Annotated in this window: 53 protein-coding genes (1 of these 53 cut by a window edge); 21 read left to right on the top strand and 32 right to left on the bottom strand. The window is 67.5% G+C overall.

The features are described 5' to 3' along the window. The coding region (locus tag ABJK40_RS14905; protein ID WP_348510332.1) for a hypothetical protein at positions 1-742 on the top strand (742 nt) is incomplete at its 5' end. A gap of 97 nt (positions 743-839) precedes the next feature. On the opposite strand, the gene ABJK40_RS14910 is transcribed toward ABJK40_RS14905, so the two are convergent. Continuing rightward, on the bottom strand, positions 840-1,721 hold the full coding sequence (locus ABJK40_RS14910) for a transposase (protein ID WP_348482849.1): 882 nt from the start codon (positions 1,719-1,721) through the stop codon (positions 840-842). A gap of 139 nt (positions 1,722-1,860) precedes the next feature. Here ABJK40_RS14910 and ABJK40_RS14915 point away from each other — a divergent pair, with 139 nt between their 5' ends. From ABJK40_RS14915 to ABJK40_RS14925, 3 genes are read left to right on the top strand one after another with little or no spacing between them, the layout of a single operon-like run. Then, on the top strand, positions 1,861-3,162 hold the full coding sequence (locus tag ABJK40_RS14915) for a glycosyltransferase family 4 protein (protein WP_348482850.1): 1,302 nt from the start codon (positions 1,861-1,863) through the stop codon (positions 3,160-3,162). A gap of 22 nt (positions 3,163-3,184) precedes the next feature. Next, a complete protein-coding gene (locus ABJK40_RS14920; RefSeq protein ID WP_348482851.1) occupies positions 3,185-3,985 on the top strand; it encodes a class I SAM-dependent methyltransferase in 801 nt (266 codons plus the stop codon). A gap of 43 nt (positions 3,986-4,028) precedes the next feature. Beyond that, positions 4,029-5,063 carry a prenyltransferase gene (locus tag ABJK40_RS14925; protein WP_348482852.1) on the top strand — a complete coding sequence of 345 codons (1,035 nt, stop codon included), beginning with the start codon at positions 4,029-4,031 and terminating at the stop codon, positions 5,061-5,063. A 53-nt stretch (positions 5,064-5,116) separates the two neighbouring features. On the opposite strand, the gene ABJK40_RS14930 is transcribed toward ABJK40_RS14925, so the two are convergent. Beyond that, the gene (locus tag ABJK40_RS14930; protein ID WP_348482853.1) at positions 5,117-5,815 is read right to left on the bottom strand and encodes a GNAT family protein; all 699 of its coding nucleotides are present in this window, start codon (positions 5,813-5,815) and stop codon (positions 5,117-5,119) included. Positions 5,816-5,947: 132 nt separating this feature from the next. Between ABJK40_RS14930 and ABJK40_RS14935 the strand changes: the two genes are divergently transcribed. Beyond that, on the top strand, positions 5,948-7,069 hold the full coding sequence (locus tag ABJK40_RS14935; RefSeq protein WP_348482854.1) for an MFS transporter: 1,122 nt from the start codon (positions 5,948-5,950) through the stop codon (positions 7,067-7,069). Positions 7,070-7,154: 85 nt separating this feature from the next. On the opposite strand, the gene ABJK40_RS14940 is transcribed toward ABJK40_RS14935, so the two are convergent. Both ABJK40_RS14940 and ABJK40_RS14945 read right to left on the bottom strand, forming a co-directional pair. Then, entirely contained in the window at positions 7,155-7,829 is a 675-nt protein-coding gene (locus ABJK40_RS14940) for a class I SAM-dependent methyltransferase (protein ID WP_348482855.1), read from the bottom strand. Between the two features lie 34 nt (positions 7,830-7,863). Further along, the gene (locus ABJK40_RS14945; RefSeq protein ID WP_348482856.1) at positions 7,864-8,529 is read right to left on the bottom strand and encodes a nitroreductase family protein; all 666 of its coding nucleotides are present in this window, start codon (positions 8,527-8,529) and stop codon (positions 7,864-7,866) included. Positions 8,530-8,618: 89 nt separating this feature from the next. Here ABJK40_RS14945 and ABJK40_RS14950 point away from each other — a divergent pair, with 89 nt between their 5' ends. Together ABJK40_RS14950 and ABJK40_RS14955 are read left to right on the top strand one after the other, a co-directional pair. Next, positions 8,619-9,509, top strand: coding sequence for an acyl-CoA thioesterase II (locus ABJK40_RS14950; RefSeq protein ID WP_348482857.1), 891 nt, complete (start codon positions 8,619-8,621; stop codon positions 9,507-9,509). Between the two features lie 62 nt (positions 9,510-9,571). Continuing rightward, a complete protein-coding gene (locus tag ABJK40_RS14955) occupies positions 9,572-10,975 on the top strand; it encodes a PQQ-dependent sugar dehydrogenase (protein WP_348482858.1) in 1,404 nt (467 codons plus the stop codon). Positions 10,976-11,014: 39 nt separating this feature from the next. Here the strand turns inward: ABJK40_RS14955 and ABJK40_RS14960 are convergent, their stop codons facing one another. From ABJK40_RS14960 to ABJK40_RS14975, 4 genes are all read right to left on the bottom strand, one after another. Further along, positions 11,015-12,490 carry an RNB domain-containing ribonuclease gene (locus ABJK40_RS14960; protein WP_348482859.1) on the bottom strand — a complete coding sequence of 492 codons (1,476 nt, stop codon included), beginning with the start codon at positions 12,488-12,490 and terminating at the stop codon, positions 11,015-11,017. A gap of 270 nt (positions 12,491-12,760) precedes the next feature. After that, positions 12,761-13,765, bottom strand: coding sequence for a rod shape-determining protein (locus ABJK40_RS14965; protein ID WP_348482860.1), 1,005 nt, complete (start codon positions 13,763-13,765; stop codon positions 12,761-12,763). A 61-nt stretch (positions 13,766-13,826) separates the two neighbouring features. Next, the gene (locus ABJK40_RS14970; protein ID WP_348482861.1) at positions 13,827-14,027 is read right to left on the bottom strand and encodes a hypothetical protein; all 201 of its coding nucleotides are present in this window, start codon (positions 14,025-14,027) and stop codon (positions 13,827-13,829) included. Beyond that, positions 14,028-14,549, bottom strand: coding sequence for a molybdenum cofactor biosynthesis protein MoaE (locus tag ABJK40_RS14975; protein ID WP_348482862.1), 522 nt, complete (start codon positions 14,547-14,549; stop codon positions 14,028-14,030). A gap of 246 nt (positions 14,550-14,795) precedes the next feature. On the opposite strand from ABJK40_RS14975, the gene ABJK40_RS14980 reads away from it, so the two are divergent. Next, positions 14,796-15,374, top strand: coding sequence for a hypothetical protein (locus tag ABJK40_RS14980; protein WP_348482863.1), 579 nt, complete (start codon positions 14,796-14,798; stop codon positions 15,372-15,374). A gap of 16 nt (positions 15,375-15,390) precedes the next feature. Here the strand turns inward: ABJK40_RS14980 and ABJK40_RS14985 are convergent, their stop codons facing one another. Beyond that, positions 15,391-16,452: an NAD-dependent epimerase/dehydratase family protein gene (locus tag ABJK40_RS14985; protein ID WP_348510333.1), complete on the bottom strand. Its 1,062-nt coding sequence runs from the start codon at positions 16,450-16,452 to the stop codon at positions 15,391-15,393. A 47-nt stretch (positions 16,453-16,499) separates the two neighbouring features. Here ABJK40_RS14985 and ABJK40_RS14990 point away from each other — a divergent pair, with 47 nt between their 5' ends. After that, positions 16,500-17,720 carry a zinc-dependent metalloprotease gene (locus ABJK40_RS14990; protein WP_348482865.1) on the top strand — a complete coding sequence of 407 codons (1,221 nt, stop codon included), beginning with the start codon at positions 16,500-16,502 and terminating at the stop codon, positions 17,718-17,720. On the opposite strand, the gene ABJK40_RS14995 is transcribed toward ABJK40_RS14990, so the two are convergent. Further along, positions 17,632-18,996 (bottom strand): MFS transporter, encoded by a 1,365-nt coding sequence (locus ABJK40_RS14995; protein WP_348482866.1) that lies wholly within the window; start codon positions 18,994-18,996, stop codon positions 17,632-17,634. The two genes, ABJK40_RS14990 and ABJK40_RS14995, sit on opposite strands and share 89 nt — an antisense overlap. 148 nt (positions 18,997-19,144) lie before the next feature. On the opposite strand from ABJK40_RS14995, the gene ABJK40_RS15000 reads away from it, so the two are divergent. Further along, complete coding sequence (locus ABJK40_RS15000; protein ID WP_348482867.1) at positions 19,145-20,236, top strand: alanine--glyoxylate aminotransferase family protein; 1,092 nt, start codon at positions 19,145-19,147, stop codon at positions 20,234-20,236. A gap of 131 nt (positions 20,237-20,367) precedes the next feature. Here the strand turns inward: ABJK40_RS15000 and ABJK40_RS15005 are convergent, their stop codons facing one another. The 9 genes from ABJK40_RS15005 to ABJK40_RS15045 all read right to left on the bottom strand — a co-directional run bounded on the left by ABJK40_RS15005 (position 20,368) and on the right by ABJK40_RS15045 (position 30,276). Beyond that, on the bottom strand, positions 20,368-21,063 hold the full coding sequence (locus tag ABJK40_RS15005) for a response regulator transcription factor (RefSeq protein WP_348482868.1): 696 nt from the start codon (positions 21,061-21,063) through the stop codon (positions 20,368-20,370). Then, on the bottom strand, positions 21,060-22,283 hold the full coding sequence (locus ABJK40_RS15010; RefSeq protein ID WP_348482869.1) for an ATP-binding protein: 1,224 nt from the start codon (positions 22,281-22,283) through the stop codon (positions 21,060-21,062). Before ABJK40_RS15010 ends, ABJK40_RS15005 begins: the two co-directional genes overlap by 4 nt. Positions 22,284-22,287: 4 nt before the next feature. Next, positions 22,288-23,001 (bottom strand): phosphate signaling complex protein PhoU, encoded by a 714-nt coding sequence (gene phoU / locus ABJK40_RS15015; protein WP_348482870.1) that lies wholly within the window; start codon positions 22,999-23,001, stop codon positions 22,288-22,290. Further along, the gene (pstB, locus tag ABJK40_RS15020) at positions 22,998-23,855 is read right to left on the bottom strand and encodes a phosphate ABC transporter ATP-binding protein PstB (RefSeq protein WP_348482871.1); all 858 of its coding nucleotides are present in this window, start codon (positions 23,853-23,855) and stop codon (positions 22,998-23,000) included. The genes phoU and pstB overlap by 4 nt, the downstream gene beginning before the upstream one ends. Before the next feature lie 44 nt (positions 23,856-23,899). Next, positions 23,900-24,991, bottom strand: a complete 1,092-nt coding sequence (gene pstA / locus ABJK40_RS15025; protein ID WP_348482872.1) for a phosphate ABC transporter permease PstA — start codon at positions 24,989-24,991, stop codon at positions 23,900-23,902. Then, positions 24,988-25,968: a phosphate ABC transporter permease subunit PstC gene (gene pstC / locus ABJK40_RS15030; RefSeq protein ID WP_348482873.1), complete on the bottom strand. Its 981-nt coding sequence runs from the start codon at positions 25,966-25,968 to the stop codon at positions 24,988-24,990. Before pstC ends, pstA begins: the two co-directional genes overlap by 4 nt. A gap of 146 nt (positions 25,969-26,114) precedes the next feature. Beyond that, positions 26,115-27,347: a phosphate ABC transporter substrate-binding protein PstS gene (locus tag ABJK40_RS15035; protein WP_348482874.1), complete on the bottom strand. Its 1,233-nt coding sequence runs from the start codon at positions 27,345-27,347 to the stop codon at positions 26,115-26,117. 254 nt (positions 27,348-27,601) lie between these two features. After that, complete coding sequence (gene ppk1 / locus ABJK40_RS15040) at positions 27,602-29,797, bottom strand: polyphosphate kinase 1 (RefSeq protein WP_348482875.1); 2,196 nt, start codon at positions 29,795-29,797, stop codon at positions 27,602-27,604. A gap of 14 nt (positions 29,798-29,811) precedes the next feature. Beyond that, positions 29,812-30,276, bottom strand: a complete 465-nt coding sequence (locus ABJK40_RS15045) for a hypothetical protein (protein WP_348482876.1) — start codon at positions 30,274-30,276, stop codon at positions 29,812-29,814. 276 nt (positions 30,277-30,552) lie between these two features. Between ABJK40_RS15045 and ABJK40_RS15050 the strand changes: the two genes are divergently transcribed. Further along, the gene (locus tag ABJK40_RS15050) at positions 30,553-30,924 is read left to right on the top strand and encodes a WhiB family transcriptional regulator (RefSeq protein WP_348482877.1); all 372 of its coding nucleotides are present in this window, start codon (positions 30,553-30,555) and stop codon (positions 30,922-30,924) included. A gap of 4 nt (positions 30,925-30,928) precedes the next feature. Here ABJK40_RS15050 and ABJK40_RS15055 read toward each other — a convergent pair whose 3' ends face one another. The 3 genes from ABJK40_RS15055 to ABJK40_RS15065 all read right to left on the bottom strand — a co-directional run bounded on the left by ABJK40_RS15055 (position 30,929) and on the right by ABJK40_RS15065 (position 32,649). Beyond that, on the bottom strand, positions 30,929-31,933 hold the full coding sequence (locus ABJK40_RS15055; protein WP_348482878.1) for an amidohydrolase family protein: 1,005 nt from the start codon (positions 31,931-31,933) through the stop codon (positions 30,929-30,931). A gap of 152 nt (positions 31,934-32,085) precedes the next feature. After that, positions 32,086-32,265, bottom strand: coding sequence for a twin-arginine translocase TatA/TatE family subunit (gene tatA / locus ABJK40_RS15060; RefSeq protein ID WP_348482879.1), 180 nt, complete (start codon positions 32,263-32,265; stop codon positions 32,086-32,088). Positions 32,266-32,349: 84 nt separating this feature from the next. After that, positions 32,350-32,649 carry a WhiB family transcriptional regulator gene (locus tag ABJK40_RS15065; protein ID WP_015440325.1) on the bottom strand — a complete coding sequence of 100 codons (300 nt, stop codon included), beginning with the start codon at positions 32,647-32,649 and terminating at the stop codon, positions 32,350-32,352. A 375-nt stretch (positions 32,650-33,024) separates the two neighbouring features. Here ABJK40_RS15065 and ABJK40_RS15070 point away from each other — a divergent pair, with 375 nt between their 5' ends. Next, complete coding sequence (locus tag ABJK40_RS15070) at positions 33,025-35,055, top strand: hypothetical protein (RefSeq protein ID WP_348482880.1); 2,031 nt, start codon at positions 33,025-33,027, stop codon at positions 35,053-35,055. A gap of 140 nt (positions 35,056-35,195) precedes the next feature. Here ABJK40_RS15070 and ABJK40_RS15075 read toward each other — a convergent pair whose 3' ends face one another. Continuing rightward, entirely contained in the window at positions 35,196-36,098 is a 903-nt protein-coding gene (locus ABJK40_RS15075; RefSeq protein WP_348482881.1) for a transposase, read from the bottom strand. 216 nt (positions 36,099-36,314) lie between these two features. Here ABJK40_RS15075 and ABJK40_RS15080 point away from each other — a divergent pair, with 216 nt between their 5' ends. After that, on the top strand, positions 36,315-36,860 hold the full coding sequence (locus ABJK40_RS15080) for an adenylate/guanylate cyclase domain-containing protein (RefSeq protein ID WP_348482882.1): 546 nt from the start codon (positions 36,315-36,317) through the stop codon (positions 36,858-36,860). A 55-nt stretch (positions 36,861-36,915) separates the two neighbouring features. Here the strand turns inward: ABJK40_RS15080 and ABJK40_RS15085 are convergent, their stop codons facing one another. Continuing rightward, on the bottom strand, positions 36,916-37,632 hold the full coding sequence (locus tag ABJK40_RS15085) for a DUF305 domain-containing protein (RefSeq protein ID WP_348482883.1): 717 nt from the start codon (positions 37,630-37,632) through the stop codon (positions 36,916-36,918). Positions 37,633-37,787: 155 nt separating this feature from the next. On the opposite strand from ABJK40_RS15085, the gene ABJK40_RS15090 reads away from it, so the two are divergent. The 3 genes from ABJK40_RS15090 to ABJK40_RS15100 are packed head-to-tail and all read left to right on the top strand — an operon-like array spanning position 37,788 to position 41,112. Further along, positions 37,788-38,696, top strand: coding sequence for a hypothetical protein (locus tag ABJK40_RS15090; protein WP_348482884.1), 909 nt, complete (start codon positions 37,788-37,790; stop codon positions 38,694-38,696). Continuing rightward, positions 38,693-39,466, top strand: coding sequence for a DUF1775 domain-containing protein (locus ABJK40_RS15095; RefSeq protein ID WP_348482885.1), 774 nt, complete (start codon positions 38,693-38,695; stop codon positions 39,464-39,466). Before ABJK40_RS15090 ends, ABJK40_RS15095 begins: the two co-directional genes overlap by 4 nt. Then, a complete protein-coding gene (locus ABJK40_RS15100) occupies positions 39,463-41,112 on the top strand; it encodes a copper resistance protein CopC (RefSeq protein WP_348482886.1) in 1,650 nt (549 codons plus the stop codon). Before ABJK40_RS15095 ends, ABJK40_RS15100 begins: the two co-directional genes overlap by 4 nt. Positions 41,113-41,173: 61 nt before the next feature. Here the strand turns inward: ABJK40_RS15100 and ABJK40_RS15105 are convergent, their stop codons facing one another. After that, positions 41,174-42,604 (bottom strand): sigma 54-interacting transcriptional regulator, encoded by a 1,431-nt coding sequence (locus tag ABJK40_RS15105; protein WP_348482887.1) that lies wholly within the window; start codon positions 42,602-42,604, stop codon positions 41,174-41,176. Positions 42,605-42,699: 95 nt separating this feature from the next. On the opposite strand from ABJK40_RS15105, the gene ABJK40_RS15110 reads away from it, so the two are divergent. Next, positions 42,700-44,826 carry a hypothetical protein gene (locus ABJK40_RS15110; RefSeq protein WP_348482888.1) on the top strand — a complete coding sequence of 709 codons (2,127 nt, stop codon included), beginning with the start codon at positions 42,700-42,702 and terminating at the stop codon, positions 44,824-44,826. A 55-nt stretch (positions 44,827-44,881) separates the two neighbouring features. Here the strand turns inward: ABJK40_RS15110 and ABJK40_RS15115 are convergent, their stop codons facing one another. From ABJK40_RS15115 to ABJK40_RS15130, 4 genes are all read right to left on the bottom strand, one after another. Continuing rightward, positions 44,882-45,808: a hypothetical protein gene (locus ABJK40_RS15115; protein ID WP_348482889.1), complete on the bottom strand. Its 927-nt coding sequence runs from the start codon at positions 45,806-45,808 to the stop codon at positions 44,882-44,884. Positions 45,809-45,929: 121 nt separating this feature from the next. Further along, a complete protein-coding gene (locus tag ABJK40_RS15120; RefSeq protein ID WP_348482890.1) occupies positions 45,930-46,706 on the bottom strand; it encodes a succinate dehydrogenase/fumarate reductase iron-sulfur subunit in 777 nt (258 codons plus the stop codon). 142 nt (positions 46,707-46,848) lie between these two features. Next, positions 46,849-48,771, bottom strand: coding sequence for a fumarate reductase/succinate dehydrogenase flavoprotein subunit (locus tag ABJK40_RS15125; protein WP_348482891.1), 1,923 nt, complete (start codon positions 48,769-48,771; stop codon positions 46,849-46,851). A 1-nt stretch (position 48,772) separates the two neighbouring features. Beyond that, complete coding sequence (locus tag ABJK40_RS15130) at positions 48,773-49,591, bottom strand: succinate dehydrogenase cytochrome b subunit (RefSeq protein ID WP_348482892.1); 819 nt, start codon at positions 49,589-49,591, stop codon at positions 48,773-48,775. 226 nt (positions 49,592-49,817) lie between these two features. On the opposite strand from ABJK40_RS15130, the gene ABJK40_RS15135 reads away from it, so the two are divergent. Both ABJK40_RS15135 and ABJK40_RS15140 read left to right on the top strand, forming a co-directional pair. Next, entirely contained in the window at positions 49,818-51,920 is a 2,103-nt protein-coding gene (locus ABJK40_RS15135; protein WP_348482893.1) for a sodium-translocating pyrophosphatase, read from the top strand. Positions 51,921-52,047: 127 nt separating this feature from the next. Beyond that, entirely contained in the window at positions 52,048-52,422 is a 375-nt protein-coding gene (locus ABJK40_RS15140) for a twin-arginine translocase TatA/TatE family subunit (RefSeq protein WP_348482894.1), read from the top strand. Positions 52,423-52,483: 61 nt separating this feature from the next. Here the strand turns inward: ABJK40_RS15140 and ABJK40_RS15145 are convergent, their stop codons facing one another. The 3 genes from ABJK40_RS15145 to ABJK40_RS15155 all read right to left on the bottom strand — a co-directional run bounded on the left by ABJK40_RS15145 (position 52,484) and on the right by ABJK40_RS15155 (position 55,708). Then, positions 52,484-54,007, bottom strand: coding sequence for a long-chain fatty acid--CoA ligase (locus tag ABJK40_RS15145; RefSeq protein WP_348510334.1), 1,524 nt, complete (start codon positions 54,005-54,007; stop codon positions 52,484-52,486). Between the two features lie 84 nt (positions 54,008-54,091). After that, positions 54,092-54,913, bottom strand: a complete 822-nt coding sequence (locus tag ABJK40_RS15150; RefSeq protein ID WP_348481012.1) for a DUF3097 family protein — start codon at positions 54,911-54,913, stop codon at positions 54,092-54,094. A gap of 144 nt (positions 54,914-55,057) precedes the next feature. Next, positions 55,058-55,708 carry a hypothetical protein gene (locus tag ABJK40_RS15155; protein ID WP_348481011.1) on the bottom strand — a complete coding sequence of 217 codons (651 nt, stop codon included), beginning with the start codon at positions 55,706-55,708 and terminating at the stop codon, positions 55,058-55,060. Between the two features lie 92 nt (positions 55,709-55,800). Between ABJK40_RS15155 and ABJK40_RS15160 the strand changes: the two genes are divergently transcribed. Together ABJK40_RS15160 and ABJK40_RS15165 are read left to right on the top strand one after the other, a co-directional pair. Then, on the top strand, positions 55,801-56,202 hold the full coding sequence (locus ABJK40_RS15160) for an SCP2 sterol-binding domain-containing protein (protein ID WP_348481010.1): 402 nt from the start codon (positions 55,801-55,803) through the stop codon (positions 56,200-56,202). A 25-nt stretch (positions 56,203-56,227) separates the two neighbouring features. Beyond that, on the top strand, positions 56,228-56,683 hold the 5' portion of the coding sequence (locus ABJK40_RS15165; RefSeq protein ID WP_348481009.1) for a DNA-formamidopyrimidine glycosylase family protein. 399 nt of this gene lie beyond the right edge of the window; the window shows 456 of its 855 coding nt (coding positions 1-456); the start codon lies at positions 56,228-56,230; the stop codon falls past the right edge of the window.

Below are 56,683 nucleotides of genomic sequence, written 5' to 3' on the forward strand. Positions count from 1 at the left end.
CCGACCCACCACACCGCCCGCCACACCGCCCACCACTCCCCCGGCGACGCCGGTCTCCCCACCCGTCACGTCGGCACCGGTTCCCGTGACGCCCGCCCCGACCACCGCCGCACCCACACCGGGTCGTCTCGAATTCGGCGGTACGTCGATCGCACTCGGTACCGGTTCGGGCGCCTCGTCCGGATCCGTCTCGCTCTCCAACCCTGGTCAGTTGCCGGTGACCTATTCGGTCAGCGGCATCACCGGTCCGTTCGCCGTGTCACCGCAGTCCGGCACCCTCGACGGCGGGGAGTCGACCGCGATCACCGCCTCGATCGATCGCAGCGGACTGGCCGAGGGGTCCGGCCCAAGCGGCGGCTTCACGATCTCGGGGAGCGACGGATCGAGTGCGAACGTCGCGATGAGCGCGCAGGTCGATCGTTCGCCCGTGATCGTCCGGCCGACGGCGTCGGGGTTCTGCAACCAGGCCCCGAACGGAGCCACCAGCGTCGGCATCTCGGCGTCGGCCGACATCTCCGACGAGTCGAGCGTGTCGGCGCGGTTCTCCGTGTCGGGGCCGGGCGGTCAGTCGGCGAGCGGGTCGTTGTCACCCGACGGGCCCACGTGGTACGGCAGTACCAGCGTCGCCTACCCTCCGAACGAACCGGCAACGGTCTCGGGCACGTGGTCCTGGTCGATCACCGCGACCGACGCGCGCGGCAACAACGCCAGCACGAGCGGCAGCTTCAGCCTCACCTGCTGACCGCTCCGCCACCCAACCTCTGTTGTTCGCTCCCGGACGGATCAACAGAGGTTGTCGTTCGCTCGAGTCCAACCTCTGTTGTTCGCTCCCGGACGGATCAACAGAGGTTGCGTCGATCGGTGTCGGGCCGGATCGATGCGAGCGTGCGCTGACGCAATGTCGCGAACATCGGATCGCGTCGCAGACGAGCGCGCCCCGATGCAGCGGCGTTGCGAACCGCCTGCCCACTCCCGAACCCGAATGCCGCCGCGAGATCATCGGGAGGGGCGATGCGAAGTTCGACACCGAGCGTCGCCACCATCGTCCTCGGGTCGTTGCGCCTTCCCGGTGAATTCACGATGATCGATTCGATCCCGGTCGCAGCGGCACGGCAGACGCCGTCGACCAGATCCTGGGTCGACAGCGGCCGCACCGGAGGACGCGAACCGCTCCACTGAGCGTCGGACGGGTGGTCGCGTTCGACGAAACGCTGCAGCGCACGGCCGTCGCCTGCGAACGGCTCCAACAGGGCGCCGGTCGTGAGCCACGGAGGCGTTCCGGCGCTGCCGATGTACGACGGGAGGCTCGAGAACATGTAGTTGGCGAGCGCCTCCTTTCCGACGACGTCGATCGGGTTCCGATGCACGTATCGACCTTCGATCATGAGCATCTCGGGGGACGTGATCGGGATCGAGTTGAACCGGCCGTCGAAGAGTGGCCCGGATCGCCCGACCGACGGGTTGTACCGCGTGACGTAGCCACGACCGAGCCGCCCCATCGCGTCGGACAGTTGCCGCCCGACGGCCTCGACCACGAGGTGGAAGTGATTGGACATCAGGGAGTAGGCGTGGATCCTCACGCCCGTCGCCTCGACGACGTCACCGAGCAGGCGCTCGAAGAACGACCGGTCCGACACGTCGACGAAGATGTCCTGGCGATCGACACCTCGGTTGAACACGTGGAAGTAGGTCGACAGATCGAGTCCTCTGCGGTACGGCATGGTCCCATCTTGACGAGGGGGTGCTCCAGAGTTCTCCGGTCCCGCCGTCGAACTGCAACCTCTGTTGATCCGTCCGGGACGGATCAACAGAGGTTGGTCACTTACCGATCGGTAACCCGCCAGCGCTAGCCTCGCTCCGATGGCGCCGCACGGGAGAATGCTGGATCCGGACGCCCCGTTGAAGGTCGCGTACCTCACGTACCGAGGCAAGCCGCATGTCGGCGGTCAGGGTGTGTACACGCGTCACCTCACCAAGGCGCTCGCCGATCTCGGCCACACCATCGAGGTCTTCGGTGGCCAGCCGTACCCCGTGCTCGACGAGCGCATCGTGATGCACGAACTGCCGAGCCTCGACACGTTCAACGACCACTTCCCCGGTCGTCTGCCCGGCTACTGGGAGATCAACGACCGGTTCGACCTGCTCGAGATGGCCGAGTTCCTCACCGGCACCTTCCCCGAACCACGCGCGTTCTCCGCTCGTGCCGCCCACGCGCTGAAGAAGCGGGCCCGGGACTTCGACCTCGTCCACGACAACCAGTGCCTCGGCACGGGCATCCTCAAGATCGAGGAGAGGATCCCCACGATCGTCACGCTCCACCACCCGATCACGAAGGATCGCGAGCTGGAGATGGCGGCGGCGAAGAACGCATACCGTCGATGGTCGATCGGACGCTGGTACTCCTTCGTCAAGATGCAGGGCAAGGTGGCGTCGAAGATGCCGCGCATCGTCGTGGTCTCCCAGAACTCGATCGACGACATCCACAAGGACATGGGAGTGAGCCGTGACCGGATGCGCCTCGTGCCCGTCGGCGTCGACCCCGAGCTCTTCCAGCCGGTTCCCGGTGTCGAGCGCACCCCCGGTCGCCTGATCACCACCGCGTCCGCCGACGTCGCACTCAAGGGTCTGTCGTACCTGCTCGAGGCGATGGCCAAGCTGCGCACCGAGCGCGACGTGACGCTGACGATCATCGGCAAGCCGAAGCCCGGCAAGTCGATGCGGCTCATCGAGGAACTCGGCCTCCGGCCGCACATCGAGTTCGTGTCGGGCGTGACCGACGAGCGCATCGTCGAGTTGTACTCCGAGGCCGAGTTGGCCGTCGTGCCCAGCCTCTATGAAGGCTTCAGCCTCCCGGCGATCGAGGCGATGTGCTCCGGTACACCGCTCGTGTCGACCGACGGCGGAGCGCTCCCCGAGGTGACCGGCGTCGACGGCGAGACCACGCTGCGATGCCCGGCCGGTGACAGCGACGCGCTCGCTGCGACCATCGCCCGCGGACTCGACGACGCCGAACTGCGTGCGCGCATCGGCGAGGCGGGACGCCAACGCGTCCTCGAACGCTGGACGTGGAAGCGATGCGCCGAGTTGACCGTCGAGCAGTACCGCGAGGTGCTCGCCTTGCCCGCCAACATCGCCAAGTCCAAGCGCAACGGGCGCATCTGAACGAACATCGGAATCGAAGAACATGTTGACCATCCGTTTCGATCGCCTCGGCCTGCGGCCCGGCGATCGCGTCCTCGACGTGGGCGCCGGCTTCGGCCGCCACGTCTACGAATGCGCGCGGCGCGGTGCCGACGTCGTCGCACTCGACTACGCCCACGACGAGGTCGTCGAGACCCGCGCCACACTCGGCGCCATGGTCGAAGCGGGAGAGATCGACCTCGCACGGTTCAAGGGGGTCCTGCGGGGCGATGCGACCAGGCTTCCGTTCGCCGACGCCAGCTTCGACAAGGTGATCACGTCCGAGGTGCTCGAGCACATCCAGGACGACGTCACCGCGATCTCCGAGATGATCCGTGTCCTCAAGCCGGGCGGGATGTTCGCGGCCACGGTGCCGGCGTGGGGCCCCGAGAAGATCAACTGGATGCTGAGCGACGACTACCACGCACCGGTCGCCGTGGGCGGCCACGTGAGGATCTACTCCAAGACCGAGCTGGCAGCGAAGCTGCGCGCTGCCGGGCTCGAACTGCGTGGCACCCACCGCGCGCACGCGCTGCACTCGCCCTACTGGTGGCTGAAGTGCGCCGTCGGGCCCCGCAACGACGACCATGCTCTGGTCGCGAAGTACCGCAGGTTCCTCGAGTGGGACATCATCGAACAGCCCACCTCGACCCGGATCGCCGAGAAGGTGCTCTCGCCGGCGCTCGGCAAGAGCATCGTATTCTACGGCCGCAAGCCGCTCCTCCGTTCCCCGGCCACGGAGGCCGTGGATGACCGCTCGCTCGCCGGCGCTCACTCCCTCGCATCACGACCGGGTGTCCGATGACGGGCCGGAGAACGATGTGGACACTCCGTCGGAGGTGCGATTCATGAGTCCCGTTCCTGCTCTCGACGGCGTGATGGCGATGGACGAACTGCGGGCCACGGCAGATCACCTCGCGTCCCTTCAACTGCCCACCGGGATGATCCCGTGGTTCCCCGGAGGGCACTGCGACCCGTGGAACCACGTCGAATCGGCGATGGCACTCGACGTCGCCGGGCTGCACAAGGAAGCCGAGCAGGCCTACGAATGGCTGCACGACATCCAACGCGCCGACGGCAGTTGGTACGCGTACTACGGGAACGACGGATCGATCGAGGACGCCAAGCTCGACACCAACGTGTGCGCCTACGTGGCGACCGGCGTGTGGCATCACTGGCGCAGCACCTGGGACCGGGGTTTCGCGGACAACATGTGGCCCACGGTCGAGCGGGCACTCGAGTTCGTCCTCTCGTTGCGACGTGACGACGGCCTGGCGCTGTGGGCGATCGAACCCGACGGCCGGCCGTGGGACTACGCACTGATGACCGGCACGTCGAGCATCCAGCACGCACTGCGCTGCGGCGCACACCTCGCCGACGCACTCAACGACCCCAAGCCGCACTGGCGGCGGGCGGCCGACGAGATGATCCTCGCCGTGCGCACGCGCCCCGAGGCGTTCGAGCCGAAGCTGCGGTGGGCGATGGACTGGTACTACCCGGTCCTCACCGGCGCGATGGTCGGCGACGAGGCCAAGGCCCGCATGGGCAACGGGTGGGACACCTTCGTGATGGAGGGCCGCGGGATCCGCTGCGTGAGCGACGAGCCGTGGGTCACGGCGTCCGAGACCGCCGAGTGCGCGCTCGCGTTCGCCGCCATCGGTGACATGGACACGGCGACCGATCTGCTGCGCTGGACCCGCACACACCGTCGCGACGACGGTTCGTACTGGACCGGGATCGTCCACCCCGAACCGGGTGGCAAGCATGCCGAGCCCGTCCTCTTCCCCTTCGACGAGCACACGAGCTACACCGCGGCCGCAGTGATCCTCGCCGTCGACGCGATCACCCGCTCCACGCCAGCCGCCAACCTGTTCGTCGGCTGAACGGGCACTCCCTCGCAGGACGCGGTGTCGGGACGTTCCTCCGATCGCGCGACTCAGTCGACGGCGTGACGCAACGGCGTCCGTTGCACACCGTCGGCGTCGAAGTTCTCCGGATCGAGCCATCGTTCGAACTCGGCGCGACGCGCCGGCCACTCGGTGTCGATGACCGAGTACCACGCGGTGTCCCGGTTGCGCCCCTTGTACGTGGTGGCCTGACGGAAGACGCCCTCGAACGAGAACCCGAGCCGTGACGCTGCCGAACGTGACCCTGCGTTCAACGCATCGCACTTCCACTCGTACCGTCGGTAGCCGGCGTCGAAGACGCGTTGCATCATGAGGAACATCGCTTCGGTCGCGGCGGCGGTGCGCGCGAGGCGCTGAGCGAAGTGGATGTGACCGACCTCGACAGAACCCGAATCGGGGTTGATGCGCAGGAGGCTCGCGATGCCGCACGGCCCGTGGCCGTCGTCGATCACGAAGAACAGGGGGTCGGTACTCCCTGCGATCGTCGATGCCCATCCGTCGAAGTCGGCCTGTGAATCGAACGGCCCGTAGCCCAGGTACGTCCACTCCCGCTCGTCGGAGGCTTCGGTGAAGGCGAGGTGCAACGCCGCTGCATGCTCGTCGGGCCGGAACCCGGTGAGCGAGCAGCTCCGCCCGACCATCGGCGAGGAGTCGGGTCGCCCCGACGGGAGTGGCGTCGACACCTCGTCACCGATCGGTTGTCCGAACTCGTTGGTACGCAACGTCATCGCAGCAGACGATACGCGTAGAGTCGCAGAGATGGGGTCGAAGGGGGTCGAGGCGACGCGCACGCTGATCGGTGCCGTCACCGCTCCTCTCTTCGATCCACTCACCGACGAGCATCGGCGTCCAGAGGCGGCGTGACCGTGCAGGTACCGGTCAAGCTCCTGCTCGCGCGCCCCTCGGTCGACGTGATCACCATCGTCACCATCGCGTCCAGCACCGCCGTGTTCACGGCGACCCCGTTCCTCCTGCAGCCCCTCGCGACCGAGTTCGGTGCCACCGTCGGAGCCGTCGGGTGGATCTCCACGGCACAACTCGCCGGTTTCGTGCTCGCGTCATGGCTGGCGGGCCGCTATCTGCGCCCGGTGCGCTGGGTGTTCGTCATGCTGGCACTGATCGGGCTGGTCTCGAACGTGGCGTCCGCTGCCGCTCCCGGAGTCGGTCTGCTGGCGGTGACGCGATTCGGCAGCGGGATCTCACTCGGATTGGCGGCCTGGTTCGCCTGGCAGGATGCATTCGGTGACGCCCAGAAGACCCGTGACGTGGCGGTGGTCGGGCCGCTCATCGGCGTCGTCCTCCCGCCGCTGATCACGATCTTCGTCGACGGCGTGGGGTATCGGTGGCTCTTCCTTGCCATGGCCGTCGTCACGGCGTCGCCGCTCCTGTTCGCGCGCCAGGTGCCCAAGGTCGACCGACTCCGACCGCACCGGACCCGACATGCCGCTACCCGCGGCGCCCAGGCGATGCTGGTGGCACTGACCCTCGTCACGCTCGGCGGGTCGTCGGTGTTCGTGTACGCAGCCGCCATCGGCACCGAGTACAACCACGTGTCGCCGTTCGTGGTCTCGCTCTTCTTCAGTGCGAATGCGCTCGTCGCGATCCCTGCGGCGAAGTGGCGCGGTCGGCGCGGGCCGGCGGGTCTGTGGTTCGGCCTCACCGCCGTTCTGGCGATCGTGATGCCGAGCGTGCACATCCCCGTGATCTACGCGGCAGCACTGATCACCTGGGGGATCTTCTTCTTCATGGGGATCCCGGCCGCCTTCGCTCTGCTCGCGTCACGATCCCGGTTCCCCGAGGAACGCGCCGGGGACGCTCAGGCCGTGATGGCACTGGGGCGCGTGTTCGGACCGCTCCTCGGTGGGGCGTTCATCGCCGCGGACCAGACCACGGTGATGGGTCTCGCCGCCGGGGCGATCATGCTCGGCGCCGCCGCGCTGATGCTGTACGTCGACCGAGACCGCTTCGCCCTCGTCCGCTGAACCCGAACGGTGTCGATCCGAACGGTGTTGCGAACGGTGTCAGACACCGAATGCAACGCGAGCGATGCGCACCGTCAGCCGGCTTTCATTCGGTGTCCGACACCGTTTGGATCGTGTGGATTCGGCGGAGGATGCGGAGGCTGCCGGTGCTCGAGACCTCGTCGAACCGGCCCGACTCGATCGCCGGGAGGTAGATCTGCTCGTACGGCGGTCGGCCGCCGTCGGCCGGGTCGGGGAACACGTCGTGGATCGCGAGCGTGCCGCCCACCGCCACGTGTGGTGTCCACCCTTCGAAGTCGAGGCGAGCAGGCTCGTCGCCGTGCCCGCCGTCGATGAACAGGAACGACAGCGGCGTGGTCCACACCGCCGCCACCTGGGGTGACCGACCGACGACGGCGATCACCGCGTCCTCGAGGTCGGCGTCGTGCATCGTGCGCCGGAAGAACGGCAGCGTGTCCATCTTCGCGGTCAGCGGATCGACGACCTCGGTGTCGTGGTGCTCCCAACCCGCCTGGTTCTCCTCCGAGCCACGGTGATGGTCCACGGCGAACAGCGTGCGGCCACACCGTTCGGCAGCGTCACCCAGCCACACCGTCGACCGGCCGCAGTACGAGCCGACCTCGAGCATCGGTGCGTCGACGACCGATGCGGCAGCCGACACGGCTGCGTCCCACAGGGCCTCACCCTCGTCGGCCGGCATGAACCCCTTGGTGGCCAACGCCAGTTCTCGGCGGGCCGGCGACATCCTGACACCTGTCATGGCGCCACGCTACGACGGCGCCACGGGCATCGGATCAACCGCCCCAGGTGTCCCAGTGGATGATGCTGTCGGGGTCGGGCCGCATCGCCTGCTTGAAGTCGGTGCCCACGGTGTGCGCGAGCGGGCTGAGACATGCCTGCTGCACCTCGTCGAACGGCATGCCCACGACGTCGGCGATCTCCTTCTCCATCATCAGACCCACGGTCGTCCACGCCGTTCCGAGCCCTCGGGCACGCGCGGCGAGCATGAAGCTCCACATCGCCGGAAGGACGTTGCCCATCGCGGACGCCGCCATCATCGCCGGGGCACCGTCGATCCGGCCCGACTTCGAGCATGCGATCACGAGCACCGGTGCCTGGCCCATCGTCGCCGCGAGGTGCTCGGCGGAGTCGGTCACCCGATCCTGCTGGGCCTGCTCGGCGTCGCCGTCCTTCTTGATCGATCCGGCGTACACACCGTCCATGGTGCGGTAGATGTCGAAGCACTTGCCGTAGATCTCGCCGATCGCGGCACGCTTGGCGGCGTCCTTCACGATGACGAACTGCATCGTCATGTTGTTCGAACCCGACGGCGACTGCATCGCGATCCGCACGCACTCACGGATGTCGTCGTCGTCGACGGGGCGGTCGTAGTCGAGTCGCTTGCGAACGGCCCGGGTGGTCGTGAGGAGTTCGTCACTGCTGAGGTCGAGGAGCGCCATCGGCGAACTGTACGTTCTCGTGCCACACGGGCCACGACTGCAGCGACGGGCTGTTCGCGCCACGCGGATCCGTGGCAACATGAGCCCACATGACCCACGCGAACATCCCGTCACCCGAACAGAACCAGAAGGCACTCGACGAACTCGTCGAACTGCTCGACCTCGAGGTGATCGAGGTCAACATCTTCCGTGGCGCCTCCACCGACGAGGAGCGTGTGCGGGTGTTCGGAGGTCAGGTCGCCGGGCAGGCCCTGATCGCGGCGAGCCGCACCGTCGACGAGCCGGGTCGCCACGTGCACTCCCTGCACGCCTACTTCCTGCGCCCCGGCGACCCGAAGCGTCCGATCCTCTACGAGGTCGACCGGATCCGCGACGGCCGGAGCTTCTCCACGCGACGTGTGGTGGCGATCCAGCACGGCAAGGCGATCTTCAACCTCCAGGCCAGCTTCCACGACGAGGAGCCGGGCGGACCGAGTCATCAGCTCGCGATGGATGCGGGGCTCACCCGCCCCGAGGAACTCCCCGATTTCCACACCCGCATGGCGCCGCACCGTGACCGCATCGGCGACTGGTACGAACGGCCCCGTCCGATCGACCTGCGCTACGTCGACGGCGATCCGATGAGTCGAGAGGGCGGGTCGAACGAGAGCCAGCACGTGTGGCTCCGGGCGAACGGCGCGCTGCCCGACGACCCGGTGCTGCAGGCCTGCGTTCTCACGTATGCGAGCGACATGACGTTGCTCGACACCACACTCCTGCCGTTCGGTCTCGCCTTCGACCATCCCGGCCTGCAGATGGCCAGCCTCGACCACGCGATGTGGTTCCACCGACGGTTCCGTGTCGACGAGTGGCTGATGTACCAGCAGCGGGCGATCTCCACCGGAGGGGCGCGTGGCCTCGCCGGTGGGGCGATCTTCACGGCCGACGGCGCACTCGCGGTGAGCGTCGTGCAGGAAGGCCTGGCACGATTCACCCAATGACCACCTTCGTCCGACACACCGCCCGAAACGGGTCCCCGAACCGACCAGAGCCGAGGTCTCACATGAAACGCACTCGTGGCGCCGTCGCAGCGCTCGCAGTGATCGCCGCTGGATGTACCGGGAGCAGCGGCGGGGAGGCCAACGGTCCGACGGTCTCGCTCGGCACGATCCCGTCGGCGGGAGCGACCACCGCTCCTCCTCCTGCGACCGAGGAGGTCGCCGCCACCGACAGCGCAACGACCCCACCCGACCCGTCGGTCGACGGAGCGGCCGCATCGACGACGGTGCTGACCCCGTCACCCGATGCCGATCTGCCGACCGAGGCCACGCCGTCGGAACCGGCTCCGGTCACCACGATCGCCGGGCCGCTCCCCGAGCCCGTCGTGCGACTGATCGAGGTCGGGAACTTCGCCGAGCCGGTCGAGGCCACTCGCGTCGACGGCGACCCGCGCCTGTTCGTCGTGGAGAACGGCGGCCGGGTCATCGCCTCCGATGACGAGTCCGACGCGATCGTGCTCGACATCGCGCAGGTCGAGGCCGCCACGTTCACCGACGACGGCAACGAGCAGGGCCTGCTCGGGTTGGCGTTCCATCCCGAACTCGACCTCGCGTACGTCGACTTCACGAATGCCGACGGCGACACCGTCGTGGCCGAGTTCGCTCACGACCCGCTCACCTACGAATTCGACCCGGCCTCGTACCGCGAGGTCCTCACCGTCGACCAACCCTTCGCCAACCACAACGGCGGCGAACTCGCCTTCGGTCCCGACGACCTGCTCTACATCGGGTTCGGCGACGGGGGTTCGGCCGACGATCCGAGCCGCAGTGCGCTCGACGCATCGTCGCGGTTGGGCAAGATCCTGCGCATCGACCCCGTCGCGTCCGACACCGCGCCGTTCACCGTTCCCGACGACAATCCGTTCGTCGGGGTCGAGGGTGCCGAACCGGCGATCTGGTCGCTCGGTCTGCGCAACCCGTGGAGGTTCTCGTTCGACTCGCTCACCGGCGACCTGTGGATCGGAGACGTCGGCCAGAACCGGCTCGAGGAGGTCGACCTCGCTCCCGCCACGGACGGACGCGATGCCGGCAAGGGGCTGAGCTTCGGGTGGAGCGCATTCGAGGCCGGTGACCGGTTCAACGACGACCAGCCCGCCGACGGACACGTCGCGCCCGTCGCCTCCTACGTCCACGAGGACGGGAACTGCTCGATCAGCGGCGGCGTGGTCGCTCGCGACTCGTCGTACGACGACCTCAACGGCTGGTACGTGTACGGCGACTACTGCTCGGGACGTGTGTGGGCACTCGACACCACATCGGTGGCTTCGACACCTGACGGTCCCGTCGGGGAACCGAGAATCGTCGAGATCGGCACGGTGCCGGCACTGTCGGCGGTCGTGGAAGGACCGTTCGGCGACATCTACGCGGTCAGCCTGAGCGGACCGATGTACCGCCTCGCCCCGGCCTGACGGATTCGCTCGACGGCACCCGGGCCTTCTCGGGAATGGTCAGCCGACCCGCTCGAACTCGATGCGACGCTCGGTCACGTCGACCGAGACGAGCTTCACCTGGATCGCGTCGCCGGGGTCGACGCGTCGTGCGCCGACGCGTGCCACCACTGCCGGTTCGCAGATCTGGAGGCGGGCGCCGCGATCGTCCTCGTCGGTGACGACGGCGTCGAACACGTCGCCTTCGCGACCTCGGAGCAGGATCGCCTCGGCCAGGTCGATCGCCGCTCGGTCGACGCGGCCGGCGAGGGTGTCCCCGCGTTGCATCGCAGCGGGTAGGTCGGCGAAGGCCGCGGTCACCTCGTCGGGAACGTCACGTCCCTGGGCGATCGCGAGGGTGGCTTCGATGACGTACCGGTCGGCGAGGCGCCGGAGCGGCGCCGTCGCGTGCACGTAGGTTGCGGCGAGCGCCGCATGCCACGGCTTGCCGTCCTTCACGCCACCGTCGGCCGGCCCGCCATCGTGTTCGAAGTGTTCGTAGGGCGTGTACGACGCCCCGCCCGACGCGCGGCGCACCGCCAGCTGGAACGACGCCGCTCGCGGGTCGTCCGTCGGAAGCGACTTCTCTAACGAGCTCAGCGACACGTCGTTCGACCAGTCGAGTCCGAATGCCCGTGCGGTGTGGCGGAGCCGCCCGAGGTGGCGTTCGTCGACCGGGGGCATCGTCCGGAACAGTCCGGTCCGCGCCTCCCACAGCGCGTCGGCGATCGCCATGTTCGTGGCCAGCGACATCGCCGCGTTCTGGTTCTCGGCCTCGTTGCGCGGCCGGAACCGCAGGGTGAAGCCACCCCGATCGGACCGGACGACCTCCTGTTCCGGCCACTGGATGCGATCGGCACCACGGGCCGACTCCGCGATCTCGATCCGACGTGACAGCTCGGGGAAGGCGTCGGGCAGATCGGACGCCGCCACGGTCGAGTAGGCGAGCTTCGCCCTGTTGCGGATCATCGCCCGTTCGGCTCCGTCGAGACGGACACCGCCGTCGGCTGCGATCAGCACGGTGAACACGATCGCCGGCTTCGGCGCGCCCGGCAGGAGGCTGCCGGCATCCTCGGCGATCCGATCGGGATGCAGCCCGGCTCGACCATCGGGGAGGTACACGGTGACGCCGCGCGTCCACGCTTCGCGATCGATCGCATCGCCGGGGCGGACGAACCACCCGACGTCCGCGATGGCGTACTGGAGCACCACGTCGTCGCCCGCGAGCGAGACCGCGAACGCCTGGTCCAGGTCGGTCGAGGAGGCCGGGTCGAGTGTGAGGAAGTCGATGTCGGTGCGATCGACGTGCTGCCAGCGAGTCGCGGTGGTGCCGGGGTCGACGATGTCGAACGGCCGAGACGCCGCGATCTCGGCGGTCTCGAGCACGTCGGCGGGGTGCTCGCCGGGAACGTCGAAGTCCTCCCGGAGCCGTGCGAAGCCCTCGGCGAACTCGCCCGCCAACTCGTCGGGAAGCAGCATCCGTCCGGTTCGAGCCATCACATCACCCTACGCCCGGCCGTTCCGTCGGGGTGTTTCCTTCCCACCGGGGTGGTGACGTCAGGGTTTCCCGGACGAAAGCAGCCCGACCGCGAGCCGGACCCGACATCGTCTCCCGGTGCATCCGTCCACCGGTCAGCATCCCACCGGCAGGAGATCAGCTGGCTGAGCGCCGATCAGGTTCTCGTGTCGCACGGCGCGGCGAGCCGAGCGGCCTTCCGGCCGTGAGCAGCGATGTCGGAACGCAGCGAGACGGAAAGCTGGCGCCGCTCAGCGGCGGGCGCCCATGAACATGCCCTTGAGCGCTTCGTAGTGCTCGATGACGTGTCCGGCGCCGAGCACCACCGCTTCGAGCGGAACGTTCGACATGCGGACGGGCACCTGGGTCTCGCGCTCGATCCGCTCGGCGAGCCCACGGAGCAACCCACCGCCACCGACGAGGTACATGCCACGAACGAGGAAGTCCTGGGACAACTCGGGTGGCGCCTTGGACAGGCAGCGCACGACGGAGGCGACGATCGACGACACGACGTCCTCGATGGCGAAGCGCACCTCTTCGGGAGTGAGCACCACGGTCTTCGGCAATCCGGTCATCAGGTCGCGCCCGCGCACCTCTGCCTGGTTCTCGTCCTGGGTCGGGTCCGCCGAACCGATGGCGACCTTGATCTCCTCGGCGGTGCGCTCGCCGATCGCGATGCCGTGCTCGCGGCGGACGTGGTTCTGGATGGCCGCGTCGATGTCGAACGACCCGACACGGACGGCTTCGAGCGAGACGATCCCACCGAGCGAGATGACGGCGGTCTCGGAGGTTCCGCCTCCGACGTCGATGACCATGTTGCCGACGGGCTCGTCGATCGGCAGGTCGGCACCGATCGCTGCGGCCATCGGTTGCTCGATCAGGTTGGCATCGGCGGCACCGGCACGCCGTGCCGCGTCGGTGACGGCGCGCCGTTCGACCTCGGTGATCGCGGACGGCACGCAGATGACCACCTTGGGCCGGGTGAAGCGCGACACGCCGACTCGCTGGAGCAGGAGGCGGATCATCCGTTCGGTGATCTCGAAGTCGGTGATCGCTCCGCCGCGCAGCGGCCGCACCGCCACGATGTAGCCGGGCGTTCGCCCGATCATCTGCCACGCCTCACGGCCCGTCGCCAACACCTCACCGGTCTGACGGTTGAGGGCGATCACGGACGGCTCGTTCAAGACGATGCCGCGGCCCTTCATGTAGACGAGCGTGTTCGCCGTCCCGAGGTCGATTGCGAGGTCACGAGCCATGGAGGACGGCCATCATGTCGCGGCCGGAGCCGAACCGTGCACGGCGAGGTACGTCTGCTCGTCAGGAATCATCCGGCTCATTGTCGCCGGAATCATCGGCCGCGTCGCGGACCTGGTCGATCGTGGGCCTGCGGGCCTCGGGCGACAGCGCGTCGATCTGTCGTCGGAAGGAGTCGACCGGGTCGTTCTTGGGTCGCACGAGCAGGGCGATCCCTGCGGCCGCGACGACGATCGCGACGCCGACGATGACGATGACGAACACCTAGGAGATCCCGACCGTGCCACGAGCGTCCGGAGCGACGGTGGACGCGTTGGTGGGCACGGACCGAGGATCCGATGCTGCGTGCGCGCCCGTTCCCCAGTCGGCGCCGTCGGCCCAGACCTCGTGCTTCCAGATCGGCGCCGACGCCTTGAGCGCGTCGATCGCATACCTCGCTGCCTCGAAGGCCTCGGGGCGATGCGGTGCCGAGACGACGGCGATCACCGACGACTCGGTCAACTCCAGGCGCCCGGTCCGGTGGAGCAGGACGACGCGACCGGTGTCCGGCCAGCGCTCGCGCAACTCCTCGACGATGGTGACGAAGATCGGCTCGACCTGCTCGTCGTACGCCTCGTAGGTCAAGTGCGTGACGCCGTCGCGGTCCTCGGCGTGGTCACGAACGGTTCCGCTGAAGAGGACCACCGCACCGCATCGAGGAATCACCGCCCATTCGTAGGCGTCCCCGATCGGAAGTTCCTGGTCGGTCAGGCCGAGCCAGTCGTCTCCATGGTCCGGGGCGTTCACGGTCGCCGATGGTATCCGTGACATCCCGAGCGGTTGCCTCGCGCGCGTGCATCGCTTCACGAAATTCGCAGTTCCGCAACGTCATCGACGCCGACCGGACACGTCCCGGGTCGACCGGCGATGTGCGCGGCCCACTCCGCTGGAACCGCGCTGCGCCGATCGACCCGAACCGGGCGGTTCGTCACTGCACCGAATGCGGCCGCGCGAGGACAGCGGTGGGCGTGATGTGGCTACGATCTCCAACTCGTGGGACCCGCACCGCTACCTCCGCACGAGCGTGCCTGGCGCCACCCGTCCGAACTCGCCACCGCCACCGCGGTCGGCCTCGACACGCCGGTCAATGGTGGACGCGCCGTCGTGCTCGCCACGGGCGTGGCGGCGGTGATGATGGCCGCGGTGATGGTCGTCGCACTCACGCCTCCGAGGGCGACGGCACCGAGCGCGATGAGTGCCACGACGTTGCCCGCCCTGACGGTGCAGGTACGTGCCACCGCCACCCAGGGAACCGATCGCGCCACCGCCGCGCAGGACGCCGACGCCGTTCGGATCGACCGCAGCACCCTGACCCGAGACAGTGCCCTGTCCCTGGTCGGTTCACCCGGCGCCGTCTCCGCCGCACCGTCGGACCCGTCGTTGCTCGACGTCGCCGAGCGCGCTCCGGACGGGGCCGAGACGGTCTACGTGATCAGCCGGTCGCGCACCTACTCGCTCGACTGGTCGCAGATCGACCGCCTGGTCGCACCCGACGGTTCGGTGGTCGTCGACGCCGACGGCCAACTCCTGGCCACCTTCGTCGCCGGGCAGCTGATCGTCCTCGTCCGGTAGCGGACCGGTCGAGCGGTCAGCCGGTCGACGCTCGGATCCGACGGCGGCGAGCCCACCACCGGCGGCCGATCGAGGTCGCGATCAGCGCGGCGAGAAGCGCACCGGCGACCGAGATGCCCAGCGTCAGTTCCTGGCGACGCTTGGGCGACACCATCGTCCACCACGGTGCCTCGGTCGCCTCGACGTAGGCCTGCTCGTTGGTGATCGTCGGCTCCCAACCGACCTCGCGCAGCCGCCCGTTGGAGACGATCCACGGCTCACGCGTGTACGACGCGAGCCCCGGTGGCAGCGGTCCACGCTGGAACCGCCACCTCAACGACGCCACGACCTCCGACGCCCGTTCCGGGAGCGGGAAGCGGGGGCGCTCGCCCGACAGGGCGCGCACGCGCTCCCCCGGCACCCACCCGTCGGGCGCCACGTTGAACACCCCGTCGAGGCGTCGGCGCACGGCGAGCACGACGGCCGCGGCGAGGTCGTCGAGGTGCAGGAACTGGCTCGGCGGATCGACTTCCGCGACACGCCGCCCGAGACCGGAGACCAGTGCGCTCGCCAGCCTCGAACTGTCGCCCTCGGCCAGCGAGATCGCCGGACGCAGGACGCTGGTGACACGACCGGGGCGAGCGCGCCGCCACTCGTCGACCAGTTCCTCCGCTGACGCCAGCTGCCGAGCGAAGACGAACTCGACATCCGGGCGCAGGACCGCGTCCTCCGTGAGCGGCTTCGGGTTGTTCGGCGCGGCGCCGTAGACGAGCGCCGACGAGACGAACACGATCTGGTCGGCACAGAACCGATCGGCGGCAGCGAGTGACGACGTGACGAACTCGCTCGCACTCTCGCGTCGTTCCGCACGTCGGTCGTAGTCGCTCGTTCCCAGGTCGATCACGACGTCGGCCACGTCGGGCAGGTCGCTGTCGGCCTCGGTGGCGCCCGACGGATGAACCGTCTCCTCGAGGAACACGACGTCGATCGGCAGTGCCTGGACCCCACCAGCGGTCGTGACCTGCGGCGGGTCGCGCAACAGTCGGGCGACCCGCACGCCGAGCGGGCTGTCCGCTCCCGTGAGCACCGCGGTCGTCATCGGGGGGACGCTACCGCTGCGGTGTCGACTGGTCGTAACATCGAACCATGGCCGACGACGGTGGCGACGATCAGAACATCAACCCGTTCGAGATGTTCGGGGGCATGCCGATGTTCGGGGACATCTCGCGGATGCTCGCCGGGCAGGGCCCGCTGAACTGGGACGCTGCGCGTCAGTTCGCGATCATGTCGGCCACCGGCGGGTCGGGGGTCCCCGGCGCACCGGGTGCTGCGATCACGGCGTCGGCGAACATCGATCCGTCGGTGCGGATCAAGTACACCGAACTCGCCGCCATCGCTCGTCTCCACGTCGCCGACGTGATGGGTGTCGACGTCCCCGAGGTGGAACCGTCCGTGGCCACGCCCGAGCAGTGGGCCGCCGAAACCCTCGAGGCCTACAAGCCGCTCTTCACCGACCTGGCCACGTCGCTCGGCCCGCAGGACACCGACGACGCCGGGTCCGATCCGATGATGCAGATGATGGCGGGGCTGTCGAAGATGATGGCGCCCGCCATGCTCGGCATGGCGGTCGGTTCGATGGTCGGCAACCTGGCCGCCCGCGCCTTCGGGGTGTACGACCTCCCGATTCCACGAGCCACGCCGGCGCTGGTCCTCGTGCCGCCGACGATCGACGCCTTCGCGGCCGAGTGGGAGATCTCGATCGACGAGATGCGCCTGTGGGTCCTCGCCCACGAACTGGCGGGGCTGGCGTTGTTCTCGATCCCCCACGTGGCCGATCATCTCCGTGGCCTCGTGCAGCGTCACGTCGGGGCGTTCCACCCGGACCCGTCGGCGGTCACCGACAAGTTGACGTCTCTCGACATGGACCAGGGCGATCCGATGGCCGCCATGCAGCAGGCGTTCGGCGACCCCGAGGTCCTGCTCGGTGCCGTGCGCTCCGACGAGCAACTCGCCATGGAGCCCACCCTCGACGCCGCCGTCGCGACGGCGATCGGCGTGATCGACTGGGTGGTCGACGCCGTGGCTGTGCGGATCATCGGGGGCAACGCACTCCAGATCGCCGAGGCGGTGCGACGGCGCCGTGCCGACACCTCACCCGACGACCTGTTCGTCGAGCGCCTGCTCGGCATCCGGCTCGGAGCCGAGCAGACCGCTCGCGGCAAGGCATTCGTCCAGGGCGTGGTCGATCGTGCCGGCGAGCGCGGCCTCGATCCGCTGTTCAACGATCCCGAGGCTGCTCCGACGCCGAACGAGATCGGGGCGCCGGGCCTCTGGTTGGCCCGGGTGTCTCCGGATTTCGACGCGTAGCCGGTCGCTTCGTCGAGGTGCCGCGACGACCGCTCGGTCCACCGTTGGCACCCTTCGACGATCGCCGACGGCGGCGACCCGACCGTTTGGCACGGCGCACGTCCGGACGTTGCTCGCGCATGCGGATGTGGACGAGCGTGCCGAGTGCGCAGATCCCCACCATGGCCAACCCGATGGCTCCGGGCGCCTGGATCGCCACGGCGAGGAACGCCGCGACCGCCCACGAGAGCTGGAATCGGGTCTCGAAGGTGGCGAACGCTCGACCCTGGTTGGCCTCGGGGGCGTCACGCTGCACGATGCTCTCGAAGCCGAGGCGACCCAGCGCGGCGACGAAGTTGACGACCGCCGTGAGCGCGATGCCTGCGGCGGGTCCACCGACGACGGCGAGTCCGAGGCCGCCGACGGCGCTGATGATCAGCGCGGAACTCAACATCGTCTCCTCGCTCATCAGCCGGCGGACCCGCGGCGCCAGTGCATTCCCGACGGTCGTGGCCACGACCGACGCGCCGACGGCGGCACCGAACAGGAACGTGCCGTTGTCGAACGTCCGCAGCCAGAACGCCAGATGGAAGAAGGTGAAGCCGACGTTCGCGCGCAGCATCGTCATGGCGATCGCCCCGAGCCGGAGCCGCGGTGAGTGCAGATCCTCGACCTCCTGGTCACCGGCAGGTGTCGCCGCCACGACCTCGGGCGCCAACTTGCGCGCTGACGCGAACGCCAGCGCGAACAGGATCGCGCCGTAGAACAACGCCGGGCCCGAACCGAGCGTGGCGAGCAGGATCCCGGCGGGGACGACGGCGACGCCTCCGAGCAGACCCGACACGAGGCCCAGCTTCGAGTTGGCCTCCACCAACTCCGTCTCGTTGCGCACGGTGGACGGCACGAGTGCGGACTTGGAGATCGCATAGGTCTTCTGGAGCACCAACGACGCGAACACGAGGGGGAACAGCCCGAGTCCGTCGACGTAGCGCGCCATCAGCAGCAACAGCACGACGCGGAGCACGGCCACGACCTGGATCACCAGGCGACGGCCGCCTGCGACCCGGTCGATCATCGGACCGATCAGCGGCGCCACGAACAGAAACGGCGCGAAGCTGATGGCGAGGAACAGCAACACCTGTGAGCGAGCGGCGTCGAGGTCCACGCTGAAGAAGAAGGAGTCGGCGAGGGCGACGACCATCGCCGCGTCGCCGCCCATCATCAGCGCATGGGTGATCGCCAGCCTCGTGAACTTGGACGTCGGTGGTTTCGCCGATGTCGTGTCAGCCCGCTCCACGGGCTCACCCTACGTCGGGACGATCGGGTCGGCCGGGCCACCCCTCACACGATCATGACCCGGTGGGCCCCCACGTCCATGATCGTCCCCGACGCCGACACCGACGAGGGTCGGGACGCCGGGATCAAGGCTGGATAGGGTCGGGTGCATGACGCTGACGGACCGCATCCTGATGGGCCCGGGGCCCTGCAACCCGTACCCCGAGGCGGTGCAGGCCCTCGGTCGCCCGATGCTTGGGCACCTCGATCCCGAGTTCATCTCGTTGCTCGACGAGACCAACGAGCGCCTCCGCATCGTGTTCCAGACCAAGAACGCGCTCACCTTCCCGGTGTCCGGCACGGGGTCGGCGGGCATGGAGGCGGCGATCGTCAACTTCGTCGGGCCGGGCGACACGGTCGTCGTCGCCGTGAACGGGGTGTTCGGTGGTCGGATGGTCGATGTGGTCCAACGGACCGGTGCCACCGCCGTCGCCGTCGACCACGAGTGGGGTCAGCCCGTCGACGTGAAGCGGATGCTCGCCGCCCACAACGGTCCGACGATGTTCGCGATGGTCCACGCCGAGACGTCGACCGGCGTGGAGAGCGACGTGGCGGCGATGGGCGCTGTGAAGGGTGATGCTCTCCTGCTGGTCGACTGCGTCACCTCGCTGGGTGGCGTCGACCTCCGAGTCGACGAATGGGGCGTGGACATCGCCTACTCCGGCACGCAGAAGTGCCTGGGCGTCGCTCCGGGGCTTGCGCCGCTCACGGTGTCGAACCGAGCGATCGCCCGCATCAAATCCACGCCGCAGTCGTGGTACCTCGACCTGAACATGATCGCGAGTTACGTCACCGGGTCCGGTGCCCGGGCGTACCACCACACCGCACCGATCTCGATGATCATGTCGCTGCACGCAGGCCTGGGCGCCGTGCTCGACGAAGGCCTCGAACAGGTTCGGGAACGTCACCAGAGCGTGGGCGACGCCATGAAGGACGCCATGGTCGACCTCGGCTTCGAGCTGTTCGCCGCCGAGGGGCACCGACTCGCACCGCTCAGTTCGATCTCGATTCCCGACGGTCGCCTCGGCTCGCTCGACGAGGCCACGGTCCGTTCCCGACTGCTCGCCGACCACGGCATCGAGATCGGCGGCGGCCTCGGCCCGGTGGCCGGCAAGGTCTGGCGGATCGGCACCATGGGCCACTCCGCCCGCCACCGCAACGTCACGCTCCTCCACGCCGCCCTGTCCGAGATCCTCGGGTGACCTTCACCCCGACGTGAGCGAGACCCCGCCCCAGGACGGGGCGATCCTCACGCCCCCACACCCCACCACCCCGACGTGAGCGAGACCCCGTTCCAGGACGGGGCGATCCTCACGTGGGGGGAACGAGGGGGTCAGCGGGAGTACTTGTAGCCGAGGCCGCGGATGGTCGTGATCCGTGTGGGACTGGCAGGGTCGACTTCGATCTTGCCCCGGAGTCGTTTGATGTGGACGTCGAGCGTCTTGGTGTCACCGACGTAGTCATGACCCCAGATCCGGTCGATCAGCGTCTCGCGCGGCAGCACACGACCTGCATTGGCCAACAGCAGGTGCAACAGTTCGAACTCCTTGAGCGGCAGGGTCAGGGACACGCCATCGACCGACACGTCGTGCTCGGAGGGGTCGAGCTCGACGCCGCCGACCTCGATCCGGTCCGACACCATCCGCGCCGTGTGGTCACCCGTGGACGACCGTCGGAGGAGCGCCCGGATCCGGGCCACCAGCTCGCGGATCCTGTAGGGCTTGGTGACGTAGTCGTCGGCACCGACCTCGAGGCCGACGACGGTGTCGATCTCGGCGCTCTTGGCCGTCACCATGATGATCGGCACCTGGCTCTTCTTGCGGAGTTGGCGGCACACGTCGATCCCGCTCACCTTGGGCAACATCACGTCGAGCAGCACCAGGTCGGGCGCCACGTCGTCGAAGCGGGCGAGCGCTTCGGCACCATCCGTTGCCGTCTCGACCTTGAAGCCTTCGCGCGTCAGGCCGATGATCAACGCGTCGACGAAGCTCGGTTCGTCCTCGACCACGAAGATGGTGGGAGCGCTCATGTGGTGTGTCCTTCGGTTCGCGGTTCGGCCTGCGTGGGCGATTCATGGTCGCGGGCATGACGGTCGCCGCCCGGATCGGGAGAGACGAGCAGACTGGCGGGGAGACGCAGCACGAAGGTCGAGCCTTCGCCCTCGGTCGACGACACGAGCACTTCGCCTCCGTGGTTCGACGCGACGTGGCGCACGATCGAGAGACCGAGCCCGGTGCCGCCGGTGACCCGGCTCCGTGCCCGGTCGACGCGGTAGAAGCGCTCGAAGATCCGGTCGAGGTCCCGCGCCGGGATCCCGTCGCCCTGATCGGCCACCATCACTTCGACGCCCCGATCGTCGCGCCGGGTCCGGACCTGGACCACCCCGTCGTCGCCGCTGTACTTCACGGCGTTCTCCACGAGGTTCCCGATGGCCGACACCAGTTGACGGCTGTCACAACGCACGACGATCCGCTCGGCGGAGTCGAACGCCGTCACCTGGACGTTCTTCGCGGCGTCGACCACGCGACCTCGAGCGATGGCCGAGGCGACCACATCGGCCAGCACGACCTCCTCATCCAGACGCGGAGCGGATTCGATGCGGGCCAATTCGAGGAGGTCGTCGATGGCGGCGACGGCGCGATGCGCCTCGTCGACCATCCGACCCGCGACTCGGGTGATCACCGCTTCGTCGTCTTCACCGAACAGTGCTTCTGCCAGCACGGCGATCGCACCGACGGGGGTCTTGAGTTCGTGCGAGATGTTCGCGACGAAGTCGGTCCGCATCGAGGCGATCCGGTTCCGTTCGCTCACGTCCTCGATCGTCGCAACGGAGAAGCCGCCCGGCATCGGCTCGGCGGTCAACTGCAACATCACCTTGGGTGGGCCGTGCAACACGAACTCGTCGTCGATCCGCACGCCCGATCGGCCCGCGGCCAGGACCTGGTCGACATGCTCCTCGATGATCACCCCGGCGTGCGTCCCCCGCAGGGCGGCGGCCGCGGCGTTGCGGTAGACGATCCGACCATCGGCGTCACCGACGACGACGCCTAGGGACAACTGGTCGACAGCGGCGCGCAGCGTTCTACCGATGCCGTCGGGTTCGTCGACCGTCGGCGAACCCTCGACCGGTGGCCGGACCCCGATCGCATCTCGGGGATCGAGGCGAGAGGGGGAGTTGCGTCGGAGCGAACCGATCACGACACCCATCGCCCCGCCGACCAGGAGGGCGATCACGACGGCTGCGATCATGACGTCAGGTCGGGATGTCCGACGCCTCGGGAAGATCGTCGCGGCTCTCCGCGTACGGAACCTGCGGAATCCATCCGTCGACGATGTAGCGAGTCCGCTCGCCGACGTTCACTGCATGATCGCCGATGCGCTCGTAGAAGCGAGCGACGACCGCGAGTTGTACTGCGACCTGCAGGTCGATCTTGCCGGCGGCGTGACTCTCGAAGATCACCTGGATGAACTGACGATGCAGGTCGTCGAGGTAGGTGTCCATGTCCTGCAGTGCGGCGGCGCGTACACCGTCGTTGTTGAGGTATGCCTCGGTCGCCTCCTTGAAGAGCAACGACGCCTGGCTCCCGCACTTCTGGATGATCCCACGGAGCTGGGAGTCGAGGTCGTGGCTGTAGATCCGACGCGCTGCCTTGCAGATGTTGACGCACAGGTCGGCCGAGCGCTCGACGTCGGCGATGATCTTGATCGCCGACACCAACGCTCGCAGGTCACTGGCAACCGGAGCCTGGAGCGCGATCTGGCTGAAGCACTGTTCCTCGATCTCGATCGACTTCGCGTCGTACGCATCGTCGCCCTTGATGACGTACTCCGCCCCTTCCAGATCGCCGTCGAGCAGGATCTCGGTGACGCGCGGAACCAGCTCGGTGACACCGGCGCCGAGCCGGGCGATGCCGGTCCGGACCTCGTCGAGTTGCTCGTGGAAACTGGAGCGGAGCTCCTGACTCATCCGAATCGTCCCGTCACGTAGTCCTGCGTCTGCTGTTCGGTCGGGTTGGAGAAGATCTTCTCCGTCGTGTCCATCTCGATCAGCCTGCCCGGCTTCCCCGTCCCTTCGATCGAGAAGAAACCGGTGCGCTCGCTCACCCGAGCCGCCTGCTGCATGTTGTGCGTGACGATGACAATGTTGTAGGTGTCCTTCAGCTCGAGCATCAGTTCCTCGATGGCAAGGGTGGAGATCGGGTCGAGCGCCGAACACGGTTCGTCCATCAGCAGCACGTCGGGCTCGACAGCGATCGCACGAGCGATGCAGAGACGTTGCTGCTGGCCGCCCGACAGGCTGGAGCCCGGCTTCTCGAGCCGGTCCTTCACTTCGTTCCACAGGTTCGCCCCGCGCAGCGACTGTTCGACGAGCGCTTCGGCATCGCCCTTGCTCATCCGCTTCGCGTTGAGCCGCTTCCCGGCGAGCACGTTGTCGGCGATCGACATCGTGGGGAACGGATTCGGGCGCTGGAACACCATGCCGACCTTGCGACGCACCGCGACGGGGTCGACGCCGGGCCCGTAGAGGTCGCGCCCGTTGATCACGACACTCCCGTCGACATATGCGCCGTTGATCACCTCGTGCATCCTGTTCAGCGAACGCAGGAAGGTCGACTTGCCGCAGCCCGATGGGCCGATCAGCGCCGTGACGGAGTTCGGGTTGATCGTCATCGACACACCCTCGACCGCCTTGAAGTCGCCGTAGTAGATGTCGAGGTCGGTGACGTCGATCCGATTCGGACGATCGACTGGCGAGTTCGGGTCGACGTCGCCGGTCGGCGCAGCCGCGTGCAGCTCGGGAACGCTGACGGATTCGGTCATGGAATGTGCCTTCGTCTGGAGCGGGGAGGGCGTTGCTCGTGCGGTCATTTCAGGCCCTTCGGCTTGAGGATGGTGGACAGGATACGTGCGATCGAGAACAGGACCATCACGATCAGGACGAGGGTGAGAGCCGCCGCCCAGGCTCTGTCGATACTGGCTTGGGGAGGCAGGGTCGGGAACTTGTAGGAGTTGTAGGAGAACACGGGAAGCGTCGCCATCCGGCCCGACATGGGGTTCCAGTTGACGTCGTTGGTGATGCCGACCGTCACCAGGAGCGGAGCGGTCTCACCGATCACACGGGCGACCGCCAGCACGATTCCCGTCAAGATCCCGGCGATCGCCGTCGGAAGCACGACCTTCACGATCGTCCTCCACTTCGGGACACCGAGCGCGTAGGACGCTTCACGCAGTTCGTTCGGCACGAGCCGCAGCATCTCCTCCGAGGTTCGCACCACCACCGGCGTCATCAGCAGGGTCAATGCGACCGCACCCGCCAGACCCGACGTGTGACCCGGGCCGTCGAGCAGCACGAACAACGCGTACGCGAAGAGACCCGCGACGATCGACGGGATTCCCGTCATCACGTCCACGAGTCCGGTCACGAGTCGGGAGAAGGCGCTTTCCTTGGCGTACTCGACGAGGTAGATCGCGGTGAACAGACCGAACGGGATCGAGAACAGCGCGGTCAACGCCGTGATGACGAGTGTTCCTACGATGGCCTGGTAGCCGCCGCCGCCTTCGCCGACCACCCCACGCATGGTCGTCGAGTAGAACGCCCAGTCGAAGCGGTTGGAGCCCCGCTCCACCACCGTCCAGAGGACGGACACGAGTGGAAGCAGGACGACGAAGAACGAGCTGGTCACCAACGCCTTCGCGACGCGGTCGGTCGCCTGTCGCGGCGACTCGACGATGCGCGACACGATCGCCGTGCCGATGACGTAGACGAGGAGCGATGCGACGACCCAGCGCGCCCAGTTCACCGAACCCGACGGGACCCAGGTGAGTGCACCGAGCGCCAGCGCGGCCACGACGATGCCCCGCATCGGCCAGCCGTCGAGGCTCCCGCTCGTCATGTCGTCGGTCGGGCGAGGATCGGTCACGGGCTCGTCGCGGACGAGTTCGTCTGTGGTGCTCATCCGTCTGCTCCCGAGAATCCGGCACTCGCGATTCGTCGAGCGAGTGCGTTGACACCGAACGTGATGACGAACAGCACGAGGCCCGTCGCCACCAGCCGGTTGACCGACAGCCCCGCAGCCTCGGGGAACTGGAGTGCAATGTTCGATGCGATGGTGTTCGAGTTCGAGTTCGTGAGTGTGTCCCAGAAGAAACCGAACGACGGCGAGAGGATGATGGCCACGGCCATCGTCTCGCCGAGTGCCCGTCCCAGGCCGAGCATCGCTCCCGAGATCACCCCCGAGCGACCATACGGAATGACCGCCTGGCGGATCACCTCCCAGCGCGTCGCGCCGAGAGCGAGGGATGCCTCTTCGTGGAGCCGAGGCGTCTGCACGAAGACCTCACGCGAGATCGCCGTGATGATCGGCAGGACCATCACCGCCAGCACGATGCCGACGGTCAGGGTGGAGCGCCCGCTCGGCGACAGGACGACGTCGGAACCGAAGAACGGGAGGAAGCCGAGGTTGTCCCGCAGCGGCGGGAAGACGCTCCGGGCGAGGATCGGTGCGAGCACCGAGATTCCCCAGAGCCCGTAGACCACGCTCGGGATCGCCGCGAGAAGGTCGATGAAGTAGCCGAGCGTCTGGGCGATCTTGCGCGGCGCGTAGTGACTGACGAAGAGCGCAACGGCGATGGCCACCGGAGTGGCCAGGAGCAGCGCGATCACCGAGATGTAGATCGTGCCGAAGAGGAACGGGCCGACGTACTCGACGAACCCCTGGTCACCGTCGAAGTTGGTGGCGTCTGCCGTCACCCCCTCACGGCCCTGGGTGAACAGGAAGATGGCGACGGCGCCGAGGGTGACCAGGATCGCCGCAGCTGCGCCGAACGACAGTCCGCCGAAGATCCTGTCTCCGAGACGGCCCACGGGCTCGTCGAGTTTGCGGTCGCTACCGGCGTCTTGTTCGCCGGTCGGCAACGGGTCGATGATCGTCACGTGACGTGTCTCCGGGCGGGTCGAGGCAAGGGGATGGAAGAATCGTCGACGATTGCGGTGTCGACGACGCCGTGGCCGACAACGTACTCCGGTGGGAGTTCGCTGCCGGCCACGTTCATCGGGGGATGTTCAGTCAGCCGATCGGATCAGCCGGCGACGGAGATCGCATCGATCGAGGCGAGGATCTCCTCGCGTACCTCGGCCGAGATCGGGGCGGAGCCAGCCGATTCGCTCGATGCAGCCTGACCCTCTTCGGAGCCGACGTAGGTCATGAACGCCTTGACGAGGTCGACTTCTTCCTGAGTCTCGTACTGGAGGCAGACGATGTGGTAACTGACCAGGGCGATCGGGTAGACCGAGGCATCGTCCGGAGTCCGGTTCACCTCGATGGCGAAGTCGAGGTCGTTACGACCCTCGAGCTGCTCGGATGCATCGACGATGCGGCCGGCAGCCTCGGGGCTGAACTCGACGAACTCGCCGGCGACGCCCACCGAAGCGGCGGGGAGGTCACCGATCTGGCTGGCGTCGGCGTAACCGATCGATCCCTCGCCGGCACCGACCGCTGCGACCACGCCGGACGTGCCCTGGGCACCTTCGCCGCCGCCGGGTCCGTCGATGTCCCACGGCTCGATGGCGCCGAAGGTCCACACGTCGGGAGCGGTCTGGCTCATGTAGTCGGTGAAGTTCTCGGTGGTTCCCGAGTCGTCGGAGCGGTGGACGGGGTTGATCGCGAGGTCCGGGAGTTCGGCATCGGGGTTGAGGTCGGCGATCGCCGGGTCGGTCCAGTTGGTGATCGTGTTGGCGAAGATGCCGGCGATCACTTCGGGGTTCAGGTTGAGGCTGTCCACGCCCGAGAGGTTGAACGGGATGGCGATCGGCGAGATGTAGTGCGGCAGGTTGATCGCTCCGTCGTCACCGGCGCAACGTTCCTGCGACGCAGCGAACTCCTCGTCGTCGAGGAAGGCGTCGGATCCGGCGAACGTGGTCGCACCTTCGAGGAAGCGCTCGCGTCCTCCGCCCGAACCGATCGGGTCGTACTCGATCGTCGCATCCGGGTTCGCCTCCTGGAAGCCGACGCGCCACCCTTGCATCGCGGCGTCCTGAGACGACGCACCCGCTCCGACGAGCGTTCCCGAGACAGGCCCTGCGGTGGCAGGTTCTTCGTCGGTTGCGTCGGTGCCGGCGGGCGCTTCGTCCGTTGCGTCGGTGCCGGCGGGCTCCTCTTCCATCGCGTCGGTGCCCGCAGGCTCCTCGACTGCGTCGGTGTCGGCGGTGGCGGCTTCGGTGGTGTCGGTAGCCGTGTCGTCGTCGCTGCTGCATGCGGCGGCGGCGAGGGTCAGGGCGAGTGCCCCGGTGATGATGCGACGTTTGCTGTTCACGCTGTCGTTCTCCAATGGTCGTTTCGTGGTGGGTTTCGGATCTCGCGCATCCCGACACGAACGATGGCCGGTCGGTGATGCGAGGCGCACGCTACGGACGCAAGGTGAACCGGTCGGCGAGATGGGTGAACGGAGGGTGAACGGACGTCGTCCATCGCGCGAACAACGGCCGGGGACCTCGTCCATCGAGGGATTCGGGCCGAAGAGGAGCAGCGCCGACGGCCGATCGGAGCCGGTCCGGGAACAGTCGGACGTCAGTCGGCGGTGCGTTTGCCGACGGACTGCTGCTCGACGGCCCACTCGTACATCAACGCCTGCGGGTGCGGTTCGAACGCATCGAGTGGGCCCACTCGCCGCCAGGTGTCGTCGGGCTGCAGGTCCCATGCCACCACGTCGGGTCGCAGCGCGAACTCGATGGCCTGGTCGAGCCACAGCACGTGGCGCGGGTGCACGATCGGCACGAGCACCTCGACGCGACGGTTGAGGTTGCGCGGCATCAGGTCGGCCGAGCCCGTGAGGTGGATCGCATCGTGCTCGGCGCCTGCGACGCGCTGACCGTCGATCACGTTCCCGTGGGCGAACCGGTAGATCCGGCTGTGCTCCAGGTAGCGGCCCAGGATGCTGCGGGCCCGGATGTTCTCCGACAACCCCGGCACACCGACACGCACGCAGCAGATACCACGCACGAGCAGGTCGACCCGAGTTCCCTTCGCCGAGGCCGCGTAGAGCGCCTCGGCCATGTCGGGGTCGGCGATCGAGTTGCACTTCAGCGTGATGTGGCCGTCCGGCCCGAACGACGCCTCGTGCTCGATGAGGTCGGTCAACTGTTGGCGCAGCTCGCGTGGCGCGACGAGCAGGGTCTCGTAGCCGACGGCGCGGCTGTAGCCGGTGAGGTGGTTGAACAGTTCGAGTGCGTCGTTGCCGACTGCGTCGTCACAGGTGAGCAGGCCGAGGTCCTCGTAGATCTTGGCGGTCTTTGCGTTGTAGTTGCCCGTGCCGATGTGGCAGTAGCGACGGAGTTGGTCGCCGTCGTCGCGCACGACGAGCACCACCTTGGAGTGCGTCTTCAGGCCGACCATTCCGTACACGACGTGGACGCCGGCACGTTCGAGCTGCTTGGCCCACTGCACGTTGGTGGCTTCGTCGAAGCGCGCCTTGAGCTCCACGAGGACCGCGACCTGCTTGCCGCGCTCGGCCGCTCGGATCAGGCTGCGGATGATCGCACTGTCGCCGCCGGCGCGGTACAGCGTCATCTTGATCGACTGCACCTTGTCGTCGGCCGCCGCCTGGGAGATGAACTCCTCGATACTGGTGGCGAAGCTCTCGTACGGGTGGTGCAGGAGCATCGCGCGCTGGCGGATCGCGTCGAAGATCGGTCGATCGGCCTCGTCGGCTGCGACGAGTCGCCCGGCGGTGACCGACGGCCACGGCTCGTCCTTGAGATCTGGCCGATCGAGCGCCATCAGTTCCCACAGGCAGCTCAGGTCGAGCAGGGAGCGGTGGTAGGTGACGTCGTCGTGGGTGATCTCCAACTCGCGCACCAGCAGTTCGAGGATCTCGGGGCCGACGTCGTGAGCGACCTCCAGTCGCACCGCCTTGTTGAACCGACGTCGCCGCAGTTCCATCTCGACCGCTTCGAGCAGGTCTTCGGCGTCGTCCTCCTCGAGCGTGAGATCGGCGTTGCGGCTGACGCGGAACGGCGCCCACTCCTCGACGATCATCCCGACGAACAGCGTGTCGAGCTTGGCGGCGATCAGTTCCTCGACGGGGATGAACCGTCCGGTCGCCACTTCGACGAGGCGCGGGAAGATGTTGGGCACCTTGAGGCGGGCGAAGCGTCGATCACCGGTGTCGGGGTCGGCGACGTTGACCGCGAGCGACAGGGCCAGGTCGCTGATGTAGGGGAACGGGTGACCGGGGTCGACCGCCAGTGGCGTGAGGATCGGATAGACGCGCTCCTCGTACCACGCGTCGAGCGCTGCCACCTCCTCCTCGGTCAGGTCGGCGTAGTGGACGATGCGCACGTCGTGCTCGGCGAGCGCCGGGACGAGACGGTCGACGAATGCCGTGTCGAGGTCGTCGATCAGGTCCGGCACACGGGCCATCACGTCGACCAACTGCTGGGCCGGCGTGCGACCGTCGGGCGTCGGACGATCGAGCCCGGCGGCGATCTGGTCCTTGAGGGCGCCGACGCGAACCTGGAAGAACTCGTCGAGGTTCGTCGACGCGATGGCGCAGAACTTGGCGCGCTCGAGCAGGGGAATCCCGGGCTCGGACGCGAGTTCGAGCACTCGTTCGTTGAAGGCGAGCCAACTCAGTTCACGGTTGAGGAACCGCTGGTCGGTGTCGGTGCGGACGGCGCCGTCGTGCGCAACGAGTGGAAGCGCCGGTGACGTGTCACCCGACCGCGAGCGCCCGCTCGGCGCCGGCCAGGACGACTCGTCGCTCACGATCCGGACCCTGCTCAGGTGTCGGCGGTGTCGACCGACGCCGCATCGGTGGCGTCGTCGGTGCCGGCGGTGTCGGCCTCGGCAGAACCCTCGGCCTCGGGAGAATCTGCACCGGAAGCGACGGCGGCGGTGGCTTCGTCGGACTCCGCGGCGGCGGCCTCGGCAGCTTCGGCACGCTCTTCGGCGGCGTGGCTGCTGGTGATCGGCTGAGTGACCACACCGAGGTCCCACTCGATCGAGATCATCTCCCGCTCGGCGTCACGTACGATCCGCTCGCGGTTGCGACGGAACTGCGGATCCTCGCGCGGCAACAGGACGAGGCGGGCCAGGCAACGGGCCCGGAACTCGTCGAGGGTCTGTCGGTCGCCCCAGTCGCCGTACACCTCCCAGTGCGGAGACACCGGGCCCAGGTAGACGATGCGTGCGTGCGCCCTGGGTTCCGTTGACTCCGTGCGGTCTGACATGGCGAGGTCTGACATGGCGCGCACTCTATCGACTGGGGCACCGCTCGCCGCCCGGCCCGCGAACGACATCGATGTCATCTGGTTGTGTTCTACATGTCAGTTCTGTTACGGTTGTCTGACGCTGTCGACATGATGACGATATCTGTCGCAGAAGCAACGAGATCGAAAGATCCACGGCCGCTCCTGGCACGAACCAGGAAAACGAACGAGAAATCGGGAACCGTTTGCGATTCCCGAACGTCAACATGGGGTATCGGTGTCGCCATCGACACCCCGTCAGGAAGGATGCGCATGATCAAGCGAAGCAAGAGAGCAGCCCCTCAACGAACCGGCAACGGTCTCAGCGCCGAAGCGATCGCAGAGCTCAACGGCCGCCCCACTTCACTCGCCACCGCTCCTCCGGACCCCGACTCGGAGAGCGCATGGATGTCCGAGGGCAACTGCCGCCTCCATCCTCCCGCCACGTTCTTCCCGAGTGACGGAGTCGGAGTCGACAAGGCCCGCAAGATCTGTCGTGACTGCCCGGTGATGGGTCGCTGCCTCGAATACGCCCTCGAGGAACGCATCGACCACGGCGTGTGGGGCGGCTGTTCCGAGCGGGAACGCCGGCGGATCCTCAAGACACGACGCCAGGAGGCCGCCGAGGTCTCCGTCTCGGTCTGACGGCTCAGTCGAGCGAGTACACCCGCCTGGCCGTTCCGGCGAACATCGTCGCCTGCTCCGGCTCGGAGAAGTCGGCGACGAGCTTCTTCATCGCGTTCCAGTAGGTGCCGTAGGAGAGCGAGAAACGGTCGACGGGGAAGTTGCTCTCGAACATGCAGCGCTCGGGCCCGAAGCACGCAATGGCGTGTTCGTACCATCGTCGTTGCACCGCCAGGAACTCGTCCGACGTCGGCGGCCTCCCGGCCTCGTGGAATCCGAAGCCGTTGTCCGGCATCGCGAGACCGCCCAGCTTGGCGACGGTGTTGGGGCAGGCGGCGATCTCTGCGATGTCATGCTTCCACGACTCGAAGATCTCGTCGTGACGTCCTGCGTCCGAGCCGATCGCCACGGGGCTCCCGAAGTGGTCGAGCACCATCGTGGTGTTCGGAACCGCACGAGCGAGCGCAGCGAACTCGTGGTTCTGATAGTGGAAGTGCCAGCTGTCGTACGTCAGCGCACGCTCGCCCAGTCGCTCGACGCCACGCCGGAACGCGGGATCCTCGAACTTGCCGGCAGCATTCGCGCCGGGAATCAGGTGCGCTGCCGGCTCGCGTGACAGTGCGAGTGCATCGCGCACACCTCGCAAACGGCCCCGGGCGGCGGCGACGTGCGCGTCGAGCACGTCGTCCAGGTCGTCGATCGTCAGGTCGACGCCCGCCACGATGCCGACGATTGGCGCGGCGTGCGGGTGACGCACGGCGAGATCGTCCGCACTCGACGCGACGAACTCGGTTTCCCCGAGCGATCGGCGCTCCAGCGGCCCGTCGACGCGATACGACGCGTGACATTCGACGAACACCGTCGCGACGATGTCGTGTCCTGACGTGGTGTCCGCGACGAGGTCGTCGACCCCGTAGGGCAGAGCGCCGCCGTCAGGCCACAGATGGTGGTGCGGATCGACGATCTCCCGGGACGGATCGAGCGGTGCTTCGTCGATCTGAGCGAGCCACTCGGAGGAGGAGGGAGTCATCCGCCGACCGTAGCCACTCCGCCATCAGCGTCGAGACGCGGACGACCCTCGACCGTGATGGGCCGAGGGTCGGTCGCAGTTGTTCGAGAGGGTGAACGGCGGGACGCGCCGTGAGGTGTCGACCTCGGAGAATCGACGGCGGCGTCGCGCCGTCAGGAGTCGGCGACGGTCTTCTCCTCGTCGGAGGAGTCCTCGGCCTTGGCTTCGGCGAGGCTGTCCTTGAATTCCTTCTGAGCCTTGCCGAGGTTGCGAGCGAGCTTGGGAACCTGTGCGCTTCCGAAGAGCAGCAACACGACGACCAGGACGATGATGACTTCGTTTCCTCCGAACATGCTGTCAGGGTAGCGCACACGGAACCGACCCCACCGTCGCTTCCCCGAACGCGTGCGGCAGCGCCTGCGTGGGCGTGGGCGTGCTCAGGCGCCGATGGTGCTGCGGGCGACCTGTGCGCGCTGGCGGCGGATGCGTCGGCGCTCGCGCTCGGACAGACCACCCCAGATGCCGAACTTCTCGCCGTTCTGCAATGCGAACTCCAGGCAGTCGTGACGCACCTCGCAGCCTCGGCACACTTCCTTGGCTTCACGCGTCGAGGCACCCCGCTCGGGGAAGAACAGATCGGGGTCGACTCCGAGGCAGTTCGCGCGATCGTGCCAATCCGGGTCAGGTTCGACCGGTGTGGCACTGATCGTGATACTCGACGTGGTGATGAATTGCATGTGATGGACCTCTCCTGCCGGGCGCCGGGTCCAGTGGCGGTGCGAATGGGTGCGAACGATGTGGCTGATCCGGCCCTCACGACCGCCGTTTCCCCAGGGTGACGACGGTGCTTGACGCGACCGGAACAACGTTGTAACTACAGCAGCGTCATTCTGCCAGAGTCGTGACTCGATTCGCAAGGGGCCATCGAAGTTTTCGCGCGGAGGGCGCGAGTTCCTCGCGCGCAACGCGCGAATCGAGAGCGGACGCGCCCGGTGACGACCAGCGGCTCACGACGCCCGGACCGGATGCGGTCGGCAGGAGTCCTGCGTCGCAGCCACAGATGTCACGGGCCTGCTGGGGCCCCGCCTCGAAGGGCGCGGTACGGTCGACCCATGAGTGCACGATTCACGTACTCGGCATGGGACGGAACGCAGACAGGCTTCGAGTTCGATGCCGACGCCGCCTTCGACGAGTTGACCGACGAACTCCTCTATCACGGCGACGTCAATGCGGCACTGCGGCGAATGATGCAGGAGGGGATGCGCGACCGCGATGGAAACCAGTTGTCGGGTCTGCGCGACCTGCTCGAGCAGTTGCGCGAGCAGCGCGAGCAGCGTCTGGCCGACTCGAACCTCGGTGGCGTCTACGACGAGATCAACGACGAACTGAACGACATCCTCGACGAGGAGCGTCACGCGATCGACAACGCGCTGCGCGACGCCCAGAACTCCGGCGACCAGCGACGCGCCGACAACGCCGAGGCCGGGGCGATGGAGAAGAACATGCGCCTCGACCTGATGCCCGACGACCTGGCCGGCAAGGTCCGTGAACTCAGCCAGTACGACTTCGAGTCGAAGGAGGCCAAGCAGCGCTTCGAGCAGCTGATGGACAAGCTGAAGGAGCAGCTGACGCAGCAGATGGTCGACCAGATGTCGGGCGCGATGCAGAACATGTCGCCCGAGGACATCGCCCGGATGAAGGACATGATGGCGTCGCTCAACGAGGTGCTGGAGGCACATCAGCGCGGTGAGGACACCTCCGACGCCTTCGCCGAGTTCATGGAGGAGTTCGGCGACTTCTTCCCCGAGAACCCCGAGACGGTCGAGGAACTGCTCGAGCAGATGGCGCAGCGCATGGCGGCCATGCAGGCGATGATGAACTCGATGTCGCCCGAGCAGCGCGCACAGCTCCAGGAGTTGAGCGATCAGCTGATGGACGACATGGACCTCCAATGGCAGATGGGACAGCTCAGCTCGAACCTGCAGCAGATGTTCCCGCAGATGCAGTGGAACCAGAGCTACGACTTCGAAGGCCAGGACCCGATGGGGTTCGCCCAGGCGATGCAGGCCATGCAGGAACTCGGCGACATCGACCAGTTGGAGAACCTGCTGCGCAATGCGTCGTCACCGTCTGCACTCGCCGAAGCCGACATGGACAAGGTCCGCGACCTGATGGGCGACGACGCCGCCAAGTCGCTCGAGCGTCTCGCGGAGTTGACCAAGCAGTTGGAGCAGGCCGGCTTGGTGGAGAACAAGGAGGGCAAGCTCGAACTGACACCGAAGGGTCTGCGCAAGATCGGCTCGAACGCGCTCAAGGAACTCTTCTCCAAGATGTCCAAGGACATGGCGGGCCAGCACGAGATGAGCCAGTTCGGTGTCGGTCACGAACGCACCTACGACTCCAAGGCCTACGAGTACGGCGACCCGTTCCAACTCGACCTGAATCGCACGATCCGCAACGCACTGACGCGCCGTGCCGGCACCGGCGACACGTCCACCCCCGTGCGCCTCTCACCCGATGACTTCGAGATCGAACGCACCGAGCACCTCACCCGGTCGGCCACGGTGCTGATGCTCGACCTGTCGCTCTCGATGCCGATGCGCGACAACTTCCTGCCGGCCAAGAAGGTCGCGATGGCGCTGCACCACCTGATCTCCACGCAGTTCCCGCGCGACTCACTCGGCATCGTCGGGTTCTCCGAGACCGCGCGCATCCTCACCGCCGAGCAACTCCCCGAGGTGTCCTGGGACTTCGTGTACGGCACGAACATGCACCACGGGTTCACGCTGGCCCGTCAACTCCTCGCGCGCGAGTCGGGCAACAAGCAGATCATCATGATCACCGACGGCGAACCCACGGCGCACATCACCCCCGACGGCTACCCGTTCTTCAACTATCCGCCGGCGCGCGAGACCGTGGAAGCGACACTGCGCGAGGTCGTGCGCTGCACGAAGAGCAACATCCGGATCAACACGTTCGGCCTCGGCGCCGACGGATCGCTGCGGGCGTTCATCGAGAGGATGACGGAGATCAACCAGGGTCGGGCGTTCTTCACCACTCCGGAGAACCTCGGCGACTACGTCCTCGTCGACTTCCTCGACGGCAAACGCCAGCAAGCCCGCGCCGGCCGCCGCTCCGCCTGAGTCGGTCCTTCTGGTTCTGAATGAATCGGACCAACTCCACCCCCGACCTCACACCAGTCGGTCCTTCTGGTTCTGAATGAATCGGACCGACTGGTTCTGAATGAATCGGACCGACTCGGCCGACGTACCGCACGGTTTCGTCAAGCGGCTACCAGCTCGGGTTGGAGGACTGTGGTCCACAGGACGGATCTTGCACGATCAAAGGCCTCGGCGAACGCCGGATCGCTTCCGCGAAGCGCTCGTCCCTTCGCCACCAACCTGTGGAACGCACGTCGACTTCCGACGCCGAGCACTTCGCTCGGCGGGCGCGCCGAGTCCGGTCGGAACGAGTCGACGAGAACTGCTGAAAGGGCTCGATCGCGACGGATGGTTCCGCTCGTCGGTGTGAGCAGATCAGCAACGGACACGCCGGACACCAGCGCGGCAGCAGCGATGATCTGCTCGATGAGATACGGCTCGTGACGTCGCCCCGCAGCCGGAGTCCGGTCGCTCGGTCGTGCTCGCTCGGTGAACTCTCGCAGCGACGACGTCCTGCGCCCGAACATGTCCGACAACACGTCGGTCCGCAGCCAATCCGGTGCAGGTCGTTCGCCCAGGTAGACCCCGTAGCTCGAGTACGGGTATGCCGACAATCGCGCCAGCGGGACGATGTCCAGCGGATTGCGGTGCACGTACCGAGCCACGACGAGCCCGCCGTCATCGGCATCCGCATCTTCGAGCCCGATCGGAAAGGCTCCGAAGCGACTGATGAACAGCGGCCCACGGCGACCGATGGCACGGTTGTGCTTGAGCACGTACTGCTGCTCGAAACGCTGCATGAACCGCGACAGGTTCCCCTCCGGACAGTTCACGACCAGATGGAAGTGGTTCGACATCCAGCAGTACGCGTGGATCTCGACGCCGAAGATGCCGGCAGCCACCTCGACCTCGTGCTCGAAGACCACGTGATCGACCTGCGTATCGAAGATGTCCACGTGGTCGACGCCGAGGTTCGTCAGGTGGAACCAACCGTGTTGCGGCCGGACGAAGGGTGGCTGACTCATGCCGACATCTTGACGGAGGGGTGTCGCAGAGTTTCGGGACCGAGTCGGTCCGATTCATTCAGAACCGGCAGGACCGGCTGGTGTCGGCTTGGGGTGGAGTCGGTCCGATTCATTCAGAACCAGAAGGACCGACTCGGAGGCGGATCGCGTCAAGGCGCTTGAAATACTTTGCAATCCTCAAGGCGCCGGGCGACCTGACCGAATAACATCAGCGACATGCGCGTTCCCCGAACCTTCGTGTTCGTCGACCTCTCCGGGTTCACGAACTACACGGCGGCTTTCGGCGACGACGCGGCCGGACGGCTGTTGAGCGCCTTTCGTACGATCACCCGCTCCGTGGCGTCCGAACGCGGTGTCCGCATCGCCAAATGGCTCGGTGACGGCTGCATGTGCGTCGCGGTCCAACAGCGCGATGCGATCGCGTTCGTCCAGGATCTGGAACAGCGAGCGAAGGACGTCTGCAATCCGCTGACCGTCCGCGCCGGCATCGCGACCGGCCACGCCCTCCTCTTCGAAGGCGACGACTACATCGGTTCGGCGGTCAACATGGCCGCCCGACTGTGCGACCATGCCCGACAGGTCGAAGTGCTGATTCCCGCCATGCAACTCGAGCGGCTGCCCGAGGGCGTCACGGCCAAGCCGTTCGGCGAAGTCGAGCTGCGCGGATTCCCCGGCCCGATCAGCGTCGTCGAACTGATCGGCGTCCCGGAGCCCGTGGACGCCGACACCGGCGATCTCTGGACCCGCACACCGTTCATCTGACCCGCGCTCACCCGAGATCGCGAGTGCCGTGGCGACACCGGTGCGGAGATCGCGGTCAGCCCAGCCCGAGTCGTGCGTATGCGCTCTGGTACTCGGCGATCTCGATCCGCTGATTGCGTGACACCGACGCCGCGAAGTCCATGATCTCCTGGCGCGCACCGTTGAGTGCGGCGTGGTCTCCCATGTGGACGCCGCCGAGGTGGTGCTCGCCCATCATCCGGAAGAACAGCCGGTCGGCGGCCTCGCCCGTCGCAGCGTCGAGCTGGTCGAGGCGCTCCTGGCTCTGCATGCCGGGCATCTCCGACACCGGAACCGGTTCGTCCATCCACTCCATGGCCGTCCGGTCGGGCTCACCGACCGAATGGCCCTCCTCGGCCAGCCATTCGTTCATCCACTCGATCTCGCGTTGCTGGTACAGCAGCACCTCGCGTGCATACGGGGCGACGTCGCTGTCGGGGCGTTCGTCCAGGTAGATGTTCGAGATCAGCAGGGCCTGCTCGTGGTGGTCGAGCATGTCGCGCAGGAACCCGACGTCGACGGCGTTCATCGGCTGCTCGACGGGTTCGTCGCCATCCAGGGCCCACACCGCCGCCGCACCGAAAGCTCCGGCCAGCAGAGCGGCGACCACGAATCCGAGGATGACCCGGAACAACCGCTCGGTCAACGCGTCGGAGACGACCTGCTCGTCCGGATCGGGACCGGACGACGCCGTCGCACCCGTCGGGGCGGCGACGACGTCCACGGCGTGTTCGTCGTGCGCGACGACGGTCACGATCCGACCTCTGCGCACGGCTGCGCTCCCGCTCGAGCGGCGCCGACGGCGCGGTCGGCGAGGACCCGACGCGGAGCGGTGACTTCGATCACGAAACCGATCGTACCGCCGGGCTGCCCTCCGGTGGGCTCGCCCGAAACCGTACAATCGACGCCGTGGACACCACGTCGAGTTCAACGATCAGCCGACGGTTGTTCCTGGTGGGATCCGGTGGTGTGCTGCTCGCAGCATGCGGATCGGACAGGGACGCCGAGTCCACGACCGGCGCCGGTGGCGACGACACGTCGGCACTGCCCGACGCCGAGACGAGTGGCGACGACTTCGCGCTGATCCGCTACTTCAACGATCCGAGTGTCGTTGCCGGCGAGGACAGGCGCCTCGCCGTCGGCCTCGCCGACGTCGACGGCACGCTGAGCCCCGACGGTCCCGACGAGATCTCGGCGGTTCTGCTCGACGAGCAGGGTGAGTCGATCGTCTCCCTGACCGGGACGCGTCGCACGGAGGCGGTCGCCCTGCCGTACTACGAGTTCCGGTTCGACGTTCCGACGCCTGCGATCTACACGCTGCGCGTCATGGCCGACGACGGCAGCGCCGACGCGTCCTTCAGCGTCGTCGAGCCCGGTTCGCTTCCCTTCGCAGGGCCCGGCGACACGCTCGAGCCGTTCGACACTCCCACCGTCGACGACCTGCGCGGAGTCGACCCGATCTGCACCCGCGAACCGAGCTGCCCGTTCCACGACGTCACGCTGACCGACGCGCTCGCCACCGGCAGGCCCGTCGTCTACCTCATCGGGACACCGGCGTTCTGCCAGACCGCCACGTGCGGTCCGATCCTCGATCTGTTGATGGACGTCGCCGGCGACTTCGAGGACATCACCTTCGTGCACAGCGAGGTCTACATCGACACGACGGCGACCACGACTGCGCCGGCCGTCGAGGCATCGGGCCTCACGTTCGAACCGGCGATCTTCCTGGTCGGTGCCGACGGAGTGGTCGTCGAGCGTCTCGACGTGGTGGTCGACACCACCGAACTCCGCGATCGAATCGAGAGACTGACGACGTGATCGCCCCCCGGACCACCTCCCGCCGCCTCGGCGTGCTCGCGGCGGCGACCGCGGCCGTGCTGTGCGGATCGACCACCGCATTCGCGCACATCGACCCGAACCCCACCGAGGCTCAGGCGGGCAGCCGACTCTCGGTGGGCTTCACGGTGGAGCACGGCTGCGACGGGTCGCCGACCACGTCACTCGACATGCGGCTGCCCGACGGTGTCACCGACGCCACACCCGAGCCGCCCGAGGGATGGGAGGGCACCGTGGACGCCAACGTGGTGACCTTCACCGGCGGAATCCTTCCGGACGACCAGGAACTCACCTTCGGCGTGGCCATGAGCCTTCCGCCCACTCCGGACTCGACGATCTACTTCCCCTTCGTCCAACGGTGCGAGGTCGGCGAGATCCGCTGGATCGACGTCCCCACCGACGACTCCGCCGGCGAACTCGACGAGCCCGCCCCGGCCATGCAGTTGTTCGGCCCGGTCGCGACCACGGTCGCTCCGCCAGTGACGGCCGCTCCGACCACGGCCGCACCCGTCGCCACGTCCGAGCCCGTCGAGTCGACACCTCCGGGGACCGACGCGCCGGTCACGACCGAGGCAACGACGGACACCACCGCCGAGCCGACCTCGTCGGGCCCCGCGCCCGACTCCGTCACCGTCGACGACGGCTCCGGCGACAGCGGAAGCTCGTCGACCGTCGCGATCGTCGCGGTCATCGCGGCGCTGGTGCTGGCGGGTGCGGCGGCAGTGTTCGTGCGGCGCCAGAAGAGCGGATGATCCGCCGGGCGCTGCTCGTCGTCGCCACGATCGTCGCGATCGTCGCGGGTTCGCCGGGGACGGCATCCGCGCACGCCGAACTCGTGTCGACCACCCCCACCAACCAGTCGGTGGTCGACGAGTCCCCGACGGAGGTGGTCCTCACCTTCAGCGAGGCGATCGATCCGATCGACCCCGCGATCCGCATCGTCGACGCCGACGGTGCCGAGGTCGACGCCTCCGCGGCGACCCAGGACCGCGGCGCCGACACGCTCGCGGTGACGATCGACGAACCGCTCGACGACGGGACCTACGTCGTCGCCTGGCAAGCGGTCTCGGCCGATTCGCACAACATCCGCGGCGCGTTCACCTTCTCGGTCGGCGAAGCGTCGCCGACCCGCCCCGGGCTCGTCGACGACGTGTTCGCCTCGGCCGACGCTCCCCCGGGAGGATCCGGCTTCCTCGGTGTCGGTCGCTTCGCGGGCTACGCGGGCATCGCGGTCGGTCTCGGCGGACTCTTCGCTGCGACGACCATCGCTCCGCGCACGCTCACGAGCCGTCGGACGGGTCGCATCCTGTGGGCCGGTCTGGGTGTCGCCCTCGTCGGAACGGCGATCATGATCTCGGCCCAGGCGAACATGATCGGCTCGTCGCCCCTGGACTGGTCCGCCGTGGCCGACACACGATCCGGACGGTGGTGGGTCCTGCGTCTGTTCGGCTTCGCCGCGCTCGCCCCGTTGATCGCCGGACGCAGAGCCCTCACCACGCTCGCCGGGCGAACCGTGGCCCTCGCATCGGGGATCGGTGTGCTCGCCGTCGTCGCTGCCGGCGGCCATGCGGTCACCGGACGTTGGATCCCGGTCGGGTACGTCGCCACGGTCGCGCACCTGGCGGCGATGACGATCTGGGTGGGCGGACTCGTCGTCCTCGCCCTCGGGCTGAAGCGGTCGGACATCACCACGGCGGCCAACCGCTTCTCCCCGTGGGCGCTCGGGTCCGTCGCCGTGCTCGCTGTGAGCGGGTCGGTCAACGGGTGGCGCCAGATCGGTTCGCCGGGGGGCATCACGGAATCGAGCTACGGACGGTGGCTGATCGTCAAGCTCTCCCTCGTCGCCGTCGTGGTCGTCGTCGCCGCGGTCAGTCGTGCGGTGCTCCACCGTTCGAGCACGTCGAGTGCGGCCGTTCCGCTCGCTCTCAGCGCTGCCCCCGTCGACGAGCCGCGCCAGGCCGGCGGCGAGCGACTCCGGGCGAGCGTGTGGCTGGAGGTCGTGGGGGTCGCGCTGGTCGTCGCCGCCACGTCGGGCCTCGTCGACTCCCCACCGCCGGAACTGGACGCTCCCACCAACCAACTGGTGTCCACGGTGCAGGGTGACCGCATCGCTCAGGTCGAACTGGAACCGGCGATCACCGGCGGGACCGTCATGCACGTCACGATCACCTCCCCACGCGGCGGACTCGATCGCGCGGACGAGATCACGGTCACCGCGGAACTCGTCGCCGACGGCATCGGACCGATCGACATCGACACGATCGACTCCGGGCCCAATCACGTCATCGCGGACGATGCGAACTTTCCCGTCCCCGGCCTCTGGACCGTCGAGGTGACCGCGCGCTACGGCGAGTTCGACCAGATCGTGTTCGACGTCGACATCCCCGTCGAGTCCTGACCGGAAGGGGGTCGGCCCGGAACCGGCGTCGCCGGTCTCGAGACCAGCGCCTCGGCGATGATCAGACGCGACCCCGGTAGGTGGCCGACGATCCGGACGAATCCTTGTTCAGCCGCTTGCTGAGGTGCAGCCCTTCGAGCACGAACTCGACGGCCGCTGCGAGTGCGGCGGGAGACTCGTCGCCCCCGGTGAGCGCCAGGACCGGCTCGCGCAGCGCCTCGACCTCGGCGACGAGGCCGGCGAGTTGGTCACTCGTGATGTCCTCACCGGTGTGCGCCACCGCACCCTCCTCGAACGCATCGACGACGGCGCGTGTCTGCGCCGGGTCGACCGCGTCCTTGAACACCGTGAGCACCGCACCCTTGATCAGCGTCTGCAGGATCAGGCCTTCTCGACCCTCTTCCAGCGACTCGATCTCGATCTTGCCCTGGGACGATGCCGGCAGAGCGTCGAGGTCGTCGACACGGGCCACGACATTGCGCTCCCCCGCTTTGAGGCCACGCCGCAGTGCGTTCGCCGACAGTGCTTCGAAATTCGACACGCTGAGTCGCACCGACACACCCGAGCGCTGGTTGACCTGGTTGCTCGAGCGGGCGAGGTGGCTGAACGTGGCGATCACCTCGCCGAGGTACTCGGGCACCGAGACCGAGATGTCGCCGTCGGGCGTCGAGATGTCGAGTGACCGGGCCTCCTGCTTCATGATCGCGACCTCGGTGGCGACCTCGAGGGGGTAGTGGGTGCGGATCTGGGAACCGAAGCGGTCCTTCAACGGCGTGATCATCCGCCCGCGGTTGGTGTAGTCCTCGGGGTTCGCCGACGCCATCAGGATCACGTCGAGCGGGAGGCGCACCTTGTAGCCGCGGATCTGGATGTCGCGCTCCTCGAGCACGTTGAGCAGACCGACCTGGATCCGTTCGGCGAGGTCGGGCAGTTCGTTCATGGCGAAGATGCCCCGGTTGGTGCGCGGCACGAGCCCGTAGTGGAGGGTCAACTCGTCGGAGAGGTAGCGGCCCTCGGCCACCTTGATCGGGTCGACCTCGCCGATCAGGTCGGCGATCGACGTGTCGGGTGTGGCGAGCTTCTCGCCGTAGCGACGGTCACGGTGGACCCAATCGATCTGTGTGGCATCGCCGTGCTCGGCGACCAGGTCGATGGCGTACCGCGACACCGGGTTGTAGGGGTCGTCGTTGATCTCGCTGCCTTCGATGATCGGCATCCACTCGTCGAGCAGACCGGTGAGCGAACGGATCATGCGGGTCTTGGCCTGGCCGCGTTCGCCGAGGAAGATCACGTCGTGTCCAGCGAGCAGAGCGTTCTCGAGTTGCGGCATCACCGTGTCCTCGTAGCCGGACACACCGGTGAACAGCGGTTCACCGGCGGCGATCCTGGCGATCGCATGCTCGCGGATCTCCTGCTTGACGGGACGCGACACCCATCCGGAGTCGCGAAGTGCCCCCAGCGTCGTGGGGCGAGAAGCGTTGTCGTCTGCCATGGGTCGAACCTACAACCTCCTCTGCGACCCCACCCATCGGAGACGAATGCAGGTTCGTGCCTGGCACCAACCTGCAGATCGTTACGCTCGGCGTGATGGAGTTGGACGGCCGGTGGGTCGCACGGGTTGCGACCGACGACGTCCGCCGGTTCGGGATCGGCCTCGACGCCGACGACAGTGACTGGGATGTGGTCTCCGTCCCGGGGCACTGGCAGCACGAGTCCGCGTTCGCCGACAGCGACGGCCCGCTGATGTACCGCCACCGCTTCCGCTCGGACGCGCCCGATGCAGGCCGACGGCGCTGGATCACCCTCGACGGCGTGATGTACCAGAGCGACGCCTGGCTCGACGGCGCCTATCTGGGTGACGCCGAGGGGTACTTCTTCCCGCACTCGTTCGACATCACACAACTGGTCGGGATCGGAGACGAACACGTCCTCGCGGTCGAAGTGGCCTGCGCACCCGAGACCGGGAAGCGCACGAACATCACCGGCGTGCTCCAGGCGTGGGACGGGCTGCCGCCCGGCTGGAACCCGGGAGGGCTCTGGCGCAAGATCAGGATGTACGACACCGGTCCGATCCGCATCGACCGGCTCCGAGTCCTGTGCCGTGACGCGGACGAGCAGCGGGCGCACGTCCTGCTCTCGGCGAGCTTCGACAGCATCGGACACCACGACGTCACGGTCGTCACCCGTCGCGACGGCGAGGTCGTCGACGAACGCACGTCGATGGTGGCGGCCGGCCTGAACGAGCTCGGATGGTCCGTCGACATCCGCGACCCCGACCTGTGGTGGCCACGCGAACTCGGCGAGCAACCGTTGACCGAGTTCACGGTCGAGGTGCTCGTCGACGGTGAGCCCAGCGATCGTCGGATGCGACGGGTCGGCCTGCGCCAGGTCCAGTGGAACGACTGGGTGTTCTCGATCAACGGCGAGCGCCTCTTCCTGCGCGGCACGAACATGATGCCGATCACCGTCGGGATCGGCGACACCACCGACGAGTTGATCGAGCGAGAACTCGACCACGTTCTGGACCTCGGTCTCAACACGGTTCGCGTCCACGGACACATCGGTCGTCGGTGCCTCTACGACCGCGCCGACGAACTCGGTCTGCTGCTGCTCCAGGACTTCCCTCTCGAACGGACCCAGGCACGAAGTGTGCGAGCTCGGGCGGTTGCGCAGGCCGAGATCGCCGTCGATCAACTCGCTCACCACCCGTGCGTGGTGCTCTGGTCGGCACACAACGAACCGGCCGACGCACCGATCACTCCGGCGACCGACTGGCGCGGCCGGTTGCGAACCGCTGCGGCACAGAACCTGCCGTCGTGGAACAAGTCGGTACTCGACCGCTGGGTCAAGCGGACGTTCGAGCGGGCGGACCCCAGCCGCCCGGCGATCGCCCACTCGGGAGGCGCGACGCACTTCCCGCTGCTCGACGCGACCGACAGTCACCTGTGGTTCGGTTGGCGGTCGGGCGAGGCACGAGATCTCGCCGGGCGGGCGAGGATCCTCCCGCGCTCGGTCCGATTCGTCAGCGAGTTCGGTGCCGACTCGGTCCCCACGGTGGCTCCGTTCGTCGACGAGCAACTGCGCGAGCGGCAGTGGCCGGACCTCGACTGGGAGGATCTGGCACGACGCTTCGGCTACCAGCGAGAGCCGATGGAGACCCTGTTCCCACCCGCCGACCAACCCTCGTTCGAGGCCTGGCGAAAAGTCACCCAGCTCTACCAGTCGCATGTGTTGAAGGTGCAGATCGAGACGCTGCGCCGGCTCAAGTACCGACCGACCGGAGGATTCTGCTTCTCGACGTTGGCCGACCCGTCACCGAACATCTCGTCGAGTGTGCTGGACCACACCCGCACGCCCAAGGACGCCTACTCCACCGTGCGCGACGCGTGCCGACCGGTCATCGTGGTCGCCGACCCGCTTCCCGACTGGGTCAACGCCGGCGATTCGCTTCGTCTCGACGTGCACCTCGTGAACGACACCCGGCTCGCGATCGGCGACGCCCGGGTCGAAGTCACCGCGACGTGGGCCGGTTCCAGTCGACGATGGACCTTCGGTGGGCCGACCGAGGCCGATGACGTCGTGAAGGCGGGCACCCTCGAGATGACGGTGCCCGACACGCTCGGCGAACTCGCGATCGAACTCGTGGCAACCGCCGGCGACCGCGTGATCGCCGGCAACCGCTACACCACCGCGGTGGTCGTCCCGACCGAGTGATCCTGCCCCATCGGGTGCCGAACACCCGATGAAACTCCCCCGGAGACGCTGTCGGTCAGAGCAACGAGCCGATCACGTCGACGAGGACGTGGGTCGACGTGTCTCCTGCTCGAACCTTGATCCTGCCTGCGCTCACGGCCGTGATCACGCCGTTCGCAACGGTCTGGCCGGGCGCCGTGTAGTTCACCGACGACGTGCCCGGGAAGGCGATGCCGTCTCGGTACACCGACAGGAATCCGCGACCCCCGACGCCGACGGCAGTCACGTTGACCACCGCTGCCCGGGCGGTGGCGATGATCCGACCCGAGAGGTCGACGACCCTCTCCTCGCCGGCGTCGAACCGCACGCCGGTACGGGTGTCGAGCACTCTGGCCTCGGTGCCGGAGTACGGGATGAACGCCTGCGCCGGCGGGATGTAGCCGATCGTCATGCCGAGCACCGAAGCACCCGCCGAGCAGAACGCCCGAACGGCGTAACTCGCACCATGCGTGAGTTCGCCGTCGACGGCGAGGGTCTGGGTCTTGACGCCCCCGCCTGCCGTGAGGGTGGTCAGGGTGGTGAGGTCCGTGTACCCACCGGTCAGCTGGCGCCGGGTGATCGCCACGATCGGTTGACCCAGGAAGCCCACGTTGATCTGCTTGACGACCGATCCGATCGGGATCGGCAAGGGTGCGTGGATCTCGCCCGGTGCTGGCTGCGGCTGCATCCCGGTCGTCTGCTGATAGAGGCGGTATGCGGCCGGGCTGACGCCGGCGACGTCGAATGCGAAGGCGTCGAGGGTGACGTAGGTGAGGCCGTCGATCGTGGGCGCCAGGAGCGCCGCACCGTCGGCTGCGGGAAGAGCGTGGGCGTGGCCGGGCTGGCCGAGCGAGATCAGACCCGCGCCCCCGATCAGGGCACCGGCCCCGAGCAGCGTTCGACGAGAGATGTCGGATCGGGAGTTCGGGTCCACGACGGGCTCGATGTCGGTGTGGTGGGTCATGGCGTGTCTCCTCGTTCCGAAGTGGTGAGGAGACAGTAGACGCCGGCCGCAACTCTGCCGACCGATATTCGAACCCATGTCGTGACACTGCGTCACGACGGCGGAGCAGATCGCGATGCGCTCAGTCGCGTGCGAGGGATTTGCGGTTCTTGACCTTCGACTTGCGGTAGTCGGTGTTCATCAGGGCGATGGAGTCGATCGAGATCTCCTTCGGGCACGCCGACGAGCACTCGCCGTGGTTCGTGCACGAACCGAAGTACTCCTCCATCGTCTCGACCATCGCCTCGGTGCGCTTGAAGCGTTCCGACTGGCCCTGGGGCAAGACGTTGAGGTGCATCAACTTCGCCGAGGTGAACAGCGACGCTGCACCGTTCGGGCACGCAGCGACGCACGCACCGCAACCGATGCACGCCGCGTTGTCCATCGCCGAATCGGAGACGGGCTTGGGGATCGGGATCAGGTTCGCGTCGGGCGCTCCGCCGGTCGGCGCGGTGATGAAGCCGCCCGCTTCGACGATGCGGTCGAACGGTGACCGGTCGACCATCAGGTCCTTGATGATCGGGAACGCCGTGGCACGCCAGGGCTCGATCACGATCTCGTCGCCCGAGGAGAACGTGCGCATGTGGAGTTGGCACGTGGCCGTGCCCTTCTGCGGGCCGTGCGCCTGGCCGTCGATCATCAGCGAGCACGTGCCGCAGATGCCCTCGCGACAGTCGTGGTCGAAGACGATCGCCTCCTTGTTCTCCTCGATGAGTCGTTCGTTCAAGATGTCGAGCATCTCGAGGAACGAGGCCTCGTCGCTGATCTCGGGGATCTGATGGGTCTCGAATCGACCCTGTGCGTCGGGCCCGTCCTGGCGCCAGACCTTGAGGCTGATGTTGGTGAGTGTGTGGCTCATCTGCTTCTCTGCTTCTCGTTGCGTTCGTGGAGGTGTTGCTGAGTCTGTGCGGTGAACGGTGTCAGACGTCGTTCACCGAGTCCGGTCGCCGCGAGCAGACCGGACACCGCGGGTGAACCACGTCTGACACCGTTCACCGCGATCACTTGTAGCTGCGGGTGGCGAAGTGGACGACTTCGTACTCCAGCGGCTCGCGGTTCTCGATCGGGTTGCGTGGATCGCCGCTCCACTCCCATGCGGTGACATGCGCGAACTCGTCGTCGTTGCGGACCGCTTCGCCGTCGTCGGTCTGGTACTCCTCGCGGAAGTGGCCGCCGCAGGACTCCTCGCGCGTCAGCGCGTCCTGGCACATCAGCATCCCGAGTTCGAAGAAGTCGTCGACTCGCGCCGCCTTCTCCAGCGTCTGGTTCAGACTCGTGCCGTTGCCGGTGACGCGCAGGTCGGTCTTGAACTCCTGATGCAGCGCAGGGATCTCGGCGAGGGCCTTCTCCAGCCCGACCCGGTTGCGGGCCATCCCGCAGTAATCCCAGATGATCTGGCCGAGCCGGCGATGGAAGTGATCGGGGGTCTTCGTACCGCCGATGTCGAGATAGCCCTGGTAGCGGTCGCGAGCCTCCTGTTCGGCGGCGCCGAAGGCTTCGTGCGTCTCGTCGGGGATCGGCTTGTTGAGCAGGTCGGAGAGGTACGGGGCGATCGTGTACGGGAGCACGAAGTAGCCGTCGGACAGCCCCTGCATCAGCGCCGATGCTCCGAGGCGGTTCGCTCCGTGGTCGGAGAAATTGGCTTCGCCCGCCGCGAACAGGCCCGGGATCGTCGTCTGGAGTTCGTAGTCGACCCAGAGCCCACCCATCGTGTAGTGGCTGGCGGGGTAGATCCGCATCGGACGGTCGTACGGCGACTCGCCGGTGATCCGCTCGTACATCTCGAACAAGTTGCCGTAGCGCTCCTGGATGACGTCCTTGCCGAGCCGTTCGATCGAGTCGGCGAAGTCGAGGTACACGCCGTTCTTGAGCGGTCCGACACCCTGGCCGGCGTCGACGGCCCGCTTGGCCGCACGCGACGACACGTCGCGTGGCGCCAGGTTGCCGAAGCTCGGGTAGATCCGCTCCAGGTAGTAGTCACGGTCGTCCTCGGGGACGTCGGCGGCCGGACGGGTCTCGTCGGGATCCTTGGGCACCCAGATCCGGCCGTCGTTGCGCAGCGACTCCGACATCAGTGTGAGCTTCGACTGGAACTCGTCGGCCTGGGGGATGCACGTGGGGTGGATCTGCGTGTAGCTCGGATTGGCGAATGCGGCCCCGCGCCGGTGTGCACGCCACGCTGCGGTGACGTTGCACGCCATCGCGTTCGTGGACAGGTAGAAGGCGTTGCCGTATCCACCGGTGGCCAGCACCACGGCGTGGGCTGCGTGGGAGCGCACCTCGCCGGTCATCAGGTCGCGGGTGACGATGCCGGCACAGCGACCGTCGATGTTCACCACGTCGACCATCTCGATGCGGTTCCACAGCTTGACGTTGCCGAGCCCGATCTGACGCGACAGCTGCTGATAGGCACCGAGCAGGAGTTGCTGGCCCGTCTGGCCTCGTGCGTAGAAGGTCCGGCTGACCTGTGCACCACCGAACGATCGGTTGTCGAGCAGACCTCCGTACTCGCGGGCGAACGGCACGCCCTGGGCGACCATCTGGTCGATGATCTTGACCGACACCTCGGCGAGACGATGCACGTTGGCCTCGCGGCTGCGGAAGTCGCCACCCTTGACGGTGTCGTAGAACAGGCGGTGGACCGAGTCACCGTCGCCCTGGTAGTTCTTGGCGGCGTTGATGCCGCCTTGCGCAGCGATCGAGTGGGCGCGCCGTGGCGAGTCGTGGAACGTGAACGACTCGACCTGGTAGCCCAGCTCACCGAACGTGGCGGCCGCCGACGCACCGGCCAGGCCGGTGCCGACGACGATGATCTTGAACTTGCGCTTGTTGGACGGGTTGACCAGCTTCTGGCTCGCGATGTAGTTGTTCCACTTGTCGGCCATCGGGCCTTCGGGGATCTTGGAGTCGAGGTTGAGGGTCATGTCACACTTCGCTTTCTTCGCCGACGGGATGCGTGACGGCTGCGGGGTCGTACTCGACGACTCCGGCCATCACGGCGATGGGGAACGAGACGTTGCCGGCCACGATCAGTGCCGCCGTGCCGACGGCGACGTTGCGACGCCATGCGTTGAACTTCGGGTTGTTCCAGCCGAGCGACTGGAAGAGCGACCACACGCCGTGGAAGAGGTGGATGCCGAGCGCCACGTTGCCGACGATGTAGAGCAGTGCGACGGGGAGTCGGCTGAGCGACTGGTCGATGTTGTAGTAGGCAGCGCCGACGACGTGGTCCGGGTGCACGAACCCCCATGTGAGGTCGGCCAGGTGCCAGACGATGAAGATCGACACGATCGACCCCGTCCACCGCATCGAACGGCTCGCGAAGTTCGCGACCTGGTAGTCACGCGCCGACTGGTACTTCACCGCTCGTGCGTGGCGGTTCATCCTGGTCAGACCGACGGCGGCGTGGATGTGCAGGGCCACCGCGGCGATCAACACCAGCCGGAGCCCCCACAGCACGTAGGTGCGCGGCAGCAGCGGCACGGCGAGCTCGCGGAGGAATTCGCCGTAGATGTCGATGTCGTAGGCGGTCTCACCGTTGCTCTCGGTGATCACGCCGAGGTACATCTTGAGGTTGCCGATCATGTGCGTGATCACGAACCCGATGCCGATCAAGCCGGTGATCGCCATCACGTACTTCTTGCCGACCGCGGTCCCGTAGAGATCGAGGACGAACGGTTTCTTCTTCGCGGGCGCCTTGATGGCGGTGCCCGTGACGGGCCCCCGGCTGAACGTCTGTGCCATAGGGTTCCGAACCTACTCCGCAGCCGTCGGCTCCCGCAGAATCGATCCTCGAGATCGGCGGTGTGGGCTCGGTCACGTCGGTGAACGCAGCATCCCACCGGTTGCTCCGATTTCTCCTTAGCATCGTCGAGCGGTCAACATGGACCGCCCGCCGGGGTCACCCGGCACATCGACCACTTCGGCGCGATCCGCGCGTCGTCTGATCACGCCCAGGAGGCACCACCCCGTGGACGTCATTCCCTATCTCGCAGCACTGTCGGCCCTGGCGGCCCTCGGGCTCGCGTTCTTCTTCTACAAGGCCGTCGAGAAGGAGTCGCCCGGCGACGAGCGCATGGTCTTCCTGATGACCGAGATCCAGAAGGGCGCCAAGGCGTTCCTCCAGGCCGAGTACAAGTGGGTGGCGGTGTTCGGCGTCATCATGGCCGTGCTGCTCGCCGTCGTCATCGCGCCGCTCGCCGCCGTCACCTATCTCCTCGGCGCGATCCTGTCGTCGGCAGCGGGTTATGCAGGCATGACCGTCGCCACGATGGCCAACGCCCGCACGACCGAAGCCGCCAAGCAGGGACCGGGCAAGGCGCTGCCCGTCGCATTCCGTGGCGGCGCCGTCATGGGCTTCTGCGTCGCCGGCCTCGCACTGCTCGGCCTCACGATCACGTACGTCGTGTTCGTCATGCTGCTCAAGGTCGACGAAGCATTCGAGATCGTCACCGCCTACGGCCTCGGCGCCTCGACCATCGCGCTGTTCTCCCGGGTCGGCGGCGGCATCTACACCAAGGCCGCCGACGTCGGCGCCGACCTCGTCGGCAAGGTCGAAGCCGGCATCCCCGAGGACGACCCCCGCAACCCGGCCACGATCGCCGACAACGTGGGCGACAACGTCGGCGACGTCGCCGGCATGGGCGCCGACCTGTTCGAGTCCTACGCCGGATCGATCATCGCTCCGATCTCGCTCATCGCCTTCGCGGGCGCCGTCACGGCAGAGGGCGGCGGCGGGTTCCCCGGCGCCGGAGACACCGGAGTCATCGAGTTCCTCGTGTTCCCGATGTTCGTGGCGTTCATCGGCATGATCGCGTCGATCATCGGCTCGTTCCTCGTGAAGGGTGGCGACTCCACCGACAGTCATGCACTGAGCAAGGCGCTGCACCTCGGCACGAACGTCGCCATGGGCATCACCGCCGTCGGCGTCCTCGGCGGTGCGTACTGGATATTCGGAGACGCCTCCGACAAGCCGTGGGGCCTCGCCGTGGCGGTCATCGGCGGCCTGCTCATCGGTTGGGCACTCGGCAAGACCGCCGAGTACTACACCTCCGACGCCTACAAGCCCGTCAAGGACATCGGTCAGCAGACCGAGACCGGCCCGGCCACCACCGTCCTCAAGGGCATCAGCATCGGCATGCAGTCCGTCGCCGCTTCGGTGGCGCTCATCCTGCTCGGCGTCGGCATCGCCTACTGGGGCGGACAGCAGGCCTTCGACGACGAGATCGGCGGCCTCTACGGCATCGCCGTCGCCGCGATCGGCATGCTCGCCACCACCGGCATCGTCGTCTCGGTCGACGCCTACGGTCCGATCGCCGACAACGCCGGCGGGATCGCCGAGATGGCCGGCCTCGACCCGTCCGTCCGGCAAGTCACCGACGCGCTCGACTCGCTGGGCAACACCACGGCGGCCATCGCCAAGGGTTTCGCCGTCGGCTCCGCTGCGCTCACCGCTCTCGCACTGTTCAAGAGCTTCGAGTTCGCGATCATCGATGCCGACCCGACCAAGGCCCTGAACCTGGACATCGGCGAGGTCGACGTCTTCATCGGCCTCTTCATCGGCGCCGCGCTGCCGTTCCTGTTCGCCGCCCTCACGATCGACGCTGTCGGTCGTGCTGCGGCGAAGATGATCGAGGAAGTCCGTCGACAGTTCCGCGAGATCCCCGGGCTGCGGGAAGGCCTTCCGGGCGTCATCCCCGACTCCGCACGCTGTGTCGCCATCTCGACCGAGGCCTCGCTGAAGGAGATGGTCATCCCCGGCGCACTCGCCGTCGTGGTGCCGCTCGTGGTCGGATTCATCAGCGTCGATGCTCTCGGTGGCCTGCTGGCCGGCGCACTGGTCACCGGCTTCGCCCTCGCGATCTTCATGGCGAATGCGGGCGGCGCATGGGACAACGCCAAGAAGTACATCGAGGCGGGCGCACACGGCGGGAAGGGCTCCGACGCCCACAAGGCGGCTGTCGTGGGTGACACGGTCGGCGACCCGTTCAAGGACACGTCGGGCCCGTCGATGAACATCCTCATCAAGGTGATGACGATCGTCAGCCTGGTGTTCGCCAGCGCCTTCGTCTGACCGACCACGTGACGTGATCGAGGGGCGGGCCCGTTGGGCCCGCCCTTCGTCGTTTCGTCGCCATGCGTCACGTTGACGACGACGGTCTCGGGGCGCACGATCGGAGGTGCGACGATCTTCCCCTCCGATGTGCGACACACCGCCGGAGAACCTCGCCGTGTCGAACGGTCAGCACGAGTCGACCGACGGAACACCTGACGGCGGCGGCTCTCGCGATGAGGAGGATGCAGTGTTCGGAAGTGGAGAGATGGTCGTCGTGCTCGCCATGGTCGTGCTGCTGTTCGGCAGCTCCCGGATTCCCAAGCTGGCGCGGAATCTCGGGATCGCCCAGAGGGAACTCAAGGACGCACTCCGAGGCGACGAACCCGATGCGGAGTCGGCCGACACCGAGTCGGCAGCAGCCGCGGTGACGGCCGATGCCGAGATCGTCCGGGCGACGACGGAAGCACCGCCCGCTCCCGACCGAGCACGGACCGAGACCGACACCACGATCGACGCCTGAGCATCCTCGACTGCCCGGCCGGCCCGTCCACGCCGAGGGTGCCTGGCCTCGTCGACGTGTCTCAGCCGAAGGTGTCGCGTAACTCCCGCTTGAGGACCTTGCCGCTGGCGTTGCGCGGGATCTCGGGGATGGTGTGCAGACGGGTCGGCAACTTGAACCGTGCGAGCCGGTCGTTCGCGAACTCGCGCAGCTCCTCGAGCGTCAACTCCTCGCCCTCCTTGAGCACGGCCACCGCGGTGACCGCTTCGCCCCATCGCTCGTCGGCGACGCCGATCACGGCGACCTCGACGATCGCCGGATGGTCGTACAGCGCGCTCTCCACCTCGGCTGGGTAGACGTTCTCGCCTCCGGAGATGACCATGTCCTTCACCCGGTCGGCGATGAACAGGAAGCCGTCGGCGTCGATGTAGCCGACGTCGCCGGTGTGGAACCAGCCCTGGGTGTCGATCGCCTCAGCGGTCGCCTCGGGGCGGTTCCAGTAGCCCTTCATCACGTTCGGGCCCGACACGCACACCTCACCCTTCACGTCGGGCTCGGTGATCGTGGCGCCGTCGTCGTCGACGAGCTTGACCTCGCACAGCAGCGGCGTCGTTCCCGCCGAGCCGATCTTCTCCATCGAGAACTCCGACGTGAGGAACGTGACCATCGGTGAGGTCTCGGTCAACCCGTATCCCTGGTTGATCGGGATCCCCCGACCGGCGTAGGCCTTCAACAACGGCTCGGGAACGGGGGCGCCCCCGCAGATCAACATGCGTACCGAGGTGAGGTCGGCGTCGGCGAAACCGGGCATCTGGCTGATGAACAGGAACATCGCCGGCACGCCGAAGATCGTGGTGACCCCGTACCTCGGGACGTCCTCCAGTGCGAGGTTCGGGTCGAAGTTGCGATGCAGCACGACCTCACCGCCGCGCAACATCGTCTGCAGCGTGGTGACGTTGAGACCACCGATGTGGAACAGCGGGGCGAACACCAGCGTCACGTCGGACTCGAGCATGTCGAGCGTGCACGACGCATTGGCGTTGTTCCACCAGAAGTTGTCGTGCGTGAGCATCGCCCCCTTCGGCAGGCCCGTCGTGCCCGAGGTGTACATGATGACGGCCGTGGCATCGGCGTCGACCGCTTCGGTGTCGGTGACCGGCTCGGCGGCGTCGCGCAGCGCCAGTTGGTCGTCCCAACCGTCGGGAGCGGCTTCGACGCCGAGCCAGCGGCGAACGCTCAGGTCGTTGCGGACCGAGTCGAGCACCGCGGTGTGTGCGCTGTCGGCGACGAGGGTGTGGCAGCCGGCGTCCTCGATGATGAACGCCAACTCGGGTCCGGTGAGGCGGAAGTTGAGCGGCACGAAGATCGCGCCGAGGCGGGCGGTGGCGAACATCGTCTCGAGGAACGCCGGATGGTTCACGCCGAGGTAGCCGACCCGGTCACCCGTGCGCACCCCACCGTCACGCAACACCGTCGCCGTGCGATCGACCCGGTCCTGGAACTCGCCGTAGGTGATCGTCGTTCCCTCGAAGGTGATCGCCCGCCGCTTCGGCGACCGCTTCGCGCGTTGGAACATCCAGTTGCCGAGCGAGACGTCAGGTGTCATGAGCGGAGACTGTAGGCGCCGTGGGCGCAGGGCGATCGGATCTGCGGTTCTGCGGCCGCCGTCGGCCGTCACCACTGGCCGGGGTCAGCCCGCTTCGGCGACGAAGTCGATGAGTTGCTCCACCGCACCGACCAGCTCGGGGGTCAGGTCGGCGAAGGTCGTGACCCGGTTGCGCAACGTCGGCCAGAAACCCTCGAGCTGGACGCCGAGCGCCCGGCACATCCCTTCCTTCCACGTGACCTCGGGGTCGTACGGGACCTCCGGCCAGGCGTCGAGGCCCACGACCTTGGGGCGGATTCCGGCCCACACGTCGACGAACGGATGACCGGTGATCAGCACGTCGTCGTCACGCACGGTCTGCGCGATGCGGGTCTCCTTCGACCCGGGCACGAGGTGGTCGAGCAACACGCCGAGGCGCCGTTGCGGTGAGGGTCCGAAGTCGGCCACCGCGGCAGCGAGGTCGTCGGCGCCGTGGAGCGGTTCGACCACGATGCCGAGTTCGCGCAGGTCGTCGCCCCACACGTGCTCCACCAGTTCGGCGTCGTGCTTGCCTTCGACCCAGATCCGACTGGCCCTGGCGACCTTCGCCCGACCGTCGCCGGCGACGGAGCCCGACGCCGTGATGCGCTGGGTGGCGGCGGCGACCTGCTGGGGACGCACGAGCGTGACCGGTCTGCCGGCGATCAGGAACCCACCCTTCTTCCACCCGAAGTGGCGAACGTAGTCGTCGCGATTCTGCAGGGTGACGCCCTCGGCGCTCCACCTCACCACGAGGCCGGTGAAGTGGCTGCCACGGTCCTCGACGAGCATGCCCATCTCGACGCACACGTCGGGATAGGTGGGCCCGTTGCGACGGCGTGCCTCGTCCTCGGCGAAGTCGTCGAGGATGTCGCGGGGAGAACTCATCGACGTCGATGATGCCACGGGAACCGATCGCGCCCGCGGCACGGGCCGGGCGATGCCGACCCGGCGTTTCCCGACGATCTGCGGGCGTCCACCGGGGTGCGCGGCGTCCGAGGTCGGGGGTCGCCCGCGCCCTGGGCGTCGCGGTCAGCGGGTCCGCCAGCCGGTCGGGGTCAGGACGAGGTCGAGGATCGTCGCATCGGGGAAGGCGAACGGCGCACGAACGCCGGTGTGGGCCGAGGCGGTCGGCACGGGCCTCGGCCCCATCGGCTCGCCGGGCAGGTCGGTCCAGCGATGCCACCGGGCGCCGGGCACTTCGACGAGTTCGATCTTCGGTTCCCCGAGCACCTCGATCGCTCCGTGCACCACACCCACCTGCTCGTAGCCGTCGACGTGATCGCCGATGATGGGGGTCGGCGCGCCGGTTGCGTACCACTCCAGGTCGAACGCGATCGGTGTCGGGACCCCGTAGGCGCGTCCGAGCGCTTCGGTCGGATCGTCGAGTGCCGATGCGTAGGTCTCGTTCCCGACCGTCCACTGCGTCATCGGATCGTCACGGAAGTGTTCGGCCCACATCGCCTCTCCCTTCACGATGAACGGGTCGGCACGGACGGGCACCTCGAAGTCGGTGATGTGCAAGAGGGGACGACCCTGGCGCGCCAACGCCGCCCAGTACCACGCGGTCGCACCCACGATCCGGTGCCCCGACACGGCACCGAGTGACCCGTCGGGCGACCATGCCGAGAACACCCACTCCTCGATCGACCCCGGATGACGACCGTCGCTCCAGGTGCCCACCACCCCGAGACTAGACCCGGCCACGCAACCGGCATCCCGGGTGTGAGCCGCCATGGGTGTGCCTGACCGGACATCGACGCCAGAATGGGGGCGTGTCGAACGAACTGCGGTACCTCAGCCTCGACTGGATCAGCGCGCTGTCCGCCGCGGTCGAATCGAGCGACCACATGCGTGAGATCGCTCAGCAGCACTCGCTCGGCGTCACCCAGGTGGTGAGCGACGGCCCCGAGGGCGACGTCACCTACCACCTGGTCGTGGGCGACGGGTCGGCATCGTTCGGCGCGGGCCCAGCCGACCCCGAGGACGTGAAGATGCAGCAGAGCTGGCAGACCGCGGTCGACGTCGCCACCGGAGAACTGAACGCCCAGGAGGCGTTCATCAACGGCCACATCCTGCTCTTCGGCGACCAGCAGAAGCTGCTCGAATCACAGCCGGTGTTCGGTGCGCTCGACGCCGTGTTCTCCACCGTGCGCGACCGCACCACCTATGCGTGACGCGCAGATCGCGTAGGTTGTCGACATGCCGGAGATGCCGGAGATCGAAGCTCACGCCGAGCGACTGGCCGTCGACTACGTCGGTTGCACGCTCGTCGAGCTGCACCCGTTCAACTTCACTGCGCTGAAGACCGCGGTTCCATCGCCCGAGTCGGCGTACGGCCACCCGGTCCGTGCGATCGGTCGACGCGGCAAGTACCTCACCGTCGAGTTCGAGCCGCTCACGATGGTGATCCACCTGATGCAGGGCGGCCGACTGCTCCCGGACCTCAAGCTCTCCCAGAAACCGCGTGGCGGCCAGGCGAGGATCGTGTTCGACGGCGACGTCGCGCCGTTGCTGCTCACCGAGCAGGGAACCGAGCGGCGCGCCGGGATCTGGTGTGTCGCCGCCGGCGAACTCGACTCGACCGCCCCGATCGACAAGCTCGGACCGGAGGCCTGTGACATCTCGACGTCCGACCTCGCCGAACGATTCGCCGAG

The sequence above is a fragment of the Ilumatobacter sp. genome (genome assembly GCF_039969435.1).
GTDB lineage: Bacteria > Actinomycetota > Acidimicrobiia > Acidimicrobiales > Ilumatobacteraceae > Ilumatobacter_A.

Excerpts from the sequence above, each read along its gene's own strand:
- ABJK40_RS14910 (WP_348482849.1), bottom strand. The coding sequence starts at position 1,721 with ATGCCGTACCGCAGAGGACTCGATCTGTCGACCTACTTCCACGTGTTC.
- ABJK40_RS14915 (WP_348482850.1), top strand. The coding sequence starts at position 1,861 with ATGGCGCCGCACGGGAGAATGCTGGATCCGGACGCCCCGTTGAAGGTC.
- ABJK40_RS14920 (WP_348482851.1), top strand. The coding sequence starts at position 3,185 with ATGTTGACCATCCGTTTCGATCGCCTCGGCCTGCGGCCCGGCGATCGC.
- ABJK40_RS14925 (WP_348482852.1), top strand. The coding sequence starts at position 4,029 with ATGAGTCCCGTTCCTGCTCTCGACGGCGTGATGGCGATGGACGAACTG.
- ABJK40_RS14930 (WP_348482853.1), bottom strand. The coding sequence starts at position 5,815 with ATGACGTTGCGTACCAACGAGTTCGGACAACCGATCGGTGACGAGGTG.
- ABJK40_RS14940 (WP_348482855.1), bottom strand. The coding sequence starts at position 7,829 with ATGACAGGTGTCAGGATGTCGCCGGCCCGCCGAGAACTGGCGTTGGCC.
- ABJK40_RS14945 (WP_348482856.1), bottom strand. The coding sequence starts at position 8,529 with ATGGCGCTCCTCGACCTCAGCAGTGACGAACTCCTCACGACCACCCGG.
- ABJK40_RS14950 (WP_348482857.1), top strand. The coding sequence starts at position 8,619 with ATGACCCACGCGAACATCCCGTCACCCGAACAGAACCAGAAGGCACTC.
- ABJK40_RS14955 (WP_348482858.1), top strand. The coding sequence starts at position 9,572 with ATGAAACGCACTCGTGGCGCCGTCGCAGCGCTCGCAGTGATCGCCGCT.
- ABJK40_RS14960 (WP_348482859.1), bottom strand. The coding sequence starts at position 12,490 with ATGGCTCGAACCGGACGGATGCTGCTTCCCGACGAGTTGGCGGGCGAG.
- ABJK40_RS14965 (WP_348482860.1), bottom strand. The coding sequence starts at position 13,765 with ATGGCTCGTGACCTCGCAATCGACCTCGGGACGGCGAACACGCTCGTC.
- ABJK40_RS14985 (WP_348510333.1), bottom strand. The coding sequence starts at position 16,452 with ATGACGACCGCGGTGCTCACGGGAGCGGACAGCCCGCTCGGCGTGCGG.
- ABJK40_RS14990 (WP_348482865.1), top strand. The coding sequence starts at position 16,500 with ATGGCCGACGACGGTGGCGACGATCAGAACATCAACCCGTTCGAGATG.
- ABJK40_RS15000 (WP_348482867.1), top strand. The coding sequence starts at position 19,145 with ATGACGCTGACGGACCGCATCCTGATGGGCCCGGGGCCCTGCAACCCG.
- ABJK40_RS15005 (WP_348482868.1), bottom strand. The coding sequence starts at position 21,063 with ATGAGCGCTCCCACCATCTTCGTGGTCGAGGACGAACCGAGCTTCGTC.
- ABJK40_RS15010 (WP_348482869.1), bottom strand. The coding sequence starts at position 22,283 with ATGATCGCAGCCGTCGTGATCGCCCTCCTGGTCGGCGGGGCGATGGGT.
- phoU (WP_348482870.1), bottom strand. The coding sequence starts at position 23,001 with ATGAGTCAGGAGCTCCGCTCCAGTTTCCACGAGCAACTCGACGAGGTC.
- pstB (WP_348482871.1), bottom strand. The coding sequence starts at position 23,855 with ATGACCGAATCCGTCAGCGTTCCCGAGCTGCACGCGGCTGCGCCGACC.
- pstA (WP_348482872.1), bottom strand. The coding sequence starts at position 24,991 with ATGAGCACCACAGACGAACTCGTCCGCGACGAGCCCGTGACCGATCCT.
- ABJK40_RS15045 (WP_348482876.1), bottom strand. The coding sequence starts at position 30,276 with ATGTCAGACCTCGCCATGTCAGACCGCACGGAGTCAACGGAACCCAGG.
- ABJK40_RS15050 (WP_348482877.1), top strand. The coding sequence starts at position 30,553 with ATGATCAAGCGAAGCAAGAGAGCAGCCCCTCAACGAACCGGCAACGGT.
- ABJK40_RS15055 (WP_348482878.1), bottom strand. The coding sequence starts at position 31,933 with ATGACTCCCTCCTCCTCCGAGTGGCTCGCTCAGATCGACGAAGCACCG.
- tatA (WP_348482879.1), bottom strand. The coding sequence starts at position 32,265 with ATGTTCGGAGGAAACGAAGTCATCATCGTCCTGGTCGTCGTGTTGCTG.
- ABJK40_RS15065 (WP_015440325.1), bottom strand. The coding sequence starts at position 32,649 with ATGCAATTCATCACCACGTCGAGTATCACGATCAGTGCCACACCGGTC.
- ABJK40_RS15070 (WP_348482880.1), top strand. The coding sequence starts at position 33,025 with ATGAGTGCACGATTCACGTACTCGGCATGGGACGGAACGCAGACAGGC.
- ABJK40_RS15075 (WP_348482881.1), bottom strand. The coding sequence starts at position 36,098 with ATGAGTCAGCCACCCTTCGTCCGGCCGCAACACGGTTGGTTCCACCTG.
- ABJK40_RS15080 (WP_348482882.1), top strand. The coding sequence starts at position 36,315 with ATGCGCGTTCCCCGAACCTTCGTGTTCGTCGACCTCTCCGGGTTCACG.
- ABJK40_RS15100 (WP_348482886.1), top strand. The coding sequence starts at position 39,463 with ATGATCCGCCGGGCGCTGCTCGTCGTCGCCACGATCGTCGCGATCGTC.
- ABJK40_RS15105 (WP_348482887.1), bottom strand. The coding sequence starts at position 42,604 with ATGGCAGACGACAACGCTTCTCGCCCCACGACGCTGGGGGCACTTCGC.
- ABJK40_RS15110 (WP_348482888.1), top strand. The coding sequence starts at position 42,700 with ATGGAGTTGGACGGCCGGTGGGTCGCACGGGTTGCGACCGACGACGTC.
- ABJK40_RS15115 (WP_348482889.1), bottom strand. The coding sequence starts at position 45,808 with ATGACCCACCACACCGACATCGAGCCCGTCGTGGACCCGAACTCCCGA.
- ABJK40_RS15120 (WP_348482890.1), bottom strand. The coding sequence starts at position 46,706 with ATGAGCCACACACTCACCAACATCAGCCTCAAGGTCTGGCGCCAGGAC.
- ABJK40_RS15125 (WP_348482891.1), bottom strand. The coding sequence starts at position 48,771 with ATGACCCTCAACCTCGACTCCAAGATCCCCGAAGGCCCGATGGCCGAC.
- ABJK40_RS15130 (WP_348482892.1), bottom strand. The coding sequence starts at position 49,591 with ATGGCACAGACGTTCAGCCGGGGGCCCGTCACGGGCACCGCCATCAAG.
- ABJK40_RS15140 (WP_348482894.1), top strand. The coding sequence starts at position 52,048 with ATGTGCGACACACCGCCGGAGAACCTCGCCGTGTCGAACGGTCAGCAC.
- ABJK40_RS15145 (WP_348510334.1), bottom strand. The coding sequence starts at position 54,007 with ATGACACCTGACGTCTCGCTCGGCAACTGGATGTTCCAACGCGCGAAG.
- ABJK40_RS15150 (WP_348481012.1), bottom strand. The coding sequence starts at position 54,913 with ATGAGTTCTCCCCGCGACATCCTCGACGACTTCGCCGAGGACGAGGCA.